This is a genomic window from Micromonospora inyonensis, assembly GCF_900091415.1.
In the GTDB taxonomy this organism is placed as follows: domain Bacteria; phylum Actinomycetota; class Actinomycetes; order Mycobacteriales; family Micromonosporaceae; genus Micromonospora; species Micromonospora inyonensis.
This window is the reverse complement of the sequence record NZ_FMHU01000001.1, coordinates 3,192,122-3,248,677: the sequence shown is the minus strand read 5'-3', so window position 1 is coordinate 3,248,677 and position 56,556 is coordinate 3,192,122. Positions and strand designations below refer to the sequence as shown.

Annotated in this window: 54 protein-coding genes, 3 tRNA genes and 2 pseudogenes (2 of these 59 only partly in view); 20 read left to right on the top strand and 39 right to left on the bottom strand. The window is 73.8% G+C overall.

The window, feature by feature from the left end; all coding sequences use genetic code 11:
- The 3 genes from GA0074694_RS14730 to ftsY all read right to left on the bottom strand — a co-directional run.
- Positions 1-424, bottom strand: partial view of an ammonium transporter gene (locus GA0074694_RS14730; RefSeq protein ID WP_091458336.1) — the 5' end (the start) only. 947 nt of this gene lie to the left of the window's left edge; only the first 424 of its 1,371 coding nucleotides appear in the window; the start codon lies at positions 422-424; its stop codon lies off the left edge, out of view.
- 162 nt (positions 425-586) lie between these two features.
- Positions 587-1,375: an aminoglycoside phosphotransferase family protein gene (locus tag GA0074694_RS14725; RefSeq protein ID WP_088980205.1), complete on the bottom strand. Its 789-nt coding sequence runs from the start codon at positions 1,373-1,375 to the stop codon at positions 587-589.
- A gap of 80 nt (positions 1,376-1,455) precedes the next feature.
- Complete coding sequence (gene ftsY / locus GA0074694_RS14720; RefSeq protein WP_091458334.1) at positions 1,456-2,652, bottom strand: signal recognition particle-docking protein FtsY; 1,197 nt, start codon at positions 2,650-2,652, stop codon at positions 1,456-1,458.
- A 147-nt stretch (positions 2,653-2,799) separates the two neighbouring features.
- On the opposite strand from ftsY, the gene GA0074694_RS14715 reads away from it, so the two are divergent.
- From GA0074694_RS14715 to GA0074694_RS14700, 4 genes are all read left to right on the top strand, one after another.
- Entirely contained in the window at positions 2,800-4,512 is a 1,713-nt protein-coding gene (locus GA0074694_RS14715) for an alkaline phosphatase D family protein (protein ID WP_091458332.1), read from the top strand.
- 23 nt (positions 4,513-4,535) lie between these two features.
- Positions 4,536-4,988: a MarR family winged helix-turn-helix transcriptional regulator gene (locus tag GA0074694_RS14710; RefSeq protein ID WP_091458331.1), complete on the top strand. Its 453-nt coding sequence runs from the start codon at positions 4,536-4,538 to the stop codon at positions 4,986-4,988.
- 109 nt (positions 4,989-5,097) lie between these two features.
- Positions 5,098-6,738, top strand: a complete 1,641-nt coding sequence (locus GA0074694_RS14705; RefSeq protein WP_091458328.1) for an MDR family MFS transporter — start codon at positions 5,098-5,100, stop codon at positions 6,736-6,738.
- The gene (locus GA0074694_RS14700; protein ID WP_091458325.1) at positions 6,735-7,247 is read left to right on the top strand and encodes a DinB family protein; all 513 of its coding nucleotides are present in this window, start codon (positions 6,735-6,737) and stop codon (positions 7,245-7,247) included. The genes GA0074694_RS14705 and GA0074694_RS14700 overlap by 4 nt, the downstream gene beginning before the upstream one ends.
- A gap of 49 nt (positions 7,248-7,296) precedes the next feature.
- Here the strand turns inward: GA0074694_RS14700 and GA0074694_RS14695 are convergent, their stop codons facing one another.
- From GA0074694_RS14695 to GA0074694_RS14685, 3 genes are all read right to left on the bottom strand, one after another.
- A complete protein-coding gene (locus tag GA0074694_RS14695) occupies positions 7,297-7,917 on the bottom strand; it encodes an HAD-IA family hydrolase (RefSeq protein WP_091458323.1) in 621 nt (206 codons plus the stop codon).
- Entirely contained in the window at positions 7,917-11,555 is a 3,639-nt protein-coding gene (gene smc, locus GA0074694_RS14690; RefSeq protein WP_091458320.1) for a chromosome segregation protein SMC, read from the bottom strand. The genes GA0074694_RS14695 and smc overlap by 1 nt, the downstream gene beginning before the upstream one ends.
- 257 nt (positions 11,556-11,812) lie before the next feature.
- A complete protein-coding gene (locus GA0074694_RS14685) occupies positions 11,813-12,007 on the bottom strand; it encodes a hypothetical protein (protein WP_091458317.1) in 195 nt (64 codons plus the stop codon).
- A gap of 372 nt (positions 12,008-12,379) precedes the next feature.
- On the opposite strand from GA0074694_RS14685, the gene GA0074694_RS14680 reads away from it, so the two are divergent.
- On the top strand, positions 12,380-13,297 hold the full coding sequence (locus GA0074694_RS14680; protein ID WP_091458316.1) for a CAP domain-containing protein: 918 nt from the start codon (positions 12,380-12,382) through the stop codon (positions 13,295-13,297).
- Between the two features lie 55 nt (positions 13,298-13,352).
- Here GA0074694_RS14680 and mutM read toward each other — a convergent pair whose 3' ends face one another.
- The 10 genes and pseudogenes from mutM to GA0074694_RS14630 all read right to left on the bottom strand — a co-directional run bounded on the left by mutM (position 13,353) and on the right by GA0074694_RS14630 (position 22,755).
- Positions 13,353-14,210 (bottom strand): bifunctional DNA-formamidopyrimidine glycosylase/DNA-(apurinic or apyrimidinic site) lyase, encoded by an 858-nt coding sequence (gene mutM / locus GA0074694_RS14675; protein ID WP_091458313.1) that lies wholly within the window; start codon positions 14,208-14,210, stop codon positions 13,353-13,355.
- Between the two features lie 205 nt (positions 14,211-14,415).
- Positions 14,416-15,165 (bottom strand): annotated as a pseudogene (rnc, locus tag GA0074694_RS14670) (ribonuclease III); the annotation flags it as partial.
- Positions 15,162-16,127, bottom strand: a complete 966-nt coding sequence (locus GA0074694_RS14665) for a phosphate acyltransferase PlsX (RefSeq protein ID WP_245714755.1) — start codon at positions 16,125-16,127, stop codon at positions 15,162-15,164. The gene GA0074694_RS14665 and the pseudogene rnc, both read right to left, overlap by 4 nt.
- Before the next feature lie 135 nt (positions 16,128-16,262).
- A complete protein-coding gene (gene rpmF, locus GA0074694_RS14660) occupies positions 16,263-16,436 on the bottom strand; it encodes a 50S ribosomal protein L32 (RefSeq protein WP_091458307.1) in 174 nt (57 codons plus the stop codon).
- Between the two features lie 5 nt (positions 16,437-16,441).
- Positions 16,442-17,005, bottom strand: coding sequence for a YceD family protein (locus tag GA0074694_RS14655; protein WP_091458305.1), 564 nt, complete (start codon positions 17,003-17,005; stop codon positions 16,442-16,444).
- A 112-nt stretch (positions 17,006-17,117) separates the two neighbouring features.
- The gene (locus GA0074694_RS14650; protein WP_091459183.1) at positions 17,118-17,615 is read right to left on the bottom strand and encodes an ATP synthase subunit B family protein; all 498 of its coding nucleotides are present in this window, start codon (positions 17,613-17,615) and stop codon (positions 17,118-17,120) included.
- Between the two features lie 144 nt (positions 17,616-17,759).
- A complete protein-coding gene (gene coaD / locus GA0074694_RS14645) occupies positions 17,760-18,248 on the bottom strand; it encodes a pantetheine-phosphate adenylyltransferase (RefSeq protein WP_091458304.1) in 489 nt (162 codons plus the stop codon).
- Positions 18,245-18,808, bottom strand: coding sequence for a 16S rRNA (guanine(966)-N(2))-methyltransferase RsmD (gene rsmD, locus GA0074694_RS14640; protein WP_091458303.1), 564 nt, complete (start codon positions 18,806-18,808; stop codon positions 18,245-18,247). Before rsmD ends, coaD begins: the two co-directional genes overlap by 4 nt.
- A 126-nt stretch (positions 18,809-18,934) precedes the next feature.
- Entirely contained in the window at positions 18,935-21,133 is a 2,199-nt protein-coding gene (recG, locus tag GA0074694_RS14635) for an ATP-dependent DNA helicase RecG (protein WP_091458301.1), read from the bottom strand.
- Positions 21,130-22,755 carry a DAK2 domain-containing protein gene (locus GA0074694_RS14630; RefSeq protein WP_091459181.1) on the bottom strand — a complete coding sequence of 542 codons (1,626 nt, stop codon included), beginning with the start codon at positions 22,753-22,755 and terminating at the stop codon, positions 21,130-21,132. Before GA0074694_RS14630 ends, recG begins: the two co-directional genes overlap by 4 nt.
- Before the next feature lie 213 nt (positions 22,756-22,968).
- Here GA0074694_RS14630 and rpmB point away from each other — a divergent pair, with 213 nt between their 5' ends.
- Positions 22,969-23,160, top strand: a complete 192-nt coding sequence (gene rpmB, locus GA0074694_RS14625) for a 50S ribosomal protein L28 (RefSeq protein ID WP_011905179.1) — start codon at positions 22,969-22,971, stop codon at positions 23,158-23,160.
- A 185-nt stretch (positions 23,161-23,345) separates the two neighbouring features.
- Positions 23,346-24,599, top strand: coding sequence for an ATP-grasp domain-containing protein (locus GA0074694_RS14620; protein ID WP_091458299.1), 1,254 nt, complete (start codon positions 23,346-23,348; stop codon positions 24,597-24,599).
- 106 nt (positions 24,600-24,705) lie between these two features.
- Here GA0074694_RS14620 and GA0074694_RS14615 read toward each other — a convergent pair whose 3' ends face one another.
- Positions 24,706-25,173, bottom strand: a complete 468-nt coding sequence (locus GA0074694_RS14615) for a GNAT family N-acetyltransferase (RefSeq protein ID WP_091458296.1) — start codon at positions 25,171-25,173, stop codon at positions 24,706-24,708.
- A gap of 210 nt (positions 25,174-25,383) precedes the next feature.
- Entirely contained in the window at positions 25,384-26,373 is a 990-nt protein-coding gene (locus tag GA0074694_RS14610; RefSeq protein WP_091458295.1) for a thiamine-phosphate kinase, read from the bottom strand.
- A gap of 95 nt (positions 26,374-26,468) precedes the next feature.
- Here GA0074694_RS14610 and GA0074694_RS14605 point away from each other — a divergent pair, with 95 nt between their 5' ends.
- Entirely contained in the window at positions 26,469-26,702 is a 234-nt protein-coding gene (locus tag GA0074694_RS14605) for an Lrp/AsnC ligand binding domain-containing protein (protein ID WP_091458293.1), read from the top strand.
- Positions 26,703-27,425, top strand: a complete 723-nt coding sequence (locus GA0074694_RS14600; protein ID WP_091458291.1) for a DUF3515 family protein — start codon at positions 26,703-26,705, stop codon at positions 27,423-27,425. It begins immediately after the preceding gene.
- A gap of 120 nt (positions 27,426-27,545) precedes the next feature.
- Here GA0074694_RS14600 and GA0074694_RS14595 read toward each other — a convergent pair whose 3' ends face one another.
- Complete coding sequence (locus GA0074694_RS14595) at positions 27,546-28,640, bottom strand: D-alanine--D-alanine ligase family protein (protein ID WP_091458290.1); 1,095 nt, start codon at positions 28,638-28,640, stop codon at positions 27,546-27,548.
- Positions 28,641-28,847: 207 nt separating this feature from the next.
- Between GA0074694_RS14595 and GA0074694_RS14590 the strand changes: the two genes are divergently transcribed.
- Complete coding sequence (locus GA0074694_RS14590; RefSeq protein ID WP_218105688.1) at positions 28,848-30,158, top strand: ATP-binding protein; 1,311 nt, start codon at positions 28,848-28,850, stop codon at positions 30,156-30,158.
- A gap of 53 nt (positions 30,159-30,211) precedes the next feature.
- Here GA0074694_RS14590 and GA0074694_RS14585 read toward each other — a convergent pair whose 3' ends face one another.
- Positions 30,212-30,430: a hypothetical protein gene (locus GA0074694_RS14585; RefSeq protein ID WP_091458287.1), complete on the bottom strand. Its 219-nt coding sequence runs from the start codon at positions 30,428-30,430 to the stop codon at positions 30,212-30,214.
- 207 nt (positions 30,431-30,637) lie between these two features.
- Positions 30,638-30,811 (bottom strand): hypothetical protein, encoded by a 174-nt coding sequence (locus GA0074694_RS31640; RefSeq protein ID WP_176737905.1) that lies wholly within the window; start codon positions 30,809-30,811, stop codon positions 30,638-30,640.
- A gap of 231 nt (positions 30,812-31,042) precedes the next feature.
- Between GA0074694_RS31640 and GA0074694_RS14580 the strand changes: the two genes are divergently transcribed.
- Both GA0074694_RS14580 and GA0074694_RS14575 read left to right on the top strand, forming a co-directional pair.
- Positions 31,043-31,888 (top strand): helix-turn-helix domain-containing protein, encoded by an 846-nt coding sequence (locus tag GA0074694_RS14580; RefSeq protein WP_091458285.1) that lies wholly within the window; start codon positions 31,043-31,045, stop codon positions 31,886-31,888.
- 2 nt (positions 31,889-31,890) lie between these two features.
- Complete coding sequence (locus tag GA0074694_RS14575; protein ID WP_091458282.1) at positions 31,891-32,100, top strand: DUF397 domain-containing protein; 210 nt, start codon at positions 31,891-31,893, stop codon at positions 32,098-32,100.
- Positions 32,101-32,312: 212 nt separating this feature from the next.
- On the opposite strand, the gene GA0074694_RS14565 is transcribed toward GA0074694_RS14575, so the two are convergent.
- The 4 genes from GA0074694_RS14565 to GA0074694_RS14550 are packed head-to-tail and all read right to left on the bottom strand — an operon-like array spanning position 32,313 to position 36,041.
- Positions 32,313-33,113 carry a putative protein N(5)-glutamine methyltransferase gene (locus GA0074694_RS14565; protein WP_091458280.1) on the bottom strand — a complete coding sequence of 267 codons (801 nt, stop codon included), beginning with the start codon at positions 33,111-33,113 and terminating at the stop codon, positions 32,313-32,315.
- Positions 33,110-34,258: a cystathionine gamma-lyase gene (locus GA0074694_RS14560; protein ID WP_091458277.1), complete on the bottom strand. Its 1,149-nt coding sequence runs from the start codon at positions 34,256-34,258 to the stop codon at positions 33,110-33,112. The genes GA0074694_RS14565 and GA0074694_RS14560 overlap by 4 nt, the downstream gene beginning before the upstream one ends.
- A gap of 5 nt (positions 34,259-34,263) precedes the next feature.
- Entirely contained in the window at positions 34,264-35,262 is a 999-nt protein-coding gene (locus tag GA0074694_RS14555; protein WP_091458274.1) for an NAD(P)H-dependent glycerol-3-phosphate dehydrogenase, read from the bottom strand.
- A gap of 23 nt (positions 35,263-35,285) precedes the next feature.
- The gene (locus GA0074694_RS14550) at positions 35,286-36,041 is read right to left on the bottom strand and encodes a lysophospholipid acyltransferase family protein (protein WP_091459177.1); all 756 of its coding nucleotides are present in this window, start codon (positions 36,039-36,041) and stop codon (positions 35,286-35,288) included.
- A gap of 124 nt (positions 36,042-36,165) precedes the next feature.
- Here GA0074694_RS14550 and cofC point away from each other — a divergent pair.
- The 4 genes and pseudogenes from cofC to GA0074694_RS14530 form a co-directional block, all read left to right on the top strand.
- Positions 36,166-36,795: pseudogene (gene cofC, locus GA0074694_RS14545) on the top strand (2-phospho-L-lactate guanylyltransferase); the annotation flags it as partial.
- Positions 36,796-37,146: 351 nt separating this feature from the next.
- Positions 37,147-39,498, top strand: a complete 2,352-nt coding sequence (locus GA0074694_RS14540; protein WP_425413618.1) for an RNA degradosome polyphosphate kinase — start codon at positions 37,147-37,149, stop codon at positions 39,496-39,498.
- 26 nt (positions 39,499-39,524) lie between these two features.
- Positions 39,525-41,060, top strand: coding sequence for a CYTH and CHAD domain-containing protein (locus GA0074694_RS14535; protein ID WP_091458267.1), 1,536 nt, complete (start codon positions 39,525-39,527; stop codon positions 41,058-41,060).
- Positions 41,057-41,926 carry an NUDIX hydrolase gene (locus GA0074694_RS14530; RefSeq protein ID WP_091458265.1) on the top strand — a complete coding sequence of 290 codons (870 nt, stop codon included), beginning with the start codon at positions 41,057-41,059 and terminating at the stop codon, positions 41,924-41,926. Before GA0074694_RS14535 ends, GA0074694_RS14530 begins: the two co-directional genes overlap by 4 nt.
- A 90-nt stretch (positions 41,927-42,016) precedes the next feature.
- Here the strand turns inward: GA0074694_RS14530 and GA0074694_RS14525 are convergent, their stop codons facing one another.
- The 3 genes from GA0074694_RS14525 to leuC form a co-directional block, all read right to left on the bottom strand.
- Positions 42,017-42,757: an HU family DNA-binding protein gene (locus GA0074694_RS14525; protein WP_176737904.1), complete on the bottom strand. Its 741-nt coding sequence runs from the start codon at positions 42,755-42,757 to the stop codon at positions 42,017-42,019.
- A 172-nt stretch (positions 42,758-42,929) separates the two neighbouring features.
- Positions 42,930-43,517: a 3-isopropylmalate dehydratase small subunit gene (gene leuD / locus GA0074694_RS14520; RefSeq protein WP_091458260.1), complete on the bottom strand. Its 588-nt coding sequence runs from the start codon at positions 43,515-43,517 to the stop codon at positions 42,930-42,932.
- A 16-nt stretch (positions 43,518-43,533) separates the two neighbouring features.
- Complete coding sequence (leuC, locus tag GA0074694_RS14515) at positions 43,534-44,979, bottom strand: 3-isopropylmalate dehydratase large subunit (RefSeq protein WP_091458258.1); 1,446 nt, start codon at positions 44,977-44,979, stop codon at positions 43,534-43,536.
- 49 nt (positions 44,980-45,028) lie between these two features.
- Between leuC and GA0074694_RS14510 the strand changes: the two genes are divergently transcribed.
- Positions 45,029-45,715 (top strand): IclR family transcriptional regulator, encoded by a 687-nt coding sequence (locus tag GA0074694_RS14510; RefSeq protein ID WP_091458257.1) that lies wholly within the window; start codon positions 45,029-45,031, stop codon positions 45,713-45,715.
- Between the two features lie 153 nt (positions 45,716-45,868).
- Here the strand turns inward: GA0074694_RS14510 and GA0074694_RS14505 are convergent.
- From GA0074694_RS14505 to GA0074694_RS14490, 4 genes are all read right to left on the bottom strand, one after another.
- Positions 45,869-45,944 (bottom strand) — tRNA-Glu (locus GA0074694_RS14505).
- 151 nt (positions 45,945-46,095) lie between these two features.
- Positions 46,096-46,168: transfer RNA gene (locus tag GA0074694_RS14500), tRNA-Glu, on the bottom strand.
- A 140-nt stretch (positions 46,169-46,308) separates the two neighbouring features.
- A tRNA-Gln gene (locus tag GA0074694_RS14495) sits at positions 46,309-46,380 on the bottom strand.
- A gap of 129 nt (positions 46,381-46,509) precedes the next feature.
- Positions 46,510-47,310, bottom strand: coding sequence for a fumarylacetoacetate hydrolase family protein (locus GA0074694_RS14490; RefSeq protein WP_091458254.1), 801 nt, complete (start codon positions 47,308-47,310; stop codon positions 46,510-46,512).
- 151 nt (positions 47,311-47,461) lie between these two features.
- Between GA0074694_RS14490 and GA0074694_RS14485 the strand changes: the two genes are divergently transcribed.
- Both GA0074694_RS14485 and GA0074694_RS14480 read left to right on the top strand, forming a co-directional pair.
- Complete coding sequence (locus GA0074694_RS14485) at positions 47,462-48,712, top strand: hypothetical protein (protein ID WP_091458252.1); 1,251 nt, start codon at positions 47,462-47,464, stop codon at positions 48,710-48,712.
- A 34-nt stretch (positions 48,713-48,746) separates the two neighbouring features.
- Positions 48,747-49,721, top strand: a complete 975-nt coding sequence (locus GA0074694_RS14480) for a 3-methyladenine DNA glycosylase (protein ID WP_425413598.1) — start codon at positions 48,747-48,749, stop codon at positions 49,719-49,721.
- On the opposite strand, the gene GA0074694_RS14475 is transcribed toward GA0074694_RS14480, so the two are convergent.
- The 7 genes from GA0074694_RS14475 to GA0074694_RS14445 all read right to left on the bottom strand — a co-directional run bounded on the left by GA0074694_RS14475 (position 49,681) and on the right by GA0074694_RS14445 (position 55,535).
- Positions 49,681-50,010: a GNAT family N-acetyltransferase gene (locus GA0074694_RS14475; RefSeq protein WP_245714695.1), complete on the bottom strand. Its 330-nt coding sequence runs from the start codon at positions 50,008-50,010 to the stop codon at positions 49,681-49,683. The two genes, GA0074694_RS14480 and GA0074694_RS14475, sit on opposite strands and share 41 nt — an antisense overlap.
- A 64-nt stretch (positions 50,011-50,074) precedes the next feature.
- Positions 50,075-50,500, bottom strand: a complete 426-nt coding sequence (arfB, locus tag GA0074694_RS14470) for an alternative ribosome rescue aminoacyl-tRNA hydrolase ArfB (RefSeq protein WP_091458249.1) — start codon at positions 50,498-50,500, stop codon at positions 50,075-50,077.
- A 154-nt stretch (positions 50,501-50,654) separates the two neighbouring features.
- Positions 50,655-51,518: a S1C family serine protease gene (locus GA0074694_RS14465; protein ID WP_091458247.1), complete on the bottom strand. Its 864-nt coding sequence runs from the start codon at positions 51,516-51,518 to the stop codon at positions 50,655-50,657.
- A gap of 175 nt (positions 51,519-51,693) precedes the next feature.
- Entirely contained in the window at positions 51,694-52,653 is a 960-nt protein-coding gene (locus GA0074694_RS14460; RefSeq protein ID WP_091458245.1) for a VWA domain-containing protein, read from the bottom strand.
- On the bottom strand, positions 52,650-53,741 hold the full coding sequence (locus tag GA0074694_RS14455) for a DUF58 domain-containing protein (protein ID WP_091458243.1): 1,092 nt from the start codon (positions 53,739-53,741) through the stop codon (positions 52,650-52,652). Before GA0074694_RS14455 ends, GA0074694_RS14460 begins: the two co-directional genes overlap by 4 nt.
- Positions 53,738-54,787, bottom strand: coding sequence for an AAA family ATPase (locus tag GA0074694_RS14450; protein WP_091459171.1), 1,050 nt, complete (start codon positions 54,785-54,787; stop codon positions 53,738-53,740). The genes GA0074694_RS14455 and GA0074694_RS14450 overlap by 4 nt, the downstream gene beginning before the upstream one ends.
- Before the next feature lie 250 nt (positions 54,788-55,037).
- Complete coding sequence (locus tag GA0074694_RS14445) at positions 55,038-55,535, bottom strand: hypothetical protein (protein ID WP_091458241.1); 498 nt, start codon at positions 55,533-55,535, stop codon at positions 55,038-55,040.
- A 334-nt stretch (positions 55,536-55,869) separates the two neighbouring features.
- Here GA0074694_RS14445 and GA0074694_RS14440 point away from each other — a divergent pair, with 334 nt between their 5' ends.
- Positions 55,870-56,556, top strand: partial view of an endonuclease/exonuclease/phosphatase family protein gene (locus GA0074694_RS14440; protein WP_091458239.1) — the 5' portion only. Its footprint extends 309 nt past the window's final position; 687 of the gene's 996 nt are visible here — the first part of the coding sequence; it begins with the start codon at positions 55,870-55,872; its stop codon lies beyond the right edge, outside the window.

Genomic DNA, 56,556 nt, shown 5'->3' with positions numbered 1-56,556 from the left:
CCCAGCCGAAGGCGAAGACCAGCCAGCCGGAGAACTTGGCGCGGTCGGAGATGGCCCCGCTGATCAGGGCGACGGTGATGATGGCGAACATCATCTGGAAGGCCATGAACACGTAGAGCGGGATGCCGGTCTCGCCCCACAGGTCGGTCTCGGCCATGAAGGTCTTGGTGCCGAGGTACTGGCCGACGTCACCGATGACGCCGCCCTGGTCGGCGCCGAAGGCGACGCTGAAGCCGTAGAACAGCCAGAGGACGCTGACCAGCCCCATGGCCGAGAAACTCATCATGATCATGTTGAGCACGCCCTTGGACCGGTTCAGGCCGCCGTAGAACAGCGCCAGACCCGGTGTCATGAGCAGCACGATCGCACTCGATATCAGCAACCACGCGGTGTTGCCGGTATCGATCGTCGGTGCTTCAGGCACGCTGGCCTCCTAAAGGTGAGGTTCCCTCCTTCGCGGCTTCCGGGGCAGCGTCGCCCGTACGCCGGATGCGCGAAAGAATCCGCCCCGGCTGTTTCACCTTCGGTCCCGGCGTGGTTTCCGGTCCGTCACGGGTTGTTTCGGACGTGTGAAGAAGCCCGCACCTCAGCGCAGCGCCCACTCCAGGGCGTGCCGTTCGTAGTCGAGCAGCCGCAGGTCGCGCATCGGGCGACGGAGGTGCCCCTTGTGCACGATCCGGACGAACGCCGGATCCCCGGCGGCGGCCATCCGGCGGATGCCCTCGACGTGGTCCACGATCCGCTTGCGGATGGTCCGGATCAGCCGGTGCCGGTCCCGGGGGATCAGCCCGTACGCGTCGGCGAAGAGCCGCAGCCGGCGCGGCCGGTCGGGGCGCTTCCAGCCGAGGGTGTAGGAGTCCCGGTCGGAGAAGATCGGCACCCAGGTCCAGGCCGCGTACGCCACGTCGTAGATCCGCGCGCCGGGCGAGGCGAGGTCGAAGTCGATCAGCCCGAGGGTGCCGTCCGGCCGCCAGATCACGTTGTGCGGGGCCGCGTCGTGGTGGCAGATGACCTCGGTGTCCGGCGGGGGCGGGCCGAACGAGCGCCAGACCGCCCCCGGCGGCGGGACGAAGCCGTACTGGGCGTCGTGGAACATCCGCAGCATCGTCGCCACGGTCACCAGCGCCTCGTCGGTGACCCAGTGCGGGGCGAGCGGGTACTCCCCGCACTCCCCCTCCAGGTACGACAGGACCTCGCGGTTGCGCTCGTCCATGCCGTACGCCCGGGGCGCGCCGGTGAAGCCGACGTACTCCAGGTGGCGCAGGAGGGCGTGCACAGCCGGGGTCCACGGCCCGGCGTTGCGCCGGACGGTGTCGCCCACCCGGACGACGGTGCTGACGTTCCCGCCGTGCAGCGGGATCTCCTGTGCGGTCACGTACGGTCTCCCGGGGCCGGTGCCGGCAAGCGGTGCTCGCGCCACCGGGTGCGGCGGCGGTCGTCGGTGGTCACCCGAGGTTACGCGTCCCGGGCGAGCGGCTCGGTGCCGAGCAGCGCGTCGACGAACTGAGTCGGCTCGAAGGGGGCCAGATCGTCCTTGCCCTCACCCAGTCCCACCAGCTTGACCGGAATGCCGAGTTTGCGCTGCACGGCGATGACGATACCGCCCTTGGCGGTGCCATCGAGTTTGGTGAGCACCACGCCGGTGACGTTGACCACCTCGGTGAAGACCCGGGCCTGTTCCAGACCGTTCTGCCCGGTGGTGGCGTCCAGGATGAGCAGCGTCTCGTCGATCGGGCCGTGCTTCTCCACCACCCGCTTGACCTTGCCCAGTTCGTCCATCAGGCCGATCTTGTTCTGGAGCCGGCCGGCGGTGTCGATCAGCACGGTGTCCACTCCGGTGCCGATGCCCCGTTTCACCGCGTCGAAGGCGACGCTGGCCGGGTCGGCCGCCTCCGGACCGCGCACGGTCTCCGCGCCGACCCGCCCACCCCAGGTCTCCAGCTGGTCGGCGGCGGCGGCCCGGAAGGTGTCGGCCGCGCCGAGCAGCACGCTGCGGCCGTCCGCGACCAGCACCCGGGCGATCTTGCCGCAGGTGGTGGTCTTGCCCGCGCCGTTGACCCCGACCACCAGCACCACCGCCGGCATGCCCTCCTTCGGTGCGGTGCGCAGTGAGCGGTCCAGCGTCGGGTCGAGCGCGTTGACCAGCTCGGCGGCGAGCAGGGCGCGCAGCTCGGTGGTGGATCGGGTGCCGAGCACCCGGGTCCGCTCGCGGAGCCGGTCGACGATCTCGCGGGTGGCCTCGATGCCGACGTCGGCGGTGATCAGGCTGTCCTCGATCTCCTCCCAGGCGTCCTCGTCGAGGTGGTCCCGACTGAGCAGCCCGAGCAGCCCCTTGCCGAAGACGTTCTGCGAACGGGACAGGCGGGACCGCAGCCGGACCAGTCGCCCGGCGGTCGGCTCGGGCACGTCCAGCGGCGGGACCTCGATGACCGGTGGGACCTCGACCACCGGCGGCTCGACCACCACGCCGGTGGCGGGTTCGGTGGGTGCCTCGACCGGTGGGACGACGGGCCGCTCCTCGACCCGGGTGGGTGCCTGCGCCTCCGGCAGCCGGGGCTCCGGCCGCCGCCGCAGCTTCGGCACGACCAGCCCCACGAGCGACAGGAGCAGCACACCGAGCAGGACCAGTGCGACTACGAGGTAATCCGCCATGCGGAAATCCTGTCAGATGCCGGCGTCGTCGGCTCAGCCACCGCGCCCGATCCCCGGGCGAACAGCGGTGACGCGGGGCGTGAGGCATGGGTGCGCGGTGCGGCGACAGGGTAGAAATGGTGAGCCGCTCTCGTCCCGGAGGTTCTGATGCCGAGTCCCCGCCTGCTCATCGGCCCGTTGCTGCGACGGGTCGTCGGCACGCGGGCCACCGTCTGGGTGGAGACCAGCGCGCCCGCGCTGGTCCGGGTCCGCACCGCCGACGGGGCCGAGGGCAGCTCCCCCACCTTCACCGCGTACGACCACCACTACGCGCTGGTCGTGGTGGAGGGGCTCACCCCGGACAGCACCTCGACGTACGAGGTGCTGGTCGACGACGAGGTGGCCTGGCCGGAGCCGCGCGGCTCCTTCCCGCCGAGCGTGATCCGCACCCGGGCCGCCGACGACCGGGACCAGCCGGTCCGCCTGGTCTTCGGCTCGTGCCGGGAGACCACCCAGCACTCCACCGCGCGGAAGCTGCCGCCGGACGCGCTGGACGCGTACGCCCGCCGGCTGATGGCCGACCCCGACGGCCCGGAGCGGCCCGATCTGCTGGTGCTCCTCGGCGACCAGGTCTACGCCGACGAGACCTCCCCGACGGTGCGGCGGCTGCTGCGCCGACGCCGCCGCCGGCCGGCGGGCGCCCCCACCGACCAGGTGGTCAGCTTCGACGAGTACACCAAGCTCTACCTGGAGTCGTGGCGGGACCCGGAGATCCGCTGGCTCTTCTCCACCGTGCCCAGCGTCATGATCTTCGACGACCACGAGATCATCGACGACTGGAACACCTCGGCCGCGTGGCGGGCGGAGATGCGCGAGCAGCCGTGGTGGGCGGAGCGGATCGGCAGCGGTCTCGCCTCCTACTGGGTCTACCAGCACCTGGGCAACCTCTCCCCGGACGAGATCGCCACCGACCCGGTCTACGCCAAGGTCGTCGCCGCCGGGACCGACGCCACCGAGGTGCTCCGCGAGTTCGGCAGCCGGGTCGACACCGAGTCCGACCTGGCGCACGACACCGAACGTTGGCGCAGCGTGCAGTACCAGTGGAGCTACGCGCTGGACCTCGGCCGGACCCGGCTGGTGATGCTGGACAACCGGTGCAGCCGGGTGCTGGAGCCGGCGCAGCGGGCGATGCTCCCGCCCGGCGAGTGGGCGTGGTTCGTCGACCAGGCGCACGGCGTCTACGACCACCTGGTGGTCGGCTCGTCACTGCCGTGGCTGCTGCCGCCGGGCATCCACCACGTGGAGGCGTGGAACGAGAAGCTGGCCTCCTCCCGCCGGCCATGGGTGGCCCGGGCCTCGGAGAGGCTGCGCCGGGCGCTGGACCTGGAGCACTGGGCCGCCTTCCAGCGGTCCTTCGACGCGCTCGGGGCACTGTTCGCCCGGATCGGCACCGGATCACCCGGCGCGCCCGGCGACCGGGTCGGGGCCGGGCCGGCGTACGCGCCGCCGGCCTCGATCAGCGTGCTCGGCGGGGACGTGCACCACTCGTACGTGGCGCGGGCCCGCTTCGGCGACGGCATGGTGACCCCGGTGCACCAGCTCACCTGCTCGCCGATCCACAACCAGGTGCCGGCCGGGATGCGTCCGCTGATGCGGCTCGGCTGGTCGGCGGGGCCCTCGGCGGCGGTCCGGGCGCTGGCCCGCTCCGCCGGGGTACGCCGGTCACCGGTGCGCTGGCGCAAGCTGAGCGGCCCGTACTTCGGCAACGCGGTCGGCACGCTGCTGCACCGGGGGCGGGAGGCCGAGGTGACCATCGAGGGCACCACCAGCGACGGCGCGCTGCATCCGGTGGCGTACCGGCGACTGACCACCCAGCGCTGAGCGGGGCACCGTACCCTCGTGCCGTGGACGATCAGCTACCGGAGCCGCTGCGGACGGTGGAGCACGAGTTGACCACCCTGCTGCGCCGGGGCCGGACGGTCTCCTGGGGGTTGGTCAAGGAGGTGCACCCGCACCTGGAGCCGAACAGCTACGGTCTCCTGCTCTGGCTGCGGCGCAGCGGCTCGACCCGGCTGACCGACCTCGCCACCCGGCTCGGGGTCGGCAAGGGGACGCTCAGCCGGCAGATCCGGGGGCTGGAGGCGCTCGGGCTGGTCCGCCGCGACCCGGATCCGGTGGACCGGCGGGCCGCCCAGCTCAGCCTGACCGAGGAGGGGCAGCGCCGTTTCGACGCGGCGCGCGGGACCCGGCTCGACGAGCTGGAGCGGTCCCTGCGGGACTGGCCGGCGGAGGACCTGACCGAGTTCGCCCGGCTGCTGCGCCGGTTCAACGGGAGCTGGACACCCGAGCGGGGTTGAGGCACGGGCCACACCCGGAACAGGGCTCCGGCGCCACAATATTGTTGCTTAAGGCAACCAAAGCTACGGTTGCCTCACGCAACTTCTCGACGCCGGAGGTAGTCCCACGATGTCCCAGGCCGCCGCGCCCCCACGGACGACCCCGGTGGAGATGACCCACCGCCAGATCCTGGAAGCCCTCTCCGGCCTGCTGCTGGGCCTGTTCGTCGCGATCCTCTCCTCCACGGTCGTCTCGAACGCGCTGCCCCGGATCATCACCGAGCTGCACGGTGGGCAGTCCGCGTACACCTGGGTGGTCACCTCGACCTTGCTCGCCACCACCGCGACCACCCCGCTCTGGGGCAAGCTCGCCGACCTGACGAGCAAGAAGGCACTGGTCCAGGTCTCGCTGGTGATCTACGTCCTCGGCTCGGTGCTGGCCGGGCTCTCCCAGTCCACCGGGCAGCTGATCGCCTGCCGGGTGGTCCAGGGCATCGGGGCCGGCGGCCTCACCGCGCTGGCGCAGGTGATCATGGCCATGATGATCGCGCCCCGGGAACGCGGCCGGTACAGCGGCTACCTCGGCGCGGTGATGGCGGTCGGCACCATCGGCGGCCCGCTCATCGGCGGCGTGATCGTGGACACTTCCTGGCTCGGCTGGCGCTGGTGCTTCTACGTCGGCGTGCCGTTCGCCGTCGCCGCGCTCGTCGTGCTCCAGAAGACGCTGAAGCTGCCCGTGGTCCGGCGCGAGGCGAAGATCGACTGGTGGGGCGCCTCCCTGATCACCGCCGCCGTCTCGCTGCTGCTGGTCTGGGTCTCCCTCGCCGGGGACCGGTACGCCTGGGTGTCCTGGCAGACCGCCACGATGGTGGGCGGGGCGCTGCTGCTCGGCGCGCTGGCGGTCCGGGTCGAGACGCGGGTGGCCGAGCCGGTCATCCCGCCGAAGCTGTTCCGCAACCGCACCATCGCGCTGGCCACGGTGGCCAGCGTCGCGGTCGGCGTCGGCATGTTCGGCGCGTCGGTCTTCCTCGGCCAGTACTCCCAGATCAGCCGGGGCCAGAGCCCGACCATGTCCGGCCTGATGACCCTGCCGATGATCCTCGGCCTGCTGGTCTCCTCCACCGTGAGCGGCCGGATCATCACCCGGACCGGCCGCTGGAAGCGGTACCTGGTGGCCGGCTCGGCGCTGCTCACCCTCGGTTTCGCCCTGATGGGCACGCTCCGCTACGACACGAACTTCTGGTTGCTCAGCGTCTACATGGCCGTCATCGGTGTCGGTGTGGGCATGACCATGCAGAACCTGGTGCTGGCCGTGCAGAACACCGTCGGCCCGCACGAACTGGGCGCGGCCAGCTCCGTGGTCGCCTTCTTCCGCAGCCTCGGCGGCGCGGTCGGCGTCTCCGTGCTCGGCGCGGTCCTCGGTCACCGGGTGCAGGGCTTCCTCGCCGACGGCCTGGCCCGGCTCGGCGTCCCGACCAGCGGCGCGGCCGGCGGCGGAACCCTGCCGGACGTGCACACGCTGCCCGGCCCGGTGCGCACCGTGGTGGAGAGCGCGTACGGCCACGGCGCCGGGGACATCTTCCTGGTCGCCACCCCGTTCGCCCTGATCGCGCTGATCGCGGTCTGCTTCATCCGGGAGGTGCCGCTGCGGCGGCACAACGAGCCGCCGGCCACCGGGGTCGAGCGGGCGGCCCCGGTGTCCGCCGGAGTCGGCACGGCCGGCAAATCCGGTCGCCCGTTGTCACCCCCGCCGGCCAGGATGACCGGATGACCTGGAGAGCACCGCAGATCACCCGGACCCCCGAGCCCTACGTCGCCGACGAGCGCACCATGCTGGAGGGCTGGCTCGACTACCACCGGCAGACGTTGCTGCACAAGTGCGCCGGTCTGACCGCCGAACAGCTCCGCACGCCCAGTGTCGAGCCGTCCGGGCTGACCCTGCTCGGCCTGGTCCGGCACATGGCCGAGGTGGAGGCCTTCTGGTTCCGGGAGAACGCCGCCGGGGAGACGGTCGACTACCCGTACTTCACCGAGGCCACGCCGGACGCCGACTTCGACGTGACCGACGCCGACGCCGACGCCGACCTGGCCGTCTTCGGACGGCAGGTCGAGCTGGCCCGGGCCGCCGTCGTGGGTCGCTCCCTCGACCAGGTCTTCACCGACCGGGGACGGGAGCGGAACCTGCGCTGGGTGTACGTGCACATGATCGAGGAGTACGCCCGGCACAACGGCCACGCCGACCTGATCCGGGAACGGATCGACGGGGTCACCGGCGACTGACCCACCCACCGGCCGCGGTCGGGGCGGCCATCCGCCCCGACCGCGACGGTCAGTACGCCAGCGCGGCCCGGACGTAACGCAGCCCCTCCGGTCCGCTCCACCGGTACGCCGACAGCCCGGCGACCCGGGCACCGCTGATCATGCGGTCGTCGTCGTCGACGAAGAGCACCCGCTCCGGCGGGGTGCGCAGCGCCTGGCAGGCCGCCTGGAAGTACTCCTTCGAGGGCTTGTGCACCCCGATGGCCGAGGAGTTGACCACGGCGTCCAGCTCGTCGGTCAGGCCGAGCGCGGCGAGGTCGGCGTCGAGCAGGTCGGTGGCGTTGGTGGCCAGCCCGACCGGGATCCCGGCGGCGCGCACCTCGCGGACGAAGGCGAGCACGTCCGGGTCCACCTCACCCCGGTACTCCTGCCACTCGGCCACCGCCGCCCGGGCCTGCTCGGGATCCACCGCCCGGCCGGCCAGCGCGTCCGCCACGCTGCCCATCCAGTCGGCATGGCTGACCCGCCCCACCAGCACTGGTTGGAGCCGGCCCCAGTGCATGGCGATGTCGCCGAGCACACCCGGGGTCAGCCCGTACCGTCGTTCCACCCCGGCCGCCACGGCCGGGTCCCAGCGTCGCAGGACGCCGTCGAAGTCCACCAGGAGCGCCGTCGCGCGTTCCCGAGCCACTACTGATTCTCCTCGCTGCGGCCGAGCCGCTGATCCGTGCCGCGGCCGGGCCGCTCGTTCTCCCCGTCGGTCCGGTTGAGTCGTTGGCTGATCACCTGGGTCACGCCGTTGCGCATGGTCACCCCGTAGAGCGCGTCGGCGACCTCCATCGTCCGTTTCTGGTGGGTGATGACGATCAACTGGCTCTTCTCCCGCAACTGTGCCAGCAGGGTGATCAAGCGGCCCAGGTTGACGTCGTCCAGGGCCGCCTCGACCTCGTCCATGATGTAGAACGGGCTGGGCCGGGCCCGGAAGATCGCCACCAGCATCGCCACCGCGGTCAATGACCGCTCCCCGCCGGAGAGCAGCGACAGCCGCTTGATCTTCTTACCCGGCGGCCGGGCCTCCACCTCCACCCCGGTGGTGAGCAGGTCGTCCGGTTCGGTGAGCACCAGCCGTCCCTCGCCACCGGGGAAGAGCACCGTGAAGACCTGCTGGAACTCCCGCGCGGTGTCGGCGAACGCGCTGGCGAAGACCTCCAGGATCCGGTCGTCGACGTCCTTGACCACGGTGAGCAGGTCCCGGCGGGTGGCCTTGAGGTCCTCCAGCTGTTCGGAGAGGAACTTGTAGCGCTCCTCCAGCGCGGCGAACTCCTCCAGGGCGAGCGGGTTGACCTTGCCGAGCAGGGTCAGCTCCCGTTCCGCCTTGGCGGCCCGTTTCTCCTGCACCGCCCGCTCGTAGCGGACCGGCTCGGGCACCGGCGTCCCGTCCCGCTCGGCCGCAGCGACGTCCGCCTGGGTCGGGGGCACCGGCTGGTCCGGGCCGTACTCGCCGATCAGGGCGGCCACGTCCAGTCCGAAGTCCTCGGCGGCCTTCGCCTCCAGCTGCTCGATGCGCAGCCGCTGCTCGGCGCGGGCCACCTCGTCCCGGTGTACCTGGCTGGTCAGCCGTTCCAGTTCCGCGCCGAGGCGCTTGGCCGCGCCGCGTACCTCGGAGAGCTCGGCCTCCCGCGCGGCGCGTTCGGCCGCCACCGCGTCGCGGTGCTCCCCGGCCCGCGCGATCGAGGTGGTCAACCGGGTCAGGGCGTCGCGGGCCCCACCGGCCACCGCGCGGGCGATCGCCGCCCCCCGGGTACGCGCCGCCCGGCGGGCCGCCGCGCGTTCCCGGGCGGCCCGTTCGGCGCTCGCCTGGCGGCGCAGCGAGTCGGCCCGGCCGGCGATCGAGGAGACCCGCTCCTCGGCGGTCCGCACCGCGAGCCGGACCTCCATCTCGTTCTGCCGGGCCTGCGGCACCATCGCGGCGAGCTGGTCGCGTTCCTCGGTGGACGGTTCCGCGTCGATCGGGGTGGCCTCGGCCAGCCGCAGCCGCTCCGCCAGCTCGTCGAGGGTGGTCAGGTCCCGCTCCCGGGCCGCCTGGGCACGGGCCAGCGACTCGCCGAGCCGGTCGGTCTCGCCCCGTGCGCTGCGGGCGGCGGCACCGAGTTCGGCCAGCCGGCGGGCGGCGGCGTTGCGGTGGCTCTCCGCCTCCCGCCGGGCGGCGGCGGCGTGCTGCACCGCCTCCTTCGCGCCCGCCACCTCGGCCCGCGCCTCGACGAGTCGGTCACGCAACTCGGCGCTGGTCCGCTCGGCCGCGAGCCGGTTGGACCGGGCCTCCTCGACGGCCGCGGTCACCTCGATGAAGCTGGGCGCCTTCGCCGAGCCGCCGGCCGCCGCGTACGCCCCGACCACGTCGCCGTCCGGGGTGACCGCGCGCAGTTCCGGGTTGCCGGCCACCACCTCGGCGGCGGCGGCGAGGTCGTCGACGAGCACCACGTCGCGCAGGGCCCGGTGCACCGCCGGGCGCAGCTGTGCCGCACACTCGACCAGGTCGGGAGCCCACCGCGCACCGTCGGGCAGCTTCGGGCGCAGCGCGTCGGCGGAGCCGTCCATCCCGGGGCCGGCGGGGCTGCCGACCAGCAACCCGGCCCGGCCGGCGTCGGAGATCTTCAGCAGCCGCATCGCCTCGATCGCCTCGTCCACCCCGGTGACCGCGACCGCGTCGGCCAGTCCGCCGAGCGCGGCGGCGAGGGCCGCCTCGTGGCCGGGCGCGACGGTGAGCAGCCCGGCCAGGCTGCCGAGCAGGCCGGGCACCTCGTCGGCGCGGGCGAGCAGCGCGCCCGCGCCGTCCTTGCGGCGCAGGCCGAGGGCGAGCGCCTCCTCGCGGGCCTTCCAGGTGGCGGCGTCCTTCTCCGCCGTCCGCTCGGCGTCGCTCAACGCCCGGACACCGGCCTGTGCCTTCTCGTGGGCGGCGACCGCCTCGGCGTGCCGGGCGTCCAGCTCGGCGTTGTCCCGGTCCGCCTCGGTGGACTGCTCGGCCACCGCATCAAGCTCGGCCTGTGCCTGCTCGGCGCGAGCGAGGGCGTCGGCGTGCGCGGCGGCGAGCCGTTCGATCTCCTCACCGGCGCTGGTGGTCCGGGCCCGGGCCGAGTTGACCTGCCCGGTGAGGCGCGCCAGCCCCTCGCGCCGGTCCGCGATGGCCTTCGCCGCGGCGACCAGTTCCCGCTCGGCGGCGGTGAGCTGCCGCTCCAGCTCCTGCCGGTGCTCCACCGCCTCGGCGAGCCGGACCTGGTCGTCGGTGAGCGCGGCGCGCAGCTCCTCCTCCTGCTCGCGGACCCGCTCCGCCTCCGCCTCCAGCTGGTCGGGGTCGCGGCCGGGACGTTCGTCGTCGGGGGTGGCGCTGAGGTGGCGCAGCCGCTCCCGGGCGAGCTGCTCGATCGACCGGAACCGCTCGGAGAGGGCGGAGAGTTTGTACCAGGTGTCCTGCGCGGCGGCGAGCAGCGGCGCGTCCTCGGCCAGCGCCGCCTCCAGCTCACCGAGGCGCTGCTGCACCTGGGTGTGTTCCTCCTCGACCTGCTCGCGGCGCTCCCGCAGGGCGGCCTCGTCGGCGATCTCCCGGTCCAGGGTGGCGCGCAGGGTGGCCAGGTCGTCGGCGAGCAGCCGCAGCCGGGCGTCGCGCAGGTTGGCCTGGATGGCGGCGGCCCGCCGGGCCACCTCGGCCTGCCGGCCCAGCGGCTTGAGCTGGCGACGCAGCTCGGCGGTGAGGTCGGTGAGCCGGTTGAGGTTGGTCTGCATCGCGTCCAGCTTCCGCAGCGCCTTCTCCTTGCGCTTGCGGTGCTTCAGGACGCCTGCGGCCTCCTCGATGAAGGCCCGCCGGTCCTCCGGCTTGGCGTGCAGCATGCCGTCGAGCCGGCCCTGGCCGACGATGATGTGCATCTCCCGGCCGATGCCGGAGTCCGACAGCAGCTCCTGGATGTCGAGCAGGCGACAGGAGTCGCCGTTGATCTCGTACTCGCTCTCGCCGGAGCGGAACATCCGGCGGGTGATGGAGACCTCGGTGTACTCGATCGGCAGCGCACCGTCGGTGTTGTCGATGGTGAGGGTCACCTCGGCCCGGCCGAGCGGGGCGCGGCCGGCGGTGCCGGCGAAGATGACGTCCTCCATCTTGCCGCCCCGCAGCGCCTTGGCGCCCTGTTCGCCCAGCACCCAGGCGATGGCGTCGACGACGTTGGACTTACCGGATCCGTTCGGCCCCACCACACAGGTGATGCCCGGCTCCAGCTTGAGCGTCGTGGCGGAGGCGAAGGACTTGAACCCCTTCACCGTCAGGCTCTTGAGATGCACCTTCTCGATCCTCGTCCGGTGGCCGCCGTCCCGTCGCGGGCTGCCGCGCCGGGCTCGGTTGCCGTGCCGTGGTGGGCCGCGCGGACCTGGTCAACCCGCAGAGTAACCCGGTGCCGGGCGAGGCCCGGTATGCGACCCACCCCGCGACGGACCGGAGGACGGACGGTGAACGACCGGTGCACAGAGCTGCGCGCCGGCACACATGTGTCGGCGCGCGTTTTCCTTCTGCTGCGATTCAGTTGTCCGGGAACCGGGGATCAGGTCAGCGCGGGCTCGGCCAGCCGGAGCAGGTCGTCCGTCTCCGCCGCCGCCGCCGCGAGCCGATCGTTCTCGGCCCGCAGACGCGTGATCTCGAACTCCAGTGCCTGAACCCTGGCACGCAGCCGGGTGACCTCGTCGAGCAGGCGCCGATCGGACGCCGCACCAACGTGGCCGTACAGGGCCTTCGCCATTTTGACTCCTTGATATGCGCTGCCGGAAAGGCCGGCCAACGCGCGCCCACTGGTTCGCGGCTGCCACCCCGAGGAAACTTCGGGCATGACTGGGCGCGACTGGCGACACCTACATATTGAGCCGCCAACCCCTCGTTCGTCAAGTTCCCGCAGGCCGTGGATCATCACAGTGCCAACCCGAGCATCACTCGGATCGCCGCCAGGCACGGACGGACAATGTCCGGACCGGACCACTGTAACTCCGTGGGGTGTCGAATCGGTTACCTTGCGAGCCGGTTTCGTCTTAACTCTTCCTTAGCGGCATTGCCGCTGCTCAGAGCGGCCACGTAGCGTCACCCCGGCCCGTGAACCCGACCCCGTGGAGGCACCGGAGTGTACGGCTGGACCGACCCGATGGAACCGGACGACGCCGACCGGCGCCCCGAACCGCCGACCGAGGAGTCGCCGTACCGGGACAACGGTCGCCCGATGCCGCGCTCGTCGCACCTGTTCGGGGACGAGCCGGAGGGACCGACCGCCGGCTGGCACGACGGGCCGCACGCCGGTCGCCACCGGTCACGTCGCCGGATCTCCCGCCCGTTCCTGATCGTGGGTACCGCCGCGGCGGCCACGCTCGTGGTGGCCGTCGGAGTCGGCACGGTGCTGGTGCGCGACGACCAAGCGCCGCCCGCCACCGTGGCCGCCGAGGATGTGCCGGTGGCACCGCCGCTGCCCGGCTCCGAACTGTCCCCCTCGACGTCGGCCAGCACCAGCCCCTCCCCCCGGTCGGCCAGCCCGACCCCCGCACCGAGCCGTAGCGTCCGGCCGACGCCGGCCCCGAGCCGTGCCACCGCCCCGTCGCGGCGCACCGTGGAGCGGAACAGGACCGCGACCGCCCGCGCCACCACCGCCGCCGCGCCGGCCACCGGCGGCACCGAACAGGCCCAGGTCGTCGCCCTGGTGAACGCCGAACGGGCCAAGGCCGGCTGCGGCGCGGTGAGCGTCGACGCCAAGCTCACCACCGCCGCGCAGCGGCACAGCGAGGACCAGGCCACCCACCAGAAGATGTCGCACACCGGCAGCGACGGCAGCGACGTCGGCGACCGCCTCGCCCGGGTCGGCTACGACTGGCGCGGCTACGGCGAGAACGTCGCCTGGAACCAGCAGACCCCGGCGGCGGTGATGGCGGCCTGGATGAACAGCGCGGGCCACCGGGCCAACATCCTCAACTGCGCGTTCACCGAGATCGGCGTCGGGGTCGCGCGGAGCAACGGCCCGTACTGGACGCAGGTCTTCGGCACGCCCGGCTGACCGGTCCCGCCCGACGTCCCGTCCCGGCCGGCGGTTCGCCCCGGGTCGGGACGGGTCAGCCGCGTACGACGGCGCGGGGGCGGGGCTGGCAGCGGGGGCAGCTGTACGACGACCGGTTCATGAACGGCTCCCGCCGGATCGGCGCACCGCACCGCCGGCACGGCTCACCCTCGCGGCCGTAGACGTTCAGGGACCGGTCGAAGTAGCCGCTCTCGCCGTTGACGTTGACGTACAGCGCGTCGAAGCTCGTGCCGCCGACCGTGATCGCCTCGCCGAGCACGTCCCGGACGTGGCCGAGCAGCCGCGTCACGGCCGGACCGGTCAACGCGCCGGTGGGGCGCGCGCCGTGCAGCCCGGACCGCCAGAGCGCCTCGTCGGCGTAGATGTTGCCGACCCCGGAGATCAGGGTCTGGTCGAGCAGGGCCCGCTTGACCTCGGTACGCCGCCGTCGCAGCGCCGCCACGAACCCGGCGTCGGAGAAGTCCGGGTCCATCGGATCCCGGGCGATGTGCGCGATCTCGCCGGGCAGCTCCGCCCCACCGGCGGAGACGGCGAGGCCGCCGAACGTGCGCTGGTCGACGAAGCGCAGCTCCGGCCCGCCGTCGGCGAAGGTGAACCGGACCCTCAGGTGCAGCTCGTCGGGGGCGTCGGCGGGCTGGACGAGGAGCTGGCCGGACATCCCGAGGTGCCCGACCATCGCGTCCCCGCTGTCGAGCGGGAGCCAGAGGTACTTGCCGCGCCGCCGGACGTCCCGCACGGTCCGGCCGGTGAGCACGTCCGCGAAGTGCGCCGCGCCGGGCAGGTGCCGGCGCACCGCCCGGGGGTGGCGCACCTGCACCGCGTCGATCCGTCGACCGGTGACCCAGCGGGCCAGTCCCTGCCGGACCGTCTCCACCTCGGGCAGTTCAGGCACGACCCGGCTCCGGGTGGGCGTCCCCGTCGACGTCCGCCGCTGTCCGACCGTCCACGCCGTCGTCGGCCGCGATCCGACCGTCGGGGACACCGGGGCCGGCCACGACCACCTCGGCGACGGTGACCGCGACGGCACCGTCAGCTGCGGCAGCGGTCCGGCCCTCGGCCGGCGCGATGGCACCGTCGGCGGTCCGGGCACCGCCCGTGCTCCCGGCGGTGGCGGTGCCGTCGGCGGCGTCCGCCTCGGCCTGCTCGGTGAGGGTGCGCCAGGCCGACTCGGCCGCCCGCTGCTCCGCCTCCTTCTTGCTGCGCCCCTCCGCGCCGCCGTACCGGTTGCCGGCGACCACCACCCAGGCGGTGAACGTCTTCAGGTGGTCCGGGCCGGTCCCCTCGATGCGGTACTCCGGCACGCCCAGGCCGAGCGCGGCGGTCAACTCCTGGAGGCTGGTCTTCCAGTCCAGTGCCGCCCCCCGACCGGCCGACTCGGCCATCAGCGGGTCGAAGAGGCGGTGGATGACCTCCGCCGCGATGTCCAGGCCGTACTGGAGGTAGATCGCGCCGAGCAGCGCCTCCAGGGTGTCCGCGAGGATGCTGGCCTTGTCCCGGCCGCCGGTCGCCTCCTCACCCTTGCCGAGGAGGAGGTACTGACCGAGACCCTCCGGCCCCAGCCCCCGGGCCACGTCGGCCAGCGCGCGCATGTTGACCACGCTGGCCCGCAGCTTCGCCAACTGCCCCTCCGGCAGGTCGGGGTGGTTGTTGAAGAGCGCGGCCGTGACCACCACCCCGAGCACCGAGTCGCCGAGGAACTCCAGCCGCTCGTTGGTGGGCAGGCCACCGTTCTCGTACGCGAACGAGCGGTGCGTCAGCGCGCGTTCCAGCAGCTCCGGATCCAGTGACACCCCGAAGGCCGCCTCCAGATGGCCCACCGGGGCACGGCGGCGCTTGTCGTTGTTCATGGGATCACCTCGGTGTGCGTGGTGCGGTCGGAAGTGTCGGCGGGGCGGCCGGCGGCGAGCAGCGCGGCGACCCGGGCCGTGGCGTCGCACCGCCAGAGGTGGGCGGCGAGCGCGATACCGGAGGCGACGTCCTCCCCGGCCGCGGAGCCGTGGCACACGACCACCGTCCCGGCCACACCGAGCAGGGCCGCGGCCCGGGGCGCGCCACCGCCCTCCGGCGGACCGCCGGCCATCGCGTACGCGCCCTCGACCGCCTTGAGCAGCACGTTACCGGTGAAGCCGTCGGTCACCACCACATCGGCACGCCCGCCGAGCGCGACGTCGTAGCCCTCGACGAGGCCGACGTACCGGCCGTCACAGGGCAGCGACAGCGCCGCCAGGAGCGGGTCCGCGGCCCGGCGGAGCCGGTCCCCCTTGCCGGGCTCGGTGCCGACCGAGAGGAGTCCGACCCGGGGGCCGGTGATCGTGTGGGCGACTGCGGCGTACGCCGTCCCGAGCACGGCGTGCCGGGCGAGGGTGGTGCTCCGGGGTTCCAGGTTGCCGCCGACGTCGAGCAGCACCACCGGGCCGGCGACCGCCGGCAGGGTGGCGACCAGGGCCGGGCGGCGCACGTCCGGCCAGCGGCCGAGGCCGAGGGCCGCGGCGGTGACGGTGGCGCCGGTCGACCCGGCGGAGACGACCGCGTCCGCGGTGCCCTCGGCCACCGCGGCGACCGCGGCACGGACGGTGGTCGCGGCCCGGGGCGCGCGGGTGGGCTGGTCGGCCATGGTGACGGCGTGCCGGACCTGGCGCACGGTCACCCGGCTGCGCTGCTCCGGGGTGAGCACGCCGACGAGCCCGCCGGCCACCTCGGAGGGGCCGACGAGCAGCAGGTGCAGGTCCGGGTCGGCGCGCAGGGCCCGCAGAGCGCCGTCAACCACGACGGCGGGTGCGTGATCCCCGCCGAGGAGGTCGACGGCGATCCGCGCGGTGCCCGGCTCCGCCGGAACGCCGGCCGGGGCTTCCCGGCCGGCGACGTCGGGAGCCGGTGCACCGGGCGATCGCCAGGACGTGCGCGCCACCCGACCCGAGGTCGGAGGCGTCACCCGGCGTCCAGGTCAGACCTCGAGAACCTGGCGGCCGTTGTACGTGCCACAGACGCCGCAGGCGGCGTGCGGCAGCTTGGCCGACTTGCACTGCGGGCAGGCCACGGTCGCGACCACGGCCGCCTTCCAGTTCGCCCGGCGGGACCGGGTGTTGCTGCGCGACATCTTGCGCTTCGGGACGGCCACGGTTCCTACTCCTCTTTACGGGTCAGTTGCGACAGGCCCGCCCAACGCGGGTCGACCTGCTGGTGACTGTGGTCGGCCGGCAGCTCGTCCCCGTGCACCCCGCACTCGGGGCACAGTCCTGGGCAGTCCTCCCGGCAGCGCGGGTTGGTCGGCAGCGTGAGCACCACCGCGTCCCGCAGTGCCGGCTCCAGGTCGATCAGATCGCCCTGCATCCGGCCCACCTCGTCCTCCTCGGTCGTGGCGTCCGTGGTGCTGTTCTCGTACGCGTACAGCTCCTGGATCGTCACGGCCACGGAGGTGTTGATCTCCCGGAGGCACCGGCCGCACTCACCCCGCACGGGACCGGAGACGGTCCCCGAGACGAGCACGCCCTCGGACACCGACTCCAACCTCAGGTCGAGGTCGAGGTCCGCGCCCTCCGGCACGCTGATCAACTCCACGCCGAGGTCCGCCGGTGCCGGGGCCACCCGCTTGACCGTACGCAGAGCGCCAGGCCGGCGCGGTAGCTCCCTCGTGTCGAGGACCAGCGGCGACCTGGGGTCGAGGTGCGATGGCGAGTGCTTGGGCATAGTCAGACTCCGGCCGTGGACAGGCCGACACAAGAGGTTACCTGGACCGTCGCCCCACCGTCGAACCGGGGGCGACAGCCAGTCGCACCCCGGCCGGCCGCTGAGGTGCCGCTCAGAAGGTTAGCGGGCGCTCCGAGTCGTCGCCTCCGAAGGTGCCGATCTCCCGCAGTGCGTGCATCTTGTCCCGGCCGCGCTCGATCGAGGCGAGGGCCCGGGTCAGGAACTGTTCGAAGTTGGCCAGCGCGGTGTCGACGTAGTCGTCGACCTCCTCACGCAGCCGCTGGGCCTCGGCGCGGGCCTCGGCGATGATCCGTGCGCCCTCGTGCTCGGCGGAGACGGTGATCTCGTTGACCGAGACCAGTCGGGCGTGCTCGGCCTCACCCTCGCTGATGATCCGGTCGGCCTCCCGCTTACCGGCATCCATGATCTTGTCCCGCTCCTCGAGGAGCGCCGCGGCCCGGCGCAGGTCGGCGGGGAGCTCGGCGCGCAGCTCGTCGAGTGCGGCGATCATCTCTCCCCGGTCGACCATGCAGGTGTTCCGGGACATCGGGACGGAACGGGCCGTCTCCACCATGGTGATCAGTTCGTCGATGCGGTCGAGCGGGTCCACCGTGTACCTCACTCCTGTCGTCGTCGGCCGACCTCCATGATGCGGTCCACGGCCGGGTTCCTGCTGCACCCATCATGCGGGGTGGGGGCGAGAGCCGGTCCATCCCGCCCACCCGGCGCGTCGCCGCGCCGCCCGACCGGGGCGTCAGCCCCGCCGCTGGACGGTCAGCCGGGCCCGCAGCTGTTCCCGGACCAGGTCGGGCACGTGCGGCGACACGTCGCCGCCCCACTTGGCGACGTCCTTCACCAGGCTGGAGGAGAGGAACGAGTAGAGCGGGTTGGTCGGCATGAAGAGCGTCTCCACCCCGGCCAGGCCGATGTTCATCTGGGCCATCTGGAGTTCGTAGTCGAAGTCGCTGACCGCTCGAAGCCCCTTGACCAGGACGCTCGCCTGCTGCTCCCGGCAGAAGTCGACCAGCAGGCCCTGGAAGGACTCGACCCGGACGTTGTCGTAGGAGGCGGTCACCTCGCGGAGCATGGCGAGCCGCTCGTCGATGGTGAACAGGCCGCTCTTGGACTGGTTGATCAGCACGCCGACGATCACCTCGTCGAACAGCCGGCTGGCCCGACCGATGATGTCGAGGTGTCCGTTGGTGACCGGGTCGAACGAGCCGGGACAGACCGCACGTCTCATGATCGGCGACCGTACCAAAGAGTGGTCTCGCCGTAGCGCCGGCTGCGCTCGGCGGTGACACCCTCCACCCACTCGACGGGCCCGGACCGGGTCGCGCGCTCGACGACCACCAGGGCGTCGGGGGCCAGCCAGCCGCCGTCGACCAGGGCCGTCAGCACCGCGCTGACCTCCCGGTCGGCCACGGCGTACGGCGGGTCGGCGAAGACCAGGTCGTACGGCCCGCCCTCCGGGCCGGCGGCGAGCACGGTGGACACCTTCCCGGTCACCAGCCGGGCGGTCGGAGCGGCCCGGAGCAGGGCGATGTTCTCCCGGACCACGCGGGCGGCGCGCGGGTCGGACTCGACCAGCAGCACGTGCCCCGCGCCCCGGGAGACCGCCTCCAGCCCGACCGCGCCGGACCCGGCGTAGAGGTCGGCCACCCGGGCCCCGGTCAGGTCCAGGCTCGCCTCGACCGCGCTGAACAGCGCCTCGCGCACCCGGTCGGAGGTGGGTCGGGTACCGGCGCCGGGCGGCGCGGCGATCCGCCGTCCGCCGAGCGTCCCGGCCACGATCCGGGTCACCGTCGCTCCCTCTCCATGGCCCAGACGCTACGCGATCGCTTCACCGCCTGAGTCGACCCGACCCGAGCGTCGGTGCGCCGTCGACCTTCCCGGTCGACGGCGCCCCCTCGGTCCTCCTGTGGAGCATCAGCCCTTCTCCAGGTACTCCGCCCGCTCCTCGTCGACCAGGGCGGCGACCGAGGCGGCCAGGGCGGGGTGGCGGGCCAGCTCCGGATCCTCCTCGACCAGGGTGATCGCCTCGGCGCGGGCGTCGCGGATCAGGTCGGCGTCGCGCAACAGGGAGAGCAGCCGCAGGTGCGAGCGGCGGCCGGACTGTGTCGCGCCGAGCACGTCGCCCTCCCGGCGCTGTTCGAGGTCGAGTTCGGCGAGCTTGAAGCCGTCGGTGGTGGAGGCGACGGCGTCCAGCCGCTCCCGCGCCGGGGTGCCCTCGGTCGCCTCGGTCACCAGCAGGCAGAGCCCGGCCGCCGAGCCCCGCCCGACCCGGCCGCGCAACTGGTGGAGCTGGGACACGCCGAACCGGTCCGCGTCCAGCACGATCATGACGGTGGCGTTGGGGACGTTCACGCCGACCTCGATGACCGTGGTGGCGACCAGCACGTCGCGCCTGCCGTCGGCGAAGGAGCGCATCACCGCGTCCTTCTCGTCGGCGGGCAGCTTCCCGTGCAGCACACCGATCCGCAGCCCGTGCAGTGGCCCCTCGGCGAGCAGCGGGGCCACCTCGGTCACCGCCAGGGGTGGCCGTCGCCCGGTGTCGTCGTCCTTCGGGGGCTCCTCCTCCGCGCTCGCCCCCTCGCCGATCCGGGGGCAGACCACGTACGCCTGGTGGCCGGCGGCGACCTCCTCGCGCAGCCGCCGCCAGGCCCGGTCCAGGTAGGCCGGCTTCTCGGCGGCCGGCACCACGTGCGAGGCGATGGGCGAGCGGCCCTGTGGCAGCTGGGCGAGGGTGGAGACCTCCAGATCGCCGTAGACGGTCATGGCGACCGTGCGCGGGATCGGGGTGGCGGTCATCACCAGTACGTGCGGCGGCTGGTCGGCCTTGGCGCGCAGGGCGTCGCGCTGCTCCACCCCGAAGCGGTGCTGCTCGTCCACCACGACCAGCCCCAGGTCGGCGAAGTCGACACCTTCGTAGAGCAACGCGTGGGTCCCGAGCACGATGCCGGCGCGTCCCTCGGCCACCTCGGCCAGCGCCCGCCGCCGGGCCGCCGCGCCCAGCGAGCCGGTGACCAGCTCGACCCGGGTGGCGTGCTCGGCGGCGCCCAGCTCGCCGGCCTGCGCGAGCGGGCCGAGCAGTTCCTGGATGCCCCGGTGGTGCTGGGCGGCGAGCACCTCGGTCGGGGCGAGCAGCGCCGCCTGGCCACCGGCGTCGACCACCTGGAGCATGGCCCGCAACGCGACCAGGGTCTTGCCCGAGCCGACCTCCCCCTGCAACAGCCGGTGCATCGGATGTGCGGTGGCCAGGTCGGCGGCGATCTCCCGGCCGACGTCGCGCTGACCGCCGGTCAGCTCGTACGGCAGGCGGGCGTCGAAGGCGGCGAGCAGCCCGTCCGGTCTCGGCGGCCGGGGCCGGGCCGGCCAGTCGGCGGCCCGGTGCTTGCGCTGCACCAGCGTCACCTGGACGGCGAACGCCTCGTCCCACTTCAGCCGCCGCCGGGCCCGGTAGAGGGCCTCCTTGGTGGACGGCCGGTGGATCTCCCGCAGGGCAACGTCCAGGCCGACCAGGTTACGGGTGGCCCGGACCGTGGCCGGCAGCGGATCCTCCGGCGGGGTGAAGGTGTCCAGGACCGTGCGGACGCACGTGGCGATCACCCAGGTGGGCACCGCCGCGGCGGCCGGGTAGACCGGGATCAGCGCCCCGGCGAACTCCTCGACCTCCTCGTTGGCCGCCGCCTCACCCTCGCCCCCCTCGCCGAGCAGGACGTACTCCGGGCCGTTGAGCTGCCGTCGGCCCCGGAACTCGGTGACCTTGCCGGCGAACAGCCCCCACCGGCCGGGCCGCAGTTCCCGTTCCCGCCAGGCCTGGTTGCCGAAGAAGGTGAGGGTCAACAGGCCGCCGGAGCCGTCCCCGACGGTCACCTCCAGCAGGTTGCCCCGGCGCTGCCGCATCGGCCGTACCGCCGTCTTCTGCACCTGCGCCAGCACGGTCACCTGCTCGCCGACGTCCAGCGAGCGGATGTCGGTGTGCTCGCCGCGCTCGTCGTACCGGCGGGGGAAGTGGTAGACCAGGTCACCCGCGGTGTGCAGGTCGAGATGGCCGGCGAGGGCCTTCGCGGTCTTCTCCCCGACCAGCTTCTTCAGCGGCGTGTCCGCCGTCGACGACTCGGTCACTCGACCCCCACCAGGAGCGGATAGTGCGGCTGGCCCCCGGCGTACGCCTGGACCTCCACGAACGGCCAGCGCCGGGCGACGTGCGCGCGGACCGCGTCGACCAGCCCGGCCGGCGCGTCCGCTCCGGCGAGCAGGGTGACCAGTTCCCCGCCGCCGCCGAGCATCCGGTCCAGCAGGGCGGTGCAGGTGTCGAGCAGGTCCGCGCCGATCAGGTGCACCTCCCCCTCGACCAGGGCGAGCACGTCACCCGCGCGGCACGGACCGGCGACGGTGAGCGCCTCCCGGCGGGCGTGGCAGACCTCGGCGTACCGGCAGGCCCCGGCGGCCTCGGCCATCGCGATCACGTCGTCCTCGAAGGGGCGTTTCGGGTCGCGGACGGCGAGGGCGGCGAGCGCCTGCACCGGGGAGCGGGTCGGCACCACGCTCACCTTCACCCCGAACGGGTGCGCCTGGCGGACCACCTCGCCCGCCACCGACGCGGTGGCCGGGTCGTTCGGCAGGACCACCACCCGGGCCGCGCCGGTGGCCCGGACCGCGTCGAGCAGTTCCCCGATCGAGGGGTTGGCGGGGACCACGGTCGCGCCCTCGCGGGAGAAGATCTCCGTGATCCCGGCGCCGGGAGCGACCACCACGGCCGCCCGGGCCGCGCCGTCCGGGGCGGGCGGCGGGGCCGGTGCCGGCTGGTCGGCGAAGCGGGTGACCGAGATCCGGTACGGCCGTCCGGCCGCCACCCCGGCCTCGACCGCCGCGCCGACGTCGTTGACGTGGACGTGGACGTTCCAGGTGCCGGGCTGCCCCGGCGGCGGGTCGTCACCGACCACCACCAGCGAGTCGCCGAGCGCGTCGAGGGCGCTGCGCATCCGGGCCACCGCCGCCGGCTCGGCGTCGAGCAGGAACTGCACCTCGTAGGCGTACGCGTCGGAGCCGGTCTCCCGGGCGGCGGTGGCCGGCGGACGGACCGGACGGGACTCCGGCGCCGGGCGAGTCTGCGGTTCCCCGGTGACCACCTCGACCAGGGCGTCCAGCAGGAGGCAGAGGCCACGGCCACCGGCGTCCACCACCCCGGCACGGGCCAGCGCCGGCAGTTGCTCCGGGGTGCGCGCCAGTGCCCGGGTCGCCGCGTCGGCCGCCGCCCGGGCCACCGCCTGGAGATCGTCGCCGGCGGTCTCCGACGCCCCGCCCGCCGCCGCGGCCACCACGCTGAGCAGCGTCCCCTCGACAGGGTGGGCGACCGCCGCCCGCGCGGCGGCGGAAGCGACCCGCAGGGCCTCGGCCAGGGCTCCGCCCCGGATCACCGGGACGGGGGCGAGGGCGTCGGCCAGACCGCGCAGGATCTGCGAGAGGATCACCCCGGAGTTGCCCCGGGCACCGAGCAACGCCCCGCGCGCCATCAGCCGTAACGCGTGGCCGTGCGCGGTGGTCCCGCCCTCCGGTGAGGTGTCGAGGTCAAGCCCCAGCGCCTGCTGGGCGGAGGTGAGGGTGAGCACCAGGTTGGTGCCGGTGTCGCCGTCGGGAACCGGGTAGACGTTGAGGTCGTCGATCTCGCCCTGGTGGCGGCGCAGCGCCGCGAGCCCGGTGGCACACCAGCGGCGCACCGCTACCGCGTCCAGGGTCTCCAGCACGGCCGAAAGCCTACTGGCGGACACCGACAGCCGCCGGGCATCATCGTCGCCGACCCGGTGCGCGCCGGGGTTCGCCAACCGGCTCCGGCCCGTCGCGGCGGTCCGGTCGGGAGCCGGTTGGCTGGTGTGCGGGGGCATCGGGTAACCTGACCAGGTTGCCCGGGCAGCACCTGCCGGCGACCCTCGTGAACGAACAAATCCCAGGAGTATCCCGTGGCTAGCGTGTGCGACGTCTGTGGCAAGGGGCCGGGCTTCGGCCACAACGTGTCCCACTCGCACCGGCGGACCAACCGCCGCTGGAACCCGAACATCCAGTCGGTGCGTACCCCGGCCGGTGGCGGCAACACCAAGAAGCTCAAGGTCTGCACCTCGTGCATCAAGGCCGGCAAGGTCACCCGCGCCTGACGCGGTAACACCGCGCCCCACCGTCGTCACTGCCGGCGGACCCCCGTGGTCCGCCGGCACTGTCGTGTAGGGTCACGGCCCCCGGTCGGCCCGATCTCCGCGCTCCCACGGGATCGCGGCCAGCGCCCTCCCGCCCCGCGCGGGACCGACTCCCCGCGTACCGAACACATTCGGAGGGCCGCCCCGTGGCGCTGAGCCTCGCCCGAGACGAGATGATCATCGTCGGGGTGCCACCCGGTCTGCTCGGCGTGCTGGACGAACTGCTCCCCGCCGGCAGTGTGATGATCGTCGAGGATCCCGAGCTGATCCGTCGCCGTGACCTGCACGAGGCGCTGGCCGGGCTGCCGTTCGTCTCCCGGGTGGTGCCGGCGGCGTACCAGCCGGACGGGCTCGACGTCGACGCGCTCCTGGCGGCCGAGCCGACACTCGCCGCCGCCCGGCTGGTCATGCCCGGCGTGGAGTACGCGGTCACCGCCGCCGCGCGGTTGGCCGAACGGCTCAACCTGCCCGGCGCCGGGGAGGCCGCCGCCCAGACCTTCACCGACAAGCACCGGCTGCGGCGGCTCGCCGCCGGCCACGGCCTGCCCAACCCGGCGTACGCGCTGGTCCGCACTCCGGGCGAGGCGGAGGCGTTCGCCCGGCGGTCGGGCGGGCGGTGTGTGCTCAAGCCGACCCGACGCGCCGGCAGCCTCGGGGTGCAACTCCTCGACGGCCCGGACGCCGTCGCCCCCGCCTGGGCGGCCACGGTCGACCCGCCCGGTTCCCCCGACGAGGCCGCCGTGCCCACCGAGGTGCTGGTCGAGGCGGCCCTGACCGGTTCCGAGCACAGCGTCGAACTGCTCGTGGCCGGGGGCGAGGTGATCTTCGGCAACGTCACCGACAAACGGGTTCGGCCCGGCCGGTACCCGGTCGAGATCGGGCACACCGTCCCGTCCGCACTACCCGGGACGCACCGCCGTGCCCTGCTCGACGTGGCCGGCCGCCTGGCCCGCGCCGCCGGCTTCCGCACCGGCGTGCTGCACAGCGAGTGGATCCTCGACGACGGGGTGCCGACCCTGGTGGAGTGCGCCGCCCGTCTCCCCGGCGACCTGATCGCCGCGCTGATCACGGTCGCCTACGAGGCGTCGTTCGTCGAGGCGTACCTGCGGGTGCTCCGCGGGGAACGCCCGGTGCTGCCGGCCGGGGCGGGCGGGGCGGCGGCGGTGGAGTTCCTGCTCGCCCCGGCGGGCACCGTCACCGCGATCGAGGGCGTCCGCCCGGCCGGCCGGGTGCCCGGCGTACTCGACCTGCGCCTCGACGTGGGCGTCGGCGACCGGGTGGCCGAGGTGGTCTCCTCCCGGCAGCGCAGCGGTTACGTGCTGGCCTGGGGTGCCGACCCGGCCGAGGCGGGGAACGCCGCGCGGCGGGCGGCCGGGCTGGTCCGCTTCACGGTGACCTGACCCCGGTCGGGCGCCGCCCTGCGCCGGCAGACGCCCGAAGTGGCCGCCCCCAGGCGGACGACACCGACGACGGCTGTCGGGTGCGGCCGGCGACGACTCGGAGGCGTCAGAGGGTGCGGCCGAAGGAGACGCAGCCCGGCGCGTCCCGGTAGTAGCCGAAGTTGGGGATCCGCTCGTAGCCGGCCGCCTCGTACATGGCGATCGCCTCGGGCTGCCGGTCCCCGCACTCCAGGACGATCCGCTTGCGGCCCCGCTCCCGCGCCGAGCGCTCCACCGCCGCCAGCACCGCCCGGGCCACTCCCCGGCCCCGGGCCGCCGGGGCGGTGTACATCCGCTTCACCTCCGCCACCTCGCCGGTGTCGCCGTGGCTGCGCCAGCCCCCGCAGCCGACCGGCTCCCCGTCGAGGTACGCCACCAGGAACGTGCCGTCCGGCGGTTCGAACTCGGTGGCGTCGACGGGGGTCTCGTCGCCACTGCCGCCGTACCGGGTGCCCAGGTCGGCCATGGTAGCCCGCACCAACCGCTGCGCCACCTCGGAGTCGAAACGCAGCACGCGGATCTCGATGTCGCTCACCCCCGAAGGGTACGACCGGCATCGGCCCGGACCGGGGCCGCCCGGCCCCGACCTTGTCGTACGTCACTGCCCGGTCGAGTCGACTCGACCCAGCGGGCGGGCGGATCGGGCCGGGCCGGGCCGGGCGCGATGTTTGCAGGGGTCCCCTGCTACACAAAATCCGGTAGCAGGGGACCCCTCCAAACATCCGGCGGGGGCGGCGGCACCGAATCAGCGGAAGTGGTCCCAGCCGGCCGGGCCGTCCCAGGGTTCGCCGTCGACGGTCACCCCGCTCCCCTCGGCCACCCGGCCGACCACCCGCCAGGGCGGCGGCAGCACCACCGCCGGGGGGAAGGTCGCAGCCAGGGCGTGGTCGTCGCCGCCCCCGAGGATCCAGGTGTACGGATCGACGCCGAGCGCCTGGGCGGCGTCGGCCATCTGCCGGGGCACCTCGAAGGCGTCGCGCCGGACGTCGACGGCGACCCCGCTGGCCCGGGCCACGTGCCCGAGGTCGGCCAGCAGCCCGTCCGAGACGTCGATCATGGCGGTGGCGCCGAGGCGGGCGGCGTACGGCCCGGCCGGGTACGGCACCTCCGGTCGCCGGTACGCCTCGACCAGCAGCTTGGGCGTCCGGAACCCCCGGGACAGCACGGTGTACCCGGCCGCCGCGTACCCGATCCGCCCGGCCAGGGCGAGCACGTCGCCGGGGCGGGCACCGGAGCGGAGCACCGGGGGACGGCCCCCGAGGTCGCCGAGGGCGGTCACCGCGACGGTCAGTGTCGGGCTCGCGGACATGTCGCCGCCGACCACGCCCGCCCCGACCCGACCGGCCTCGGCGGCCAACCCGTCGGCGAGCCCCTCCGCCCAGGCCACGTCGAGCCCCGGCGGCAGGCAGAGGGCGACCAGCAGGGCGGTCGGTGTGGCGCCCATGGCCGCGATGTCGGCGAGATTCGCCGCCGCCGCCCGGTGCCCGACGTCCACCGCGCTGGACCAGTCCCGCCGGAAGTGCCGCCCCTCCACCAGCACGTCGGTGGAGGCGACCACCCGGCGGTCCGGGGCCGCCACCAGTGCCGCGTCGTCGCCCGGGCCGAGCAGGCAGGCCGACCCGTACGGCAGCCGGGCGGTCACCCGGTCGATCAGCCCGAACTCTCCGCTGCCCACGACGCTCCTGTCGTTTCCGGCGTCACCGTTGCTGCGCTCCGCGCCGCTGTGCTCGCTCACCGCTTCTCCTTGACCACCGATCGGGGTCGGACCTGGTGGGTAGGGTAGTTTCACTCCTCGGGCCGCCCCTGGTGGCGCCGGACGGAGGTCGAGTCGTGGTACAGGCGTACATCCTCATCCAGACGGAGGTCGGCCGGGCGCGTGACGTGGCCGGTGTGATCGCCGAGATTGCCGGTGTCGTACAGGTCGACGCCGTCACCGGGCCGTACGACGTGGTGGTGCTCACCGAGGCGAACAACGTCGATGAACTCGGCAAACTGATTGTCAGCAAGGTGCAGATGGTGCCCGGCATCACCCGCACCCTGACCTGTTCGGTGGTGCGACTGTAAGTGGACGACGAGAAGACTCCCCCCACCGCCCCCGGGAAGACCACCGCGGACACCGGCGCGACGCCGGCCGCCCCGGCGGAGACCGGCGCGGAGCCGGACCGCGCGACGCCGACCGGCGCCGAGGCCACCGCCCCGGCGAAGCGGCGCGGCGGCTGGGACCGGACCACCCGGAACGCGGCCCTGGTCGCCGCGCTGGTCGCCCTGCCGGTCACCGTGGCGGTGGCCGGATTCACCTTCAACTCGCTCTCGTCGGACGAGCCGGCCGCCACGCCGAGCCCGAGCGAGACCGTGCAGGCACTCGGGCCGAAGGCCACCACCCCGGTGCAGATGGCCGCCGAGCCGCTGGCCGAACGCCCCGCCACGGTCTGCCGGGCGTTGCTGGCGAAGCTGCCGTCGACCGTCCGGGAGCTGCCCCAGCGACCGGTCACCGCCGGCCCCGAGCAGAACGCGGCGTACGGCGACCCGGCGCTCACCGTGTCCTGTGGCGTTCCCGAGCCGGCCATCCCCGCGACCGACACGGTCTGGGTCGTCGAGCAGGTCTGCTGGCACGCCAGCGAGCAGAGCGACGTCACCGTGCTCACCACCGTCGACCGGGAGGCCGCGGTCCGGGTCACCGTGCCGAAGCGGTACGAGCAGCCGTTGCAGTGGGTGAGCCCGATTTCGGAGGCGATCGTCGCCTCCATCCTCACCGCCGGCCCCGTCCCGTCCGGTTGCCGGAGCTGAGGTTCGCCGCCGGGGCGGCCGGTCCCGCTCCGGGGGCCATCCCAGCGGGTTCACGTCCGGCCCGGTCCGGGGCGACCCCCCAGCGGGATCGTCCGCCCCGGCCCGGTCGCCGGAGGGCGCTCAGGCGCGCCGCAGGGCGGTACGGATCAGCCGGTTCACCAGCTTCGGGTACTCCAGCCCGGAGGCGGCCCACATCCGGGGAAACATCGACGACGGGGTGAAGCCCGGCATCGTGTTCACCTCGTTGAGGTAGACGTCCATTTCCGGGGTGACGAAGAAGTCGACCCGGGCCAGGCCGGCGCAGTCCAGGGCGGTGAAGGCGCGGGTGGCGTACTCGCGCACCCGTCGGGTGACGTGCTCGGGTAGCCCGGCCGGGATATCGTACTCGCAGGCGGAGTCGGCGTCGATGTACTTCGCCTCGAAGTCGTAGAAGTCGTGGTCGCCGACGACCCGCACCTCGGCCAGGACGGACGCCTCGGGCGCGCCGCCGGCCTCCCCCTCCAGCACGCCGCACTCGATCTCCCGGCCGACGACGGCCGCCTCGACCAGCACCTTCGAATCGATCTGGCGGGCTACGGCGATGGCCGCGTCGAGCTGGGACCAGTCGGTGACCTTGCTGATGCCGAAGGACGAGCCGGCCCGGGAAGGCTTGACGAACACGGGCAGGCCGAGGCGCTGCTTCTCCTCCTCGGTCAGGGTCGCGCCGCTGCGCAGCACCGCGTACGGGCCGACCGGGATGCCCTCGACGGCGCAGAGCTTCTTGGTGAACTCCTTGTCCATCGCGGCGGCGGACGCGAAGACGTTCGCCCCGACGTACGGGATGCCGGCCATCTCCAGCAGCCCCTGGATGGTGCCGTCCTCCCCGTACGCGCCGTGCAGGACCGGGAAGACCACGTCCACCCCGGCCAACGCCCGGGGCCCATCGGTCGGGTCGAGCACCATCAGCCCGCTGCTGGTCGGGTCGGCGCGGAGCACCACCTCCGCCCCGGTGGCCGAGGTGATCTCCGGGAGCCGACGGTCGGTGATCGCCAGGCGGGACGGATCGCCGTCGGCCAGCACCCACTGCCCGGCGCGGGTGATCCCGACCGGCACCACCTCGAACTCGTCCGGGTCCAGCGCGCCGAGCACACTGCCCGCGCTCACGCAGGAAATGCCGTGTTCGGGGCTACGGCCGCCGAAGACGATGGCGACGCGGGTCTTGCCTGGGGTGGTCACTGGCTTCATCTCCGGTTCGGCGACTGCGGTGGCCCGCGAGCCCGCTGGCGGCGCTCGCCTGGTCGACCCTACTGTGCGTGGCGACGCGCCGGTGCCGATACCCGGACCCGCCGCCATCCTCTCCGCAACCGGTCTACCCGTCCTATACGGTGCGTGGTGCCGCCGTCGAGGACGCACAGGTCGATCGGCGGGCACTACCCTGCCCTGGTGACCAGTGCCGACTCCTTGATCGCCAGTCTCACCGCCGCCGTGGACGCCCGTCCGGACGACCTGCCGCTGCGCCTGCACCTGGCCGGCCTGCTGCTCGACGCCGGGCGCACCGGGGAGGGGATCGCCCACCTCGGACAGGCACTCACCCGCGACCCGGGCGACACCGGTGCCCAGGCGCTGATGCAGCGGGCGCTGGGCACCCCCCCGGGCGCAGCCGCCGCCCCGGGCGCAGGCACCACCCCGGGCGCAGGCACCACCCCGGGCGCAGCCGCCGCCCCGGGCGCAGGCGCCACCCCTGGTCCGGCCGTGGCTCCGGACTCCCCCGGCGATCCACTCGCCGCGTACGAGCGGGAGCTGGCGGACGTCGTACCGCCCCGGTTCGTCCGGTCGGGAGACGAGCCCGAGCCGGTGACCGGTGAGGCGGACCGGGTCTACGACGTGGAGACCTCGACCGTGCGGCTGGCCGACGTCGGCGGCATGGAGGCGGTGAAGGAGCGGCTGGAGCTGGCCTTCCTCGGCCCGCTGCGCAACCCCGAGCTGCGCCGGATGTACGGCAAGAGCCTGCGCGGCGGCCTCATGCTCTACGGCCCACCCGGCTGCGGCAAGACGTTCCTGGCCCGCGCGGTCGCCGGCGAGATGGGGGCGAGGTTCCTGTCCCTGTCCATCGTGGACGTGCTGGACATGTGGATGGGCAACTCGGAGCGGAACCTGCACGAGCTGTTCCAGGCGGCCCGGCGCAACGCCCCCTGCGTGCTCTTCCTCGACGAGGTGGACGCGCTCGGGCACAAGCGCTCCAAGGTCACTTCCAGTTCGATGCGGACGGTCGGCAACCAGCTGCTGGCCGAGCTGGACGGCATGGAGGGCGACAACGAGGGCGTCTTCGTGCTGGCCGCCACGAACACGCCGTGGGACGTGGACCCGGCGCTGCGCCGGCCGGGGCGGCTGGACCGGATGGTGCTGGTGCTGCCGCCGGATCCGGAAGCCCGCCGCGCGATCCTGGAGTACCACCTGCGGGACCGGCCGATCGCCGGGATCGACCTGCGCAAGGTGGTGGCCGCGACCGAGGACTTCTCCGGTGCGGACCTGGCCCACCTGTGCGAGACCGCCGCCGAGTTCGCGATGGCCGACTCGGTACGCCGGGGCGAGGTGCGGATGATCGGGCAGGGTGACCTCGACCGGGCGCTGAGGGAGGTCCGGCCCTCGACGCGTCCGTGGCTGGCGACCGCTCGCAACGTCGCCATGTTCGCCAACGAGGGCGGCGTCTACGACGACCTGGTCGCCTACCTCAAGCGGCGCCGGCTGCTCTGATCCGGTGCCCCGGCAGTCGGTGCTCGGGCGGTCGGGGCGCACCGTGGGACGGGTCAGCAGCTGCCGTAACGGCGTCCCACGGCGATCACCTTGACCCGCTGCCGGCCGGCGCGGACCATACCGAGCGCCATGAAGGCGGCGGCGATCCGGTCGGCGGCGGCCCGGCTGCTCGCGCTGACCACCTGGCGTCGCCGCTCCGGCATGGTCCGCTCGTTGCGGAGCACGCCGTCGAGCGGGCGGACGTCGGTGAGCACCACCAGGAACCGGGTCACCGGGGACCACCTCCGCCGGTTCCCATCGTGCCCGGCGACACCCGGGGCAACGTCGGCCCCCCGGTGCCGAACGGCGCGTGCCGCGCCACGCCCCCCCACGCGTGACGCGGCACGCCGTACCGGACGGCCGCTCCCGTCGTCCGGCACTTCCCGGTGCGTCGCGCACTCCCCTGCCCGGGCCGGCAGTGGGGTCGCGGACGCCCGGCGTCAGGACGCACGGCGCACCTGCTCGGGCTCGGCAGTGGTGGCCGCGAGGCCGCCGGAGGAGTCCCGGCAGACGTAGGCGAGGTCGGCGTGGATCCACGTGCCCTCGTTGTCCCGCAGCACCGGGCGTGCGCACCAGCGGCAACGCGACACCCGAGGCCAGCAACCGGTGGTCATCGGCGATCCCCTTCCGGTGCGCCCTGGTGGGAGACACGTGGTGGTCGGGTGGGGGAGTGGGAACCCGACCACCACGCGTCTCATTTCCCCTCCGTCGCTCACCACCACCGTCGCCACGACCACCGGCGGTGAGGACTCGGTGACAGCCTGACACCTCGAACAGCATGAATGCAACTCTCATCCCCCCTCTCTCATGTACGTATTCCCATGGATCTGTGCGACGATCGGGGCATGGCACCGAAGACCGCCCGGGCCCGTCGGCTCGGCATCGCGCTGCGCAGCCACCGGGAAGCGGCCGGCCTGACCCTCGAGGCCGCAGCGGACGAGATCAACAGCACCCGCAGCACCCTGTCCCGCTACGAGAACGCCCAGACGCTGGTCAGCCCGGCCACCGTCCGGGCGCTGCTCACGCTCTACGGTGTCGGCGCGGAGGACGTCGACGCCGCCGTCGCGCTGGCCAAGGACGCCCGCAAACCCGGCTGGTGGGTGTCGTACTCGTACGTCCTCGACAAACGGACCATCGACTTCATCGCCCTGGAGGCCGAGGCGAGCGCCATCGCCAACTTCGAGCCGTCCGTGGTGCCGGGCCTGCTCCAGACCGCCGACTACATCCGGGCGGTGATGCGGGGCGGCCCGCACACGCTCACCGACGAGGGGGTCGAGCAGCGGGTGAAGGCCCGGTTGGACCGGCAGCAGCGGCTGACCGGGCCGGAGCCGCCCATCTTCGACGCGATCATCGACGAGGGGGCCCTGCTCCGCCCGGTCGGTGACCAGGCGGTGATGGCGGCGCAGCTCGACCACCTGCTCAAGATGATCGAGCTACCCAACATCACCGTCCAGGTCATCCCGCTGACGGCCGGTTACCACCGGGGCACCCGGGGCTCCCTGCACATCCTGGAGTTCCCCGACCCGGAGGACCCGATCATCGCCTCGGTGGAGACGGTGGCCGGTCAGATGGTCCTCGACCGTCCGGGTGAGCTGCGTACCTGCACCAAGATCATGGAACACCTGCGGAGCGTCGCGCTCAGCCCGGCGGACAGCCGCGACCAACTCGTTCGACTTCTGAAGGGACGGTAGACATGACACCGACGGCCCATCCGGCGCTGGCCACGGCCCGTTGGCGCAAGAGCAGCCACAGTGGAGACGAGGGCGCCTGCGTGGAGATGGCGGTCGTCCCGGGCACCGTCGCGGTCCGCGACTCCAAGGACCCGGACGGCCCGGTGCTCCTCTTCCCCCCGACCGTCTGGACCGCCTTCGCCGGCGCTCCGCCCGCGTCGGCCCGGGCGTGACGGACCGGGCTCTTTCCTGCACCCGACAGGAAGGGGCCCACCCACCCCTTCCTCAGGCCCCTCCTCCGCTCCGGCCTCCCGGGCGATCTCCTTGAGCGGCACGGTCAGGCCGCGCTCGGCGAAGAGCGCCGTCGCCGCCTGCCACAGGCGTTCGCTGTTGCGGCGGGCGTCCGACCGGGTGCACTCCACGGATCAGGTGGTGACGATCCCGCTCACCCCTCGGTCGCGGTCTCACCGACCAGGCGAGCGGTGACCGCGGTCGCGTCGAGTTCCGCCGAGCGGGTGACCGTGGGCACCAGGCCACACCGGGCCAGCGCCGCGCAGAGCGCGTCGACCTGACTCCCGCCGACCTCCACCACCAGGTGCCCGCCCGGGGCGAGCCACCGCACCGCGTCCACGGCCAGCCGGCGCAGCACGGCGAGCCCGTCCGATCCGCCGTCCAGCGCCACGGTCGGCTCGTGCAGGCGGGCCTCGGGCGGCATCAACTCCACCGCCGACGTCGGCACGTACGGCGCGTTCGCCACGACCAGGTCCAGCCGACCCCGCCAGTGGGCCGGCAGCGGGTCGAACAGGTCGCCCTCGTACACCGGCACGCCCAGCCCGGCCAGGTTGCGCCGGGCGCACGCGACGGCGGCCTGGTCGACGTCGGCGGCGGCCTGCCAGCGGGGCCGCAGCCGCCGTGCCAGCAGCAGCGAGACGGCCCCGGAGCCACAGCAGAGTTCCACCACCACCGGTTCCGGCCCGGCCACCGCCTCGGCGGCGGTGGCCAGCAACGCGGTGCGTCGCCGGGGCACGAACACCCCCGGTGCGACGGACACCCGCAGGCCGCCGAACTCGGCCCACCCGAGCAGGTGTTCCAGGGGATCACCGGCCACCCGGCGGTCGGCGAGCGCCGCCAGCGTCGCGGGTGAGTCGGCGGCGGCGATGAGCAGGTCCGCCTCGTCCTCGGCGAAGACACAACCGGCGGCGCGGAGCAGGTGCACGAGGGCGGGGCGGTCGGGATACGCGGTCACGCCGGGGACACGGCGTTCAGGGCGGCGGTCAGGTCGGCCACCAGGTCGGCGGTGTCCTCCACGCCGCAGGAGAGCCGGACGAAGCCCGGCGCGGTGTCGTCGCCCCACTGGGCCCGCCGGTCGGCGGTGGTGTGCAGCCCACCGAACGAGGTGGCGGCGGCGACCAGCCGCGACGCCGCGACGAACCGGGCGACCCGCCCGGCGTCGCCGAGGTCGAACGAGACGATCCCCGGCAGCCGGCGCATCTGGACCGACGCCACCGGATGGGACGGGTCGTCGGGCAGCCCCGGCCAGCGCACCCCGGTCACGTCGGGACGGTCGGCGAGCAGCCGGGCCACCGCCCCGGCGTTCGCCGACTGCCGGGCCAGCCGCAGGTCCAGGGTGGCCAGCGAGCGGTGCGCCAGCCAGGCGTCGAACGCGCCGGGCACCGCGCCGGTGGTGGTGCGCCAGGCGGTCACCGTCGCCAGCAGCTCGGCCGACCGGCTGGCGACGTAGCCGAGCAGCAGGTCGGAGTGACCGGTCAGGGCCTTGGTGCCGGAGGCGACCACCAGGTCCGCGCCGAGGTCCAGCGGGCGTTGCCCGAGCGGGGTGGCGGTGGTGTTGTCCACCGCGAGCAGCGCCCCGGCGGCGTGCGCCCGCTCCGCCAGCGCGGCGACGTCGCAGACGTCCAGGCCGGGGTTTGCCGGGGTCTCCAGCAGCACCAGGCGTATGCCGTGAAGCGTCGGGTACGGTCCGGCGGTCGGCGCGAACCCCACCGTGACCCCGATCCCGGCGAGGGTGTCGGTGGCGAAGGACCGGACCGGGAAGTACCCGTCGGCAGGAAGCAGCACGGTGTCCCCGGGACGCAGCACGGCCAGCAGCAGCCCGGTGATCGCGGCCTGGCCGCTGGCGAAGACCCGGCAGTCGCCCCCCTCCAGTTCCCCGATCGCCGCCTCGAGCAGCCGGCGGGTCGGGTTGTCCGGGCGGCCGTAGCCGTTCGGGCTGCCCGCCGGCCCCTGCCACGGGTCGAGGTGGTACGGCGCGGCGAAGACCGGACCGGGCAGGAACGGCTGCCCCGGGGCGGGTTCGGGCAGTCCGGCATGCACGCAGCGGGTCCCGTCCGCCCAGTCGACCGGCAGGGCGCTTCCCGGCTCCCCCGCGTCCATCCGTCCTACTCCGGCTTCGTGGTGCGACTCATCAGCGCCCGGACCGCCAGACGCGGGTCGACGCCCTCGTGACAGACCCGTTCGACCTGCTCGGTGATGGGCATCTCCACCCTGTGCGCACGGGCCAGGTCGCGGATCGCCAGGCAGCTCTTGACCCCCTCGGCGGTCTGCCGGGTGGCCACCTGCGCCTGCTCCAGGGTCTCCCCCCGGCCCAGGTGCTCGCCGAACGTACGGTTGCGCGACAACGGCGACGAGCAGGTGCCGACCAGGTCACCCATGCCGGCCAGGCCGGCGAAGGTCAGCGGGTCCGCGCCGAGCGCCACGCCCAGCCGGGCGGTCTCGGCCAGCCCCCGGGTGATCAGCATGGCGCGGGTATTGTCCCCGAAGCCCATCGCGGTGGCGATGCCGTACGCCAGGGCGATCACGTTCTTGACCGCCCCACCCAGCTCGCAGCCGATCACGTCGTCGTTGGTGTACGGCCGGAAGTACGGCGTGGTGACCGCGCGCTGCACCAGGGTGGCCCGCCCGATGTCGGTGCAGGCGACCACCGTGGCGGCCGGCTGCCCGGCGGCGATCTCGGGGGCCAGGTTGGGGCCGGAGACCACCACCACCCGGTCCGCCGCCACCTTGGCGGTCTCCACGATCACCTCGCTCATCCGCTTGGTGGTGCCCAGCTCGATCCCCTTCATCAGGGAGACCAGGGTGGCGTCCGGCTCCAGGTGGCTGGCCCACTCGGCGAGGTTGCCCCGCAGCGTCTGCGACGGCACCGCCAGTACCACCACCTCGGCCCCGGAGATCGCCTCGACGGCGTCGCCGGTGGCCGTCACCCGGTGCGGCAGGCGCAGGTCGGGCAGGTACTCCGGGTTGCGCCCCCGGAGCCGGATCGCCTCGGCGACCGGTGGCCGCCGCGCCCAGATCGCCACCTCCCGGCCCGCGTCGGCAAGGATCTTGGCGAACGCCGTGCCCCAGGACCCGGCCCCGAGCACCGCCACGTGCCCGCTCATCGCCGCCGGGTCCCTTCTCGCGGTCACGCGCCACCCCCCGGTTCCTCGATGCCGTCCCGGCTCGCTCCGAGCGCGCCCGGACGTCCCGGGCGTTGCCACAGCGGCGGTGGTGTGCCGCCGCGGATCCCGGCGAGCAGGTCGCGGATCCGGAGCATGATCTCGTCGGTCATCTCCTCCAGGGTCGCCTTGGTCGGTGGCGCGTCCGCCCAGCGGCTCAGGTCGACCGGCGGGCCGGCGGTCACGGTGACCGGGATCCTCGGACGCAGGCTCACCCGGTTGCGCCGGGAGTCGATGATCTTCTCCGGGCCCCACATCGCGAGCGGGACCACCGGCGCTCCGGTGGCCAGGGCGAGCCGGGCCGCCCCGGTCTTCCCGCGCATCGGCCACAGGTCGGGCTCCCTGGTGAGCGTCCCCTCCGGATAGATGATCACCGCACCGCCCTCGTCCAGCGCGGCGACCAGGGCGTCGAGGGAGCGGGCCGCGTCCACGGTGCCCCGCTCGACCGGGATCTGGCGGCAGCGGTGCAGGATCGACCCCACCAGCGGAACCCGGAAGACGCTGGCCTTGCCGAGGTAGCGCGGCCACCGACCGGCGTCGTAGACGAAGTGCGCGGAGACCAGCGGGTCGGCGTGCGAGAGGTGGTTGGGGACGATGATCACCCCACCGTCGCGCGGGATGTGCTCCATGCCGATCCAGGTGCGCCGCGTCCAGACGGTCATCACGGGCTTGACCAGCACCACGGCGAACCACTGCCAGAATCCCAGCCTGCGCCGTGCCACGCTGCCTCCTCGTTCCACCGCCCCGCGACCGCGTCCACCGGTGACGCCCGCAGCGAAATCATGCCTGCTTCCCCCGGTCGGGGCCAGCGAGGGTGCCGCGCCCCGGCTGGGGCAGGATGAGCCAGTGAGCGAGCCGAGCTGGACCGTGGTGGTGCCGGTGAAGCGCCTTGACGTGGCGAAGAGCAGACTACGCGGTGCACTGCCGGGCGTACCGCACGAGTCCCTGGCCCTCGCCCTCGCCCTCGACACGGTCCGCGCGGTGCTCGCCTGCGACGCGGTGGCCGCCCTGCTGGTGGTGACCGACGACCCCCGGGTCGCCCCGGCGGTCCGCTCGGCGGGCGCGCGGGTGCTGCCCGACGTCCCGGACGCCGGGCTCAACGCCGCGCTGCGGCACGGCGCGGAGACCGCCGGCGGTCCGGTGGCCGGGCTCACCGCCGACCTGCCCGCGCTGCTCCCGGCCGACCTGGGCGCGGCGCTGCGGGCCGCCGCCGGCACCCCGGGGGTACGCCACTTCGTCGCCGACGCCACGGGGGACGGCACGGTGCTGCTCGCCGCACCGGCCGGTGTACCGCTGGACCCGCGCTTCGGGGCCGGTTCGGCCGCCGCGCACGCCGCCAGCGGGGCGCTCCCCCTGGCCGGCGGCTGGCCGACCCTGCGCCGGGACGTGGACACTCCGGCAGACCTCGCGGAGGCCGCCCGACTCGGGCTGGGCCCGCACACCGCCGCGCTGGCCGCGCCCCGCTGCCCGGCCGCCGCCCCCGGCTGCCCCGGGCGGGTGTACGGTGCGGGCATGCAGGGCACGGTGGCCACCTTCGACGGCGCGACACGCACCGGGACGCTGCTCCTCGACGACGGCACCGAGCTGTCCTTCCCGGCCCACGCCTTCGACGCCTCCGGGCTGCGCCTGCTCCGCCTCGGCCAACGGGTCCGCGTCGACCGGGACACCGCCGGGGCGATTGTGAGGGTGACCTTGCCGACCATGGACTGACCTGGGCTGCGCAAGTTCATTTCGCGTTCACCCTCGTCGGGTCATGATGGCGGGGTGAGCACCCCTCCGCGCCGCCGCCCGGTCCGCCCACGCCGCACCCCCGAGCCGTCCGGCCCGGTGGGCGCCGACCCGGCCGACACCACCGCCGTGGGTTCCGACGTGCCCGCCGGTGCCACCCCCGGCGGCGGGGCCGGGACCACCGCCAGCGACGTCGACGGCCGGGTCGGCGACGGACAGCCGGGACCGGGTGCCGGCGGCGCGGCGTCCGCCGGGCTGGAGGAGGTCGTCGACCCCGAGCAGGTCCCTACGGCCGACGCCGGGCACGTTCCCGCCGACGCCGGGCACGTTCCCGCCGACGCCGGGCCGGACGGTCCCGACCTCACCGGTGGCGGACCGGCGCCGGAGCCGCTGCCCGAGGACCGCTTCCTCAACCGCGAACTCGCCTGGCTCGACTTCAACGCCCGGGTGCTCACCCTGGCCGAGGACCCACGCACCCCGCTGCTGGAACGGGCCAAGTTCCTGGCCATCTTCGCCAGCAACCTCGACGAGTTCTACATGGTCCGGGTGGCCGGGTTGAAGCGACGCCTCCAGGCCGGCCTGCCGGTCCGTGGCGGCGACCGGATGCCGCTGCGCACCCAGCTCGACCTGGTCGCGGGAAAGGCCGCCGGACTGGTCGGCCGGCACGCCACCTGCTTCGTCGACGACGTCCAGCCGAAGCTGGCCGCCGAGGACATCCACCTGCTGAACTGGTCCGACCTCGGTGACCCCGAGCGGGAACGGCTGCGCACCTACTTCCGCGAGCAGATCTTCCCGGTGCTGACCCCGCTGGCCGTCGACCCGGCGCACCCGTTCCCGTACATCTCCGGGCGGTCGCTCAACCTCGCGGTGACGGTCCGCGACCCGCACGGCGGGGCCGAGCTGTTCGCCCGGGTGAAGGTGCCGAACAACGTCCCCCGGTTCGTCCGGGTCTGCCGGGACCTGGCCGGGGTCCGGTTCCTGCCGGTCGAGGAGCTGATCTCGGCGCACCTGGGACAGCTCTTCTCCGGCATGCAGGTGGTGGAGTGCCACCCCTTCCGGGTCACCCGCAACGCCGAGCTGGAGGTCGACGAGGACCGCGACGAGGACCTCCTCCAGGCGCTGGAGCGGGAGCTGGCCCGCCGCCGCTTCGGCCCGCCGGTGCGCCTGGAGGTCGCCGCCTCCATCTCCGACCACATGCTGGAGCTGCTCGTCCGGGAACTGGACATGGACGCCACCGACGTGCTGCGGGTCCGCGGCCTGCTGGACCTCTCGGCACTCTGGCAGCTCTACGGCGAGGCGGACCGCCCCGACCTGAAGGACCCGCCGTTCGTCCCGGCCACCCATCCCAGGCTCACCGAGGGGGAGGTGCCGCGCAGCGTCTTCGCGACCCTGCGGGACGGGGACGTGCTGGTGCACCACCCGTACCACTCGTTCGCGACCAGCGTGCAGCGCTTCGTCGAGCAGGCCGCCGCCGACCCGGACGTGCTGGCCATCAAGCAGACCCTCTACCGCACCAGCGGCGACTCCCCCATCGTCGACGCGCTGGTCGACGCCGCCGCGGCCGGCAAGCAGGTGGTGGTGCTGGTCGAGCTGAAGGCCCGCTTCGACGAGGTGGCGAACATCGGCTGGGCCCGCACCCTGGAGCGGGCCGGCTGCCACGTGGTCTACGGCCTGGTGGGGCTGAAGACGCACTGCAAGACGTCCCTGGTGGTACGCCAGGAGGGCAACCAGATCCGCCGCTACTGCCACATCGGCACCGGCAACTACCACCCGAAGACCGCCCGGCTGTACGAGGACTTCGGGGTGCTCACCGCCGACCCGGAGATCGGCGCGGACCTGACCGACCTGTTCAACGTGCTCACCGGCTACAGCCGGCAGACCACGTACCGGCGGCTGCTGGTCGCCCCGCAGGGCATCCGGCGGGGCCTGATCGAGCGGATCGAACGGGAGATCGCGCACACCCGGCTCGGCGCGCCCGGACTGGTGCAGATCAAGGTGAACTCCCTGGTCGACGAGGAGGTGACCGACGCGCTCTACCGGGCCTCCCGGGCCGGGGTGCACGTGGACCTGATCATCCGGGGCATGTGCACGCTACGTCCCGGCGTACCGGGGCTGTCGGAGAACATCCGGGTCCGGTCGATTCTCGGCCGGTTCCTGGAGCACTCCCGGATCTTCCGGTTCGGCAACGACGGCGCGGCGGAGTTCTGGATGGGCTCGGCCGACCTGATGCACCGCAACCTGGACCGCCGGGTGGAGGCGCTGGTCCAGGTGGGCGACCCGGTCGCCCGCGCCGAACTGGACCACGTGCTGACCGCCGCGATGAGCCCCGAGGTGGACGCCTTCGAGCTGGCCGCCGACGGCACCTGGAGCCGCCGGGAGAGCACCCCGGACGCCCCGCTGCAACACCTCCAGGAGCTGCTGCTGCGCCGGGTCGGCGGCACCGCGGGCTGACCGGGCGGGCGGCATAGTCTGGGGCGATGGTCGAACAGGAGCGCAAGTACGCGGTGCCGGCCGACTTCCGGCTGCCGGACCTGTCCCCCGCCGTGCCCGCCGGGGGCCGGGTCGACAGCCCTGCCCCGGTGACCCTGGTCGCCACCTACTTCGACACCGCCGACCTGCGACTGGCCCGGACCGGGGTCTCGCTGCGGCACCGCGAGGGTGACGAGCTGCCCTGGACGGTGAAGCTGCCCACCGACTCCCCCGGGGTCCGGCACGAGATCTCCCGGCCGGGGCCAGCGGACGCCGTGCCGGCGGAGCTGGTCGCGCTGGTCACCGCGTACCACCGGGGTGCGCCGCTGGTCGCGGTCGCCCTGGTCAGCACGGCCCGGGAACGCCGCGAACTGCGCGACGGCGACGGCGGGCTGCTCGCCGAGGTGGTCGAGGACCAGGTGACCTCGCTGGCCGCCGGGGGCGCGACCGACGTGGTCGACCTCAGCTTCCGGGAGGTGGAGGTCGAACGCGGCAGCGTCGACTCCGACCTGCTCGACCGGGTGGACGCGCTGCTCACCACGGCGGGCGCGCGGCTGGCGGAGTTCGTTCCCAAGCACGTCAAGGCGCTCGGCAAGCCGGCGCGACGGGCTCCGGACCTGGTCGGGCCGGGCGAGCTGCCGGCGGAGCCGACCGCCGGTGACGCGGTCGCCGAGGCGATCCGACGCGGCGTGCGCCGCATCCTCCGCTACGACCCGCTGGTACGCCTCGGCGAGGAGGCCGGCGACGTCGAGGCGGTCCGGAAGATGCGGGTCGGCACCCGGCGGCTCCGCAGCGACCTGCGCACCTTCGCGCCGCTGCTCGACGCCGCCTGGGCGGACCCGCTCGCCGACGAGCTGCGTTGGCTCGGCGGGGTGCTCGGCGAGGCCCGGGACGTCGAGGTGCTCCGCGACCGGCTGCGGCGCACCGCCGCGGCCGACCCGGTCGACCCGCTCGACGCGGGCGCGCTGGGCCGGCTGGACGCCGCGCTCGCCGCCGGGCAGCGGCAGGCGGTCGCCGCCCTGGCCGACGCGCTGCGTTCTCCCCGCTACCTCGCCCTGGTCGAGTCCCTGGTGGCGGCGGACCGCGCCCCCCGCCTCACCTCGAAGGCGGACACCCCGGCGGAGAAGGCGCTGCCCCGGCTGGTCCGGAAACCGTGGCGCCGGCTGGCGCACGGCACCGGCCGACACGGCGGGGTACCCGCGCTCGACCCGCTCGGGCCGGACGAGCAGTGGCACGACGTCCGCAAGGAGGCCAAGCGGGTCCGCTACGCGCTGGAGGCGGTCGCCCCGGTGCTGGGTGCGGGCGCCGGGAAGCTGGCCCGGGCGGTCCGGGAGAGCCAGGCGCTGCTCGGCGCGCACCAGGACGCGGCCGTCGCCGCCGAGACCTGGACGGCGCTGGCCCTGGCACACCCCGACGACCCGACCCTGGCGGTGACCGCCGGTCGGCTGGCCGAACGGGAGCGGGCCGAGGTCCGCCGGGCCCGCGCCGACCTCCCGGACACCTGGCGTCGGGCGGTACGCCGACGGAAGGGCTGGCTGACATGAGCGTCATCCGGGCGGCGGGCGGGGTGGCGTGGCGTCCCGCCGCGGGCGGCGGGACCGAGGTGTGCCTGGTGCACCGCCCCCGGTACGGGGACTGGTCGCTGCCGAAGGGCAAACTCGAACCGGGCGAGCACCCGCTGCTCGCCGCGGTCCGCGAGGTCGCGGAGGAGAGCGACGTCCGAGGCGTGCCCCAGGTCCGTCTGCCGCGCGTCTCGTACCGCAGCGAGGGCCGCCCGAAGGTGGTCGACTACTGGTCGCTGCGGGCGGTGGCGGAGGGGGGTTTCCAGGCGGACACCGAGGTCGACGGGGTGCGCTGGCTGCCGGTGACGGCGGCGCTGGAGCTGGTGAGCTACCCGCACGACGCCCAGGTGCTGCGCGCGTTCGCGGCCCTGCCGCCGGTGACCGGGACGGTGGCGCTGGTCCGGCACGCGCAGGCCGGCGCCCGGGGCACCTGGTCCGGGCCGGACACCGCCCGGCCACTCGACACCACCGGTCGGGTGCAGGCGCGTACGCTCGCCCCGCTGGTGGCCGCGATCCGCCCGGTACGTCTCGTCTCCGCCTCGCCCCGCCGCTGCGTGCAGACCCTCGACCCACTGGCCGAGCTGCTGGACCTGCCGATCGAGGTGAACCGCGACCTGGACGAGCCGGAGCCGGGCCAGCAGCTGGTGGAGCGGGCCCTGGCCGCCGCGGCCCGGCTGACCGCGCTGGCCGCCGCTGGCGACCCGGTCGTGGTGTGCAGCCAGGGCAAGGTGATCCCGCCGGCCCTGGAGCGGCTGACCGGCCGTACGGACGACTTCACCACGGCCAAGGGTGGCGGGTGGCTGCTGGCGTTCACCGCCGACGGGGTGCTCCCACCCGATCGTCTCTGACGCCCCGACCGGTGCCGGGTCAGGGCCCTGGCCGGCGGGCACGACGAAGGGCGTCCACCTCGACGGTGGACGCCCTTCGTCGGTGCGGGATCAGCGGGTGGCGGTCTTCTTCGCCGGCACCTTGCGGGCCGGCGACTTCTTGGCCACCGTGCTCGTGGCCGTCGTGGTGCCGGCCTTCTTCGCGGCGGTCGTCTTCGCGGCCGTGGCCGTCTTCCTCGCCGCCGTGGCCTTGGCGGTGGCCGTGCTCTTCTTCGCCGGAGCGGCCTTCGCGCCGGCCGCCTTGGTGGTGGCCTTGGTACCGGCCGCCTTGGTCGCGGCCTTCGTGGCTGCCTTTGTGGCCGCCTTCGTCGCGGCCTTGGTGGCCGTCGCCGGGGCGGCCTTGGCCGCCGCCGTGGCCTTCTTCGTGGCGGTGGCCTTGGCCCCGGTCGCCTTGGCACCCGTCGCCTTGGCACCCGTCGCCTTCGCCCCGGTCGCCTTCGCCCCGGTGGTCTTGGCCGCCGCCGTCGTCTTCGCTGCGGTTGTGGTCTTCTTCGCGGCGGTCGTGGCCTTCGGCGCCTTGCCGCTGGCCACCATCTCCTTGAAGCCCGCGCCCGGCCGGAAGGTCGGCACGGATGTCTTCTTGACCTTCACCGCCTCTCCGGTGCGCGGGTTGCGGGCTGTTCGAGCGGCGCGCACGCGCTTCTCGAACGCTCCGAAACCGGTGATGGACACCTTCTCGCCCTTCGCCACCGCCGCCTGGACCTCAGCGAGGACCGCGTCGAGCGCCGCAGTCGCCGACTTCCTGTCCCCCAGGCGAGCGGCGAGCGCCTCGATGAGCTCGGCCTTGTTCACGACTTCCTCCCGATTGTGCAACTGACTCGACGCGAGCCATTCTGCGCGCACGGTATGCCCTCTGCTGCCCGGACACAAACATTCGGTGGAAAAAAGCCCTTGTGTCGTAACGGATTCGCCCCCGTCGGCGGAGGCGACGGGGGCGAAAACCAAGGCGAGAGTGCCCTTACGGCTACCCGAGGGCGGGCAGGAACGGCAACCGGCGGGCCTCGTAGGCGCTGATCTCCGCCTCCTGCCGCAGGGTCAGTCCAATGTCGTCCAAGCCCTCCATCAGCCGCCACCGGCTGAAGTCGTCCATCGGGAAGGCCCAGGTGTCCGTCCCGACCCGGACCTCCCGCGCAGCCAGGTCGACGGTGACCGGAGTGGTCGGGTCGGCATCGAGCCGATCCCAGAGTTCTTCGACCGTCTTCAATTCCAGCTCGACCGGGAGGAGCCCCTCCTTCAAGGCGTTGCCACGGAAGATGTCACCGAAGCGGGGCGAGATCACCGCCCGGAAGCCCCAGTCCCGCAGCGCCCACACCGCGTGTTCACGGGATGACCCGGTGCCGAACTCAGGGCCAGCGACCAGAATCGATGCCCCGGAATACGAGGAATCGTTCAGCACGAATCCCGGGTCCTCCCGCCACGCGCTGAAGAGGCCGTCGGCGAAGCCGGTCCGGGTCACCCGCTTGAGGTACACCGCGGGAATGATCTGATCCGTGTCCACATTGGAGCGCCGCAATGGCACGGCGGTGCCGGTGTGCGTGGTGAACCTGTCCATCGTCCCAGTCATCCCTTCACAGGTCGGCCGGCGCGGCCAGCCGGCCGACCACGGCGGTGGCGGCGGCGACCGGGGGCGACACCAGATGGGTACGCCCGCCCCGGCCCTGCCGGCCCTCGAAGTTGCGGTTGGAGGTGGAGGCGGACCGCTGCCCCGGCGAGAGGGTGTCCGGGTTCATGCCCAGGCACATGGAACAGCCGGCGAAACGCCACTCCGCCCCGGCGTCGCTGAAGATCTTGTCCAGCCCCTCCGCCTCGGCGGCCTGGCGGACCGCGGCGGAGCCGGGCACCACCAGCATCCGTACCCCGTCGGCGACCCGCCGGCCGCGCAGCACGTCGGCCGCCGCGCGGAGGTCCTCCAGCCGGCCGTTGGTGCAGGAGCCGACGAAGACCACGTCCACGGGCAGATCGCGCAGCGGCGTCCCCGGGCGCAGATCCATGTACTCCAGCGCGCGGCGGGCGGCGGTCCGCTCGGCCTCGTTGTCGAATCCGTCGGGGTCGGGCACCCGCTCGGCCAGGGGCGCGCCCTGACCCGGGTTGGTGCCCCAGGTGACGAAGGGCGTCACCCGGGAAGCGTCCAGGGTCACCTCGGCGTCGAAGACGGCGCCCTCGTCGGTGGGAAGCGTCCGCCAGTACGCCACCGCGGCGTCCCAGTCGGCTCCCTGCGGCGCGTTCGGCCGCCCCTGGAGGTACGCGAAGGTCGTCTCGTCCGGGGCGATCATGCCGGCCTTCGCGCCCCACTCGATGGACATGTTGGCGATGGTCATCCGCCCCTCCATCGACAGCGACCGGATCGCCTCCCCCCGGTACTCCACGATGTGGCCACGACCGCCGCCGGTGCCGACCTGGGCGATCAGCGCGAGCACCAGGTCCTTGGCGGTGACGCCGGGGCCGAGCTGACCGGTGACGTTGACCGCCATGGTCCTCGGGCGGGCCTGCGGCAGGGTCTGGGTGGCCAGGACGTGTTCGACCTCACTGGTGCCGATGCCGAAGGCGAGCGCACCGAACGCGCCGTGGGTGGCGGTGTGCGAGTCGCCGCAGACGATGGTCATGCCGGGCTGGGTCAGGCCGAGCTGGGGACCGATGACGTGGACGATGCCCTGGTTCTCGTCACCCAGCGGGTGCAGCCGTACGCCGAACTCGGCGCAGTTGCGGCGCAACGTCTCGATCTGGGTGCGGGAGGTCGGGTCGGCGATCGTGAGGAGGTCGCCCCGACGCTGGCGGAACGCCGGGTCGGCGTACCCGGTCGGGGTGTTGTGGTCCTCGGTCGCGATGGTCAGATCGGTACGCCGCACCGGGCGACCGGCCAGCCGGAGGCCGTCGAACGCCTGTGGGCTGGTGACCTCGTGCAGCAGGTGCAGGTCGATGTAGAGCAGGTCGGGCTCGCCCTCGGCTGATCGCACGACGTGCGCGTCCCAGACCTTCTCGGCCAAGGTCTTTGGCTTCGGAGTGACTCCCACCATCTGGACATCCTAAATTCTGGGAGGTAAATTTCGGCTTGTGGGACACAGTATGAGCGGTGTCGGCGTTCTCGACAAGGCGGTGGTCATCCTGGCCGCCTGTGTCGACGGCGCCAGCCTGGCCGAACTCGTTGATCGCACCAAGCTGCCGAGGGCCACGGCCCATCGGCTCGCGCAGGCGCTGGAGATCCACCGGATGCTCGTCCGGGACACACAGGGGCGGTGGCGGCCCGGCCCACGCCTCGGCGAGCTGGCCAACGCCGCGCCGGACGTGCTGCTGACCGCGGCGGAGCCGCTGCTGGCCGCCCTGCGCGACGCCACCGGGGAGAGCGCCCAGCTCTACCTCAGGCGGGCCGACGAGCGGGTCTGTGTGGCCGCCGCCGAGCGGGCCAGCGGTCTGCGGGACACCGTGCCGGTCGGGTCGGTGCTGCCGATGACCGCCGGTTCGGCCGCCCAGATCCTGCTGGCCTGGGAGCCGCCCGAGGCGGTGATGCCACTCCTGCCCCGGTCGAAGTTCACCGGTCGCACCCTCGCCGAGGTACGCCGACGCGGCTGGGCGCAGAGTGTCGCGGAACGGGAGGCCGGCGTGGCGAGCGTCTCTGCTCCGATCCGCGACCGCACCGGACGGGTGATCGCCGCGATCAGCATCTCCGGCCCGATCGAACGCCTGGGCCGGCGCCCCGGCGAACGCCACGCCATGGCCGTCGTCCGCGCCGGCCAACGCCTCTCCGGCCTCTGAGTTCGTGTGTTGGCCATGACGTGGACGGCGGTCCAGGAACCCGACGTCGCCGTCCACGTCATGACCGACAGCGGAGGCGGGGCACCCCCCGGGGCGCGAACCCGGGCCCGGGGAACGCAAAGGCCCGTCTCCCGGGAGGGAAACGGGCCGATGTGGTAGCCCCGACCGGATTCGAACCGGCGCTACCGCCTTGAGAGGGCGGCGTCCTGGGCCGCTAGACGACGGGGCCAAGACTTTTCCTGCTTCACCACCCTGCCGGGCGGTGCCGCCGTAGTCTAACCATGCCCCCCGCGCCGCGTGTCGACCGGGTGGGACCGGGTAGACCCGGCAGAAGTGAAACAGCCCGCCCCGCTTGACACGGGACGGACCGGTGACGCTTGTAGCCCCGACCGGATTCGAACCGGCGCTACCGCCTTGAGAGGGCGGCGTCCTGGGCCGCTAGACGACGGGGCCAGAACTTCTTTTCGCACCGCCACCACCACGGGCGGCGATGCTGCACTCTAACAGCGATCAACTTCTCGCCACCATGTGGGGGGCGGGAGGTGAACTCCACCAGAATCCAGCGTCCGAGGCTCTCGCGAACCTCGGTTGCGCTGGGGTACCAGGACTCGAACCTAGACTAACTGAACCAGAATCAGTCGGGCTGCCAATTACCCCATACCCCATTGGTGCCTTGCGGCACCGGATCGGCACCTTGCGGCACCGGGGAGAAACTTTACTCCACCGGTGCCGGCAGGCCAAATCGGGTTACCGAAACCGCACGTGAGCTGCGGTTTCACCCTCCACACCGGCCATCAGAGCGAGACCACGGGGTTCGAGAGCTCCCCGATCCCCTCGATACGTACCGTGACGGTATCCCCGTCCAGGAGCGGACTAACCCCGGCCGGGGTGCCGGTCAGGACGACGTCCCCGGGCAGCAGCGTCATCACGTGCGAGATGTACGACACCAGGGACGGCACGTCGAAGACCATGTCCTTGGTCCGGCCCAGCTGACGGACCTCCATCTCCTCCGGGTCGCGTCCGACCTCGCAGCGGACCTCCAGGTCGCCGACGTCCAGCCCGGTGGTGATCCAGGGGCCGATCGGGCAGAACGAGTCGAAGCCCTTGGCCCTGGTCCACTGCCCGTCGTTGCGTTGCAGGTCGCGCGCGGTCACGTCGTTGGCGCAGGTGTAGCCGAAGATGGCCCGCTCGGCGGCGGCGCGGTCGGCACGCCGGGCACCCGGCGGCCCGATCACCACCGCCAGCTCCGCCTCGTGCTCGACCTGCTTGCTGAACAGCGGCAGCCGGATCGCGTCGCGCGGCCCGATGACGCTGGTGGAGGGCTTGAGGAAGAGCAGCGGCTCCTTCGGCACCGCACTGCCGTGCTCGGCGGCGTGCTCGGCGTAGTTGCGGCCGACGCAGACCACCTTGCTGGGCAGGATCGGCGAGAGCAGGCGGACGTCCGACAGTGCCCACCGGGCACCGCTGAACTGGATCTGCCCGAACGGGTGCCCCTCGATCTCGGCGATGGTGAGACCCTGCGGTCCCGCCCCCGGCTCCCCCTCGACGGCACCGAACGACATTCCCTTGGCATGAGCGAAACGAGCGATACGCACACCGCCAATCTAGCCCTGCCGCCCAGGCCACCGGCACCTCGCCACGGGCGGCGCAGCGTACCGACGACGCAGGTCGGGCGGATCGGGTTCGGCACTTTCCACCCGGGCGGGACGGCCACCGCCCTAGCGTCGGTCCGGGAGGTGCGTTCGTATGCCTGCATCGACACGGCCCCACCGGACCCTCGCGGTGCTCGTCCACTGCCTCGGTCTCCTCAGCGCACTACCGGCGCTGTCGACGCCCGACCCGCCCCGTGCGGCGGCCACACCGGCGACCCCGGGGACGGCCCCGGCGGTCCGGGTGCGCGTCGCCCCCACCGACACTCCGGCCCCGGCCTACCGGATCGAGGTACGCAACGACGGCAACGCCCCGGTCGACACCACCGTGCGCCAGGAACTGCCGCCGGGCGCCACGGCGGCCACGGTCACCGCCGGGGGCCGGGCGACCCGGCCGACCGGCGGGGCCGAGTCGGCCGAGGTCACCTGGCGGCTCACCCTCCCGGCTCGCAGCACCACCACCCTGAACACCGCGCTGAGCGCCGCCCCGGACCGGCCACTGACCGCACCGGCGTGCGCCTTCGACGGTGCCGGCGACCGACCGTACGACTGCGCGACGGCGACCTGGCGGCAGGGCGCTGGGGACGGGGGCGGCGCCGACGCGACGCCGTTCTGGCAACGCGCCACCACCGCGCTGGCCGCGGGCGCGGCGCTGCTGCCGGTGCTGGCCGGTACGGGCTGGTGGTGGCGGCGCCGACGAAGCCGGCCGGACGAGCGGGCAGCCGGACGGTCCGGTACCCCCGGCCCCGGCAGCCGGCCTGACGGACGCCCGGACGGCCGGGGCACGGTGTACCCGCGCGTGGCGGTGCCGGTGCCGGCGTACCGCCGCCGTAGGCCGCCGGTCTGGCTGGTGGTCGGGGTGGCCGCGGCGATCCTGGTCGCGGTGGCCGGCGCGGCGACCTGGACCGCGACCAGGCGGGTCTCCGCGATCAACCCCGGCGCGCAGCCCACCAGCGGCGCGTGGAGCGGGCAGGGCCACGCCGGCGCGCTCGGGGTGCCCCTGCGGGAGGCCGCGTTCGAGTTCACCGTCTACCGGATGGCCTGCGACCCGACGGCGGACCGACGACGCTGCCAGGCGACGGTCGGGGTGCGCAACCTCACCCCGCACCAGCAGGTCTGGCACGGGGAACTCCAGCGGGCGTACCTGCCGGACGGCCGGTGGGTCACCACCGACGAGCCGGCCACCCGAACGGCCAACCGGGGGCGGGACGTCTTCGCCGACCCCGTGGCGGCCGACCAGCGGATGGTGGTGCCGCTGGTCTTCACCGTCGGCGGAACGGAGCGGCCGAGACAGGTCGAACTGCGTAGCGGGGTCTTCTCCGCCGGGGTGCGGGTGGACGTGCCCTGACGGCGGCGCAGGCGGCGGTCGTACCCTGGGATCCGTGACCGCCGCCCTCGCCACCGTGCTCGACGCGCCGACCTGGCGGGCCCGCCGCCGGGCGCACGAGGAGCGGGTCGACGCCTGGCTGGCCCCGCACCTGGCCCGGCGACGCGGTGGCGTGCGGCACCCGGTGGAGGACTTCCTCTTCACCTACTACTCGCACCGCCCGGCCCAGTTGCGCCGCTGGCATCCGGGGGCGGGCGTGGAATTACGGGACGCCGAGCCCGCCGAGTTCGGCCCGGACTACCGTGCCACCGCCGCCGGGGTCACCGTCGACGTCGACGCGGTACGCGCCCGCCGCGCCGGGTCCGTCGACTGGATCCGGGACCTGCTGGTCGCGACCGCCGGGCGACCGGCGCACCTGGGCTGCTTCGGCATGCACGAGTGGGCGATGGTCTACCGGCAGCCCCAGGACGAGGTACGCCACAACGCCTGGCCGCTGCGGCTCGGCCCGGAGCGGACCGCCGCCGTCGTCGACGAGCGGGGCGTCCGGTGCAGCCACTTCGACGCGTACCGGTTCTTCACCGCGCCGGCCCGGCCGCTGAACGTGCTCAGCCCGACCCGGGAGAGCCAGCACGACCTGGAGCAGCCGGGCTGTCTACACGCCAACATGGATCTCTACAAGTGGGCGTACAAGCTCGCGCCGATGGTCTCCGCCGAACTCGTCGCGGACTGCTTCGCGCTGGCCCGCGAGATCCGCACCCTGGACATGCGGGCCAGCCCGTACGACCTGGCCGCGCTCGGGTATCCGCCGGTCCGGGTCGAGACGCCGGAGGGCCGGGCCGAGTACGTCGCCGCCCAGCGTGGCTTCGCCGAGCGCGCCGCCACGCTCCGCGCCCGCCTGCTCGCCGCCCTGGAGTGTTTGCAGGGGTCCCCTGCTCGACAAAAAGCGGTAACAAGGGTCCCCTGCTACCACCTCGGCGGCAGCGGCTCCGTCAGCGCTGGGAGTGCCCCCGGTGCGTCGTCCACTGGTTGAGCACCACCTCGCCGACGCACGCTCCGGTCGCGCGGTCCACCACCGCCAGGTCGAGCCGGTCGGTCTGCGCGTTGCTGGTGCCGTACCACTGGCGTAGCTGTTCCTCGTCGTGCGAGACGCCGATGCTGCCGGTGAGCCGGATCACCTCCGGATCGGCCAGAGCCGCGTACAGCGCCGGCAGGTCGTCGTCGACGAAGGGGCGCAGCAACACCCGTTCCCCGGTCAGCGTGGGCTTGTCGGCGAAGCCGGGGACACGGCCGGGCGCGGCGGCCACGGGATCGGTGTGCACCGGCCGATCCTCGCCAGCGCCGTTCACGCCGCCAACCGGTTTCCCGAAGGCTGCTTCCGGGCCGTCAGTCGCCGTCCACCCGGCGGTTGCGTTTGACCTGCGAGCGGCGCTTCTTCTCGTCCAGCCGACGCTGCTTCGCCGCCCGGGACGGGCGGGTCGGCCGGCGGGACGGCGGCGGTGGGGCGACCGCCTCGCGCAGCAGCGCGGCCATCCGTTCCCGGGCGGCCTCGCGGTTGGCCAGTTGCGCCCGGTGTTCGCTGGCGGCCACGGTGAGGACCCCGTCGACCAGCCGCCCGGCGAGCCGCTGGAGGGCCCGCTCACGCAGGTACGGCGGGAGACTCGGCGAGGTGGCGACGTCGAAGCTCAGCTCGACCCGCGAGTCGGTGGTGTTGACGCCCTGACCGCCCGGCCCGGACGACCGGGAGAACCGCTCCCGCAGTTCCGCGCCGGGCACCACCAGCCGCTCCGTCACCCGCAGTCCGTCGTCCATGTCCCGAGGCTAGTCGTGCGCATGGCGGGCACGCGCGCCCATTCGACCCGGCCGGCCCACCGGCCCACCGGCCCACCGACCCGCCGACCCGCCGGCCCGCCGACCCGCTGACCCGCCCGGCCCGGCTGGCGGTGACCCGGCGCGCCGGTCACGGTCAGCCGCCCCGGCCGATGATGGTGTCGGCGGTCTGCTGGACCTGGTCGATCGGGATGGCGAAACCGATGCCGATCGAGCCGTTGCCGTCGATGGTGGCGATCGCGGTGTTCACCCCGACCACCTCGCCCCGCGCGTTGACCAGCGGCCCGCCGGAGTTCCCGGGGTTGATCGAGGCGTCGGTCTGCACCGCCGTGTGCCGGTTGTCGCCGAGCCGCACCTGACGGTCCAGTGCGCTGACGATGCCGGCGGTCACCGTGCCGGAAAGGCCGAGTGGGGAGCCGACGGCCAGGACCGGCTCGCCGACCCGGGTCGAACCCGGTTTCGCCAGCGGCAGCGGGGCCAGCCCGGCCGAGGCCGGCACCCGCAGCACCGCCAGGTCGCTGCGCGGCTCCCGGCCCACCACCTGGGCCGGGACGCGACGGCCGTCGGGCAGTTCCACGGCCACCACCCCACCGCCCCGGGCCAGGATGTGGTCGTTGGTGATGATGTGCTGCTGGTCGTCCACGGCGAACCCGGAGCCGGTCGCGCCCCGGCCCCTACCGTCGCCGACCAGCACCGACACCACCCCGGGCACGGTCCGCTCGGCGGCGGTGACCAGTTCCGCCGGCACCGGCGCGGCCGTGGCCGCCGGTGACTCCGTCGTCTCGTCCAGGTTGGCCACCCAGCCGCCGGCCACCGCGCCGGCACCGGCGGAGAGGGCCACCACCGCCGCCGCGGCGGCGAGCAGCCGCCCCGGGGCGTCCGGGCCGCGCCGGTCCGGTCCGGACGCGGATACGTCCCCACGGGGACGCCCGTCCGGGTCCAGTTCGGGTGAGACGAACCAGGGTCCACGCGGCTCACCGAGTCCGGTCTGCACCGCCATACGTCCGCTCCTCATGTGTCGTCCGCTCCTGCCGTCCGTCCATCCGCCGGCTCCCCGGCTCGTCGCACCGCCCGCAGCCCGCCGCCTGTGCGCCGTTGTGTCCGGCACGTCGCACCGGCACCACCCGCCGCCTGTGCCGTTGCACCGCTGCGTCCGGCACGGCGGTGCGGACCGGTCAGGGCAGTCGGGAGAACCACCGCATCGAGCCGGCCGCCGCGCCCATGGCGAGGATCAACCCGAGCCCGATGAAGCGGGCCGACACGTCCTGCCGCACCGTCCGGTACCCGACCGAGGTGCCGATGTCCTCGTAGACGGCGCGCAGTTCGTCGCTCGTGCTGGCCTCGTGGAAGCCGCCGCCGGTCTCCTCGGCGACCGCGCGCAGGGTCTGGCCGTCGACCGGCACCTGGATGGGCCGTCCGCCCCGGTCCACGAAGCCGCTCGGGGTGCCGAACGAGATGGTGTGCACCGGCACCTTGGCCGTGACCGCGTCGCCGGCGGCCTCGATCGGGTCCTTGCCCGAGGTGTTCGCCCCGTCGGAGAGCAGGATGATCCGGGCCGGCGGCGGGTCCTTCGCCGCCTGGCTGTCCAGCGCCCGGACCGCGCCGAGGGAAGTGTTGATCGCCTCGCCGATCGCGGTGCCCTGGACCCCGGTCGCCCCTTCCACCAGTCGTTCGATCCCCTCGTGCAGCGCCTCCCGGTCGGTGCCGGGCGGGACCAGCACGGCGGCACTGCCGGCGAAGGCGACCAACCCGACGTTGAACTCCTCGGGCAGGCCGTCGACGAACCGCCGGGCCGCGTGCTTCGCGGCGGTCAACCGGTCCGGTTCGACGTCGGTGGCGAGCATCGAGGTGGAGACGTCCACCGCCACCATCACGGTGGCCCGTTCCCGGGGTACCCGGACCTCGGCGGTCGGCCGGGCGAAGCCGACCACCAGCAACGCCAGCATGGCCAGGAAGAGCCCGGCGGGCAGGTGCCTCCGCCAGGTCGGCCGCTGCGGCGCGACCCGGTCGAGCAGGCGCAGGTTGGTGAACCGTACGGCGTAACGGCTGTGCCGGCGCTGCGCCAGGACGTACGCGACGACGAGCGCGAGCACGCCGAGCAGCAGCCAGAGCCGGACCGGGGACTGCCAGGTCACACGCCACCTCCGCCGGTCGGGACGCCGCGGGCTGCCGGGGCGAGAGCCAGCCGGCGCTGGGCGTGCACGTGCCGGACGATGTCCGCACCCCAGTCCCGGTCGGTCCGCAGCGCCAGGTGTGCCGCCCCACACCGGCGCAGCGCCCGGCGGACCTGCTCCCGCTGGGCGGTCGCCGCCCGGGCGAACCGCTCCCGCAGCACCGGGTCGCCGGTCCACACCTCGCGACGCCGTCCGGTCTCCGGGTCGACCAGGGTGATCAGTCCGACGTCCGGCAGTTCCAGCTCGCGCGGGTCGGTCACCTCGACGGCGAGCACCTGGTGCCGGACGGCGAGCCGGCGCAACGCCGCTTCCCACCCGGCCTCGGCCCACGGGTCGTCGGGGAGGGCGTCGAGGAAGTCGGAGACCACGACGACCAGCCCTCGACGGGGGGCGAGGCGGTGCACCGAGGCCAGCGCCCCGGCCAGGGAGACGGCGTCGGCCGCACCGGCGGGCCCGGTGTCGGACGGCACGCCGGCGGCCGTGGAGGGTCGCCCGGACGGATCCGGTACGGCGGCGGCCCGGTCGCCGCGCGGGGTGGTGAGCAGCGTCCGGAGCAGGTTGACCAGGTGCCGGCGTCCACCCCGGGCAGGAAACCGGCGTACCCCGTCACGGGTGAGCACCTGGGCGCCGAGCCGGTTGCCGGCACCGGCGGTGAGGAACCCGACCGCCGCGACCGCCGCCACCGCCAGTTCCCGCTTGTCGAGGTCGGCGGTGCCGAACTCCATGCTCGGGCTGGCGTCCACCAGCAGCCAGGTGGTCAGTTCCCGGTCGGCGTCGACCTCCCGCACGTGCGGCACGGCGGTGCGGGCGGTCACCGCCCAGTCCATCCGGCGTACCTCGTCCTCGCCGGGCCGGTACTCCCGGCTGCCGGCGGCCTCGCTGCCCGGCCCGGGGAAGAGGCCCCGGTGCTGGCCGTGCAGCAGTCCGTCCAGCCGGCGGGTGACGGTCAGCTCCAGCCGGCGCAGTCGCTGGTCCGGGGTCAGCTCGGCCAGACCCGGGTCGCGCTGCGCGGAACCGGCCGGCAGCGGTGGGCGGCGGACCCTCCTCATGCCGCCGCCAGGTCGGGGGCGACCGGTCGGCGGTCGGGTGCGATCCGGGGCGGGGGTACGGCCTCGACGAGCCGGTGGACCAGCGCCTCGGCGGACACCCCGTCGGCGACCGCGTCGAAGGAGAGCACCAGGCGGTGGGCGAGCACGTCCACCGCCAGCTCCCGGACGTCCTCGGGGACGACGTACCCGCGACCGCGCAGCAGGGCCTGGGCCCGGGCGGCGGCGACCAGGCCGAGGGTGGCGCGGGGGCTCGCGCCGTACGACAGCATGGGGGCGAGCCCCGGCAGGCCGAAGCGTCCCGGGTCGCGGGTGGCGAGAATGAGCCGGACGACGTACTCGGCGAGGGCGTGGTGCACGAAGACGTCCCGGGCGCGGGCCTGGAGGGTGCGCAGCCGGTCGGGGTCGAGCACCCGGTGGGGACGCGGCCGGGAGGTGCTCATCCGGTAGAGGATGGCCAGTTCGTCGGCGTCGTCCGGGTAGTCGACGACCACCTTCATCAGGAACCGGTCCCGCTGTGCCTCGGGCAGCGGATACACGCCCTCGGACTCGATCGGGTTCTGGGTGGCGAGCACCAGGAACGGGTCGGGTACGCCGAAGCTGCGCCCGCCGATGGAGACCTGCCGTTCGGCCATCGCCTCCAGCAGCGCCGACTGCACCTTGGCCGGCGCGCGGTTGATCTCGTCCGCGAGCACCAGGTTGGCCATGATCGGGCCGAGTTCGACGTCGAAGGTCTCCCGGGACGCCCGGTAGATCCGGGTGCCGACGATGTCCGAGGGGACGAGGTCGGGGGTGAACTGGATCCGGGAGAACGTGCCACCGACCACGGTGGCGAGGGTCTGCGCGGCCAGGGTCTTGGCTACGCCCGGCACACCTTCGAGCAGACAGTGCCCGTCCGCGACGAGCGCGGTGAGCAGGCGCTCGACGAGTCGGTCCTGCCCGACGATCACACGTTTGACCTCGTGGAGGATCTGTTCCAACTCGATGCCGGGCGCGGGGGGATCGTCCGGGCTGGGCACGCTGGCCAGGGTGTCCGAGATGTCCGTCACGGTGCTTGCTTCCCGGGGCACCGCCACGACAAACGTCGGAATTTGAGCCGCTAACCTCGCTTTTCCCTCTCGAACGGGACAAGCTTCGCCGACCCGTGGCCCTCCCCGGCAGCCGACGGCCCCTTCCGGCAGCGGACGGCCCGTCCCGACAGCGGTGGCCCCTTCCGACAGCCGGCGGCGCCGGCCCCCGTGGCGCACGGGGGCCGGCGCCGGTCGGATGGCCGACCGGCCACCCGACGCCGTACCGGGGTCAGCCCGCCACGTGCAGGTGGAAGGACCGGTCGGCGGCGGTGCCGCTGGAGTTGCGGGTCTGGACGAAGACCCCGGTCGTGGTGCCCAGCCGGGGCGCCACCGAGATCTCACCGGCGCCGGGGATGCAGCAGTCCCCGGAGTTGCCGAGGGTGGCCACGTAGGCACCTCGGGAGACGACCCGGTTGAACAGCACCTCGTACTGGCCGGGGCCGTACCGGGTCACCGAGACCACGTCCTGCCCGCGGGCCAGGAGCCCGCTGGACTCCACGACGGCGAAGGAGACGGTGGTGGCGAGGGTTCCCGCGTCCTGCTTCAGCGCCTCCTGCGCCTTCCGGGCCGACTCCGGCGACAGCGGCGGCTGCTGCCCCTGCCGTGCCACCGGCTGGGCGCCGTTGCCCTCGTTGGGCTGGGCGGCGGCGATCCCCCCTCCGGCCAGGCTGAGCCCCAACACGGCGAGCGTCACCGCGACCGCCTTACGTGAGAACATTTTGGCCATGACAGATCTCCCTTGCTTCAAGCGAGGCGAGTAGAGCCGCTCCACAATTCATGGAACGGATTATTGCCGTATCAGAGGGCCGGGAAAACAGCGCAAGGCAGTCCCGACCGGGCAAGATTTCTCGGGTTTACGCCAGCACTGACCTGGTCAAACTACGGAGAGTATCGGCTCTAGCCACAGAGGAAAGTAGCACCGCAAAATGTGCCTGGTCAATACTTGACCATGAGTTTGGATGCTTTTCCGGCCCCCTGCGGACAGCAGATGGCGAAACGAAGAACCGTTCACGAAACCACGCGGTGACCGGGCGCGGAACGAGGGCGGCTACCGTGTCGGGATGACCACAGGCGCCGAGGGCCGACCGACGACCGGGTCACGACGCCAGGGCACCCTGCTCTGCTGGCTCGCCGTCACACCGGGGCTCGCTTTCGCCGCCGTCCGCCTGCCCGGGCTGGAACGGAGCGCGCTGGTGCAGGCGGTGGCCTTCACGCCGTACGTGGCGGTCGGAAGCGTGCTGCCCCTGGTGCTGGCGCTCGCCCTGCGGCGACGCGGCCCCGCGGTGGTCGCGGCCCTGACCGCGCTGGCCCTGGCGATCGTGGTCACGCCCCGGGTCCTGCCCACCGGCCAACCGGCCGCCGACGGACCGACGCTCCGGGTGCTCACGGCCAACCTGCTGGCCGGCGCGGGCGACACCGGGCGGCTGGTCGACCTGGTGCGCGACGGGCGCGTGGACGTGCTGGCGGTGCAGGAGTTCACCCCCGACGCGCAGGCCGAACTCGACCGGCTCGGCCTGACCGGGCTGCTGCCGTACCGGCAGCTCAACCCCGAGGTGGGCACCACCGGCTCCGGGCTCTACGCGCGCTTCCCGCTCACCGAGGTCGGCATCCGGCGCAACGTCGGCTTCGGCTTCAGCCAGGCGTACGGCACCCTCACCGTGGCCGGCGCGCCCCCGGTACGGGTCGAGTCGGTCCACCCGGCGGCCCCGTACGCGCCGTCGGTGGTCCCGGACTGGCGGACCAACCTC

Excerpts from the sequence above, each read along its gene's own strand:
- GA0074694_RS14485 (WP_091458252.1), top strand. The coding sequence starts at position 47,462 with ATGCCTGCATCGACACGGCCCCACCGGACCCTCGCGGTGCTCGTCCAC.
- GA0074694_RS14535 (WP_091458267.1), top strand. The coding sequence starts at position 39,525 with ATGGTCGAACAGGAGCGCAAGTACGCGGTGCCGGCCGACTTCCGGCTG.
- GA0074694_RS14530 (WP_091458265.1), top strand. The coding sequence starts at position 41,057 with ATGAGCGTCATCCGGGCGGCGGGCGGGGTGGCGTGGCGTCCCGCCGCG.
- GA0074694_RS14655 (WP_091458305.1), bottom strand. The coding sequence starts at position 17,005 with ATGCCCAAGCACTCGCCATCGCACCTCGACCCCAGGTCGCCGCTGGTC.
- GA0074694_RS31640 (WP_176737905.1), bottom strand. The coding sequence starts at position 30,811 with ATGACCACCGGTTGCTGGCCTCGGGTGTCGCGTTGCCGCTGGTGCGCA.
- leuC (WP_091458258.1), bottom strand. The coding sequence starts at position 44,979 with ATGGTGGGAGTCACTCCGAAGCCAAAGACCTTGGCCGAGAAGGTCTGG.
- arfB (WP_091458249.1), bottom strand. The coding sequence starts at position 50,500 with ATGGACGACGGACTGCGGGTGACGGAGCGGCTGGTGGTGCCCGGCGCG.
- GA0074694_RS14455 (WP_091458243.1), bottom strand. The coding sequence starts at position 53,741 with ATGAGGAGGGTCCGCCGCCCACCGCTGCCGGCCGGTTCCGCGCAGCGC.
- GA0074694_RS14465 (WP_091458247.1), bottom strand. The coding sequence starts at position 51,518 with ATGGCGGTGCAGACCGGACTCGGTGAGCCGCGTGGACCCTGGTTCGTC.
- GA0074694_RS14700 (WP_091458325.1), top strand. The coding sequence starts at position 6,735 with ATGACCTGGAGAGCACCGCAGATCACCCGGACCCCCGAGCCCTACGTC.
- leuD (WP_091458260.1), bottom strand. The coding sequence starts at position 43,517 with ATGGACAGGTTCACCACGCACACCGGCACCGCCGTGCCATTGCGGCGC.
- GA0074694_RS14560 (WP_091458277.1), bottom strand. The coding sequence starts at position 34,258 with ATGGACGCGGGGGAGCCGGGAAGCGCCCTGCCGGTCGACTGGGCGGAC.
- GA0074694_RS14555 (WP_091458274.1), bottom strand. The coding sequence starts at position 35,262 with ATGAGCGGGCACGTGGCGGTGCTCGGGGCCGGGTCCTGGGGCACGGCG.
- GA0074694_RS14445 (WP_091458241.1), bottom strand. The coding sequence starts at position 55,535 with ATGGCCAAAATGTTCTCACGTAAGGCGGTCGCGGTGACGCTCGCCGTG.
- GA0074694_RS14705 (WP_091458328.1), top strand. The coding sequence starts at position 5,098 with ATGTCCCAGGCCGCCGCGCCCCCACGGACGACCCCGGTGGAGATGACC.
- GA0074694_RS14575 (WP_091458282.1), top strand. The coding sequence starts at position 31,891 with ATGACACCGACGGCCCATCCGGCGCTGGCCACGGCCCGTTGGCGCAAG.
- GA0074694_RS14685 (WP_091458317.1), bottom strand. The coding sequence starts at position 12,007 with ATGGCGAAGGCCCTGTACGGCCACGTTGGTGCGGCGTCCGATCGGCGC.
- ftsY (WP_091458334.1), bottom strand. The coding sequence starts at position 2,652 with ATGGCGGATTACCTCGTAGTCGCACTGGTCCTGCTCGGTGTGCTGCTC.
- coaD (WP_091458304.1), bottom strand. The coding sequence starts at position 18,248 with ATGAGACGTGCGGTCTGTCCCGGCTCGTTCGACCCGGTCACCAACGGA.
- GA0074694_RS14715 (WP_091458332.1), top strand. The coding sequence starts at position 2,800 with ATGCCGAGTCCCCGCCTGCTCATCGGCCCGTTGCTGCGACGGGTCGTC.
- GA0074694_RS14510 (WP_091458257.1), top strand. The coding sequence starts at position 45,029 with ATGAGCGGTGTCGGCGTTCTCGACAAGGCGGTGGTCATCCTGGCCGCC.
- GA0074694_RS14580 (WP_091458285.1), top strand. The coding sequence starts at position 31,043 with ATGGCACCGAAGACCGCCCGGGCCCGTCGGCTCGGCATCGCGCTGCGC.